We start from the raw sequence: 56881 nt of genomic DNA on the forward strand, positions 1-56881 counted from the left end.
ATGACATATTTTTTGTAAATTTGAAAAACGGTTGAAGCATCACCTGGTTTTGGCTACAGTTGCGCCTTAAGAATCAACCGCGCTTTCAGCGCTGAAAGAGAGGTCGCAGTGCCAGCCAAAATCATCACAGTCTTTAACCAGAAAGGCGGTTGCGGCAAGACCACGGTCAGCATGCACCTTGCTGGCACGCTCGGCCTGCGCGGCGCGCGCTCGATGCTGGTCGATATGGACGAGCAAGGCACCGCTACCCGCTGGGCGGCGCAGGCCAGCGACGAGCGGCCTTTCCCGGCTTCGGTGATCGGCCTGGCGCCCTCGGGCGGCGCCATGCACCGTGAGGTCCGCAAATTCGTCCAGGATTATGACTACATCGTCGTGGATTGCCCGCCGGCGGTGCATTCGGCAGCGCCCTCGAGCGCGCTGCTGATTTCCGACCTTGCCATTATTCCGGTGGTGCCTTCGCCTCCCGATTTGTGGGCGGCGGTAGCGGCCAAGACATTGGCGCAACACGCCCAGGTCCAGAACGAGTCCTTGCTGATCCGCGTGATGGCCAATATGGTCCAGCGCCGCGTCTCGATCGCGCGCCAGGCCATTGAAATCCTTGGCGACGACGGCGACGTACCGCTGTTGAATTCGATGATCGGGTCGCGCTCGGCATTCCGGGAATGCCAGGCGATCGGCTGCACCGTGCACGGCGTTGCCGGCGCGCGCGAGGCGGTGCAGGAGGTCGACATGATGGTCGACGAAATACTGTCTTTGATTGAGCACTAGGCATGGCTACCAAACTGAAGAGCCTCAAGGCTGGCATGCTGGCCGGCATGGCGGCCGAGAAGAACCGCAACGAAACGCTGGACCGCTTCGCACGCGCGGAAGCGGCCATTTCCCAGCATCCGAATGGCTTGCTGCAGGGCAGGGGAGCCGATGGCACGCCCGTTTTCAGCGCTGAAAGTCTTGGCGAAGCCGCCGCGGGCCGGCAGCTGATCAGGATTCCGCTGGCGCAACTGCATGACAATCCCCTCAACGCGCGGCGCCTCTACGATCCCGCCGTGGTGCAGGAGCGGGCGGCATCCATCGCCACGCACGGCCAGAAGACGCCCGGCCTGGCCGCGCCCGATCCGGCGCGCCCCGGCCATTACATCCTGATCGACGGTCATTACCGCAAGCGAGCCCTGGCGTCTGCCGGCAAGCTCGAGATGGAATGCTTTGTCGAAAACGACCTGAGCGACCTGGACTTCTACCGGCTGTCGTTCATGCTCAACGAGCAACGCTCGGACCAGTCGGCGCTGGACAATGCGATCGCCTGGCGCCAGCTGCTGGACGAAGGCAAGGTCCAGAAAGAAGAGGAAATCTGCGAGCTGACCGGCATGTCGGCCGGCACCGTGAACAAGACGCTGGCGCTGCTGCGCCTGCCCGAGTCCGTGCTGGGCGTGATGCGCGAGCGCCCGAGCGCGATCGGCATCGCCGCGGGCTATGAGCTGACGCTGTACTGCAAGCTGGCGGGCGAGGAGCGCACGCGCGAACTGGCGGCGCGCATCATCAGTGATGGCCTGTCGAGCCGCGAGGTTGAAGCCATCCGCAAGCATGCGCAGGAAGGCAAGGCGCGCAAGGTCAAGGAAATCAGCCGGCAATACAAGATCCGGACCGACAGCGGCCAGTTGCTCGGCACCATCAAGGAATGGGACTCGGGACGCGTGATGCTGGACGTGCAGCTGAGCGACCGCAGTGCCCGCGAGGCGCTGGTCGAGGCCCTGAAGGCCCGCTTCGGGCTGGACAAGACGCTGCTCTGAGCCGGGCAGGCAAGCCATGGCGCCGCGGCGGCAGCATTGCCGGCGCAGCGCTCAGGCCAGCAGGTCGCGCGGCGAGCGCGCGCCGAACTCCGGATCACAGGTCTTGCGGTAGCGCTCAAGCATGCTGGACAGCAGGGCGTGCAGGCCGCGCACCGAGTAGCCGGCCTGGGGCAATGCCGCCAGCTTGCGCTGCGCGCGCCGGGTCGGCGGCGCGGCGGGGGGGCCGATCAGCGAGGCGCATTCGGTGCCCGCGCCATCCCACTGGAGGTTGCGGTCACGCCAATGCCTGGCCAGTGCATGCTGCGTGGTCAGGCCAAAGCCAGGCGTTCCGAATGGCGCAGCACTTCCCATACCGTGTTCCGGACTCCGCGCAGGCTGCTGCATCGGGGCCAGTGAACGCCGCGTGACCGAGGTCAGCCGGTCCAGGCTGAGCCGGTGTTCCCGCAACAGCAGGATTGCCGCATGGGCCGTCCGGTAGCGCTGGCCATCGCCGTCGCCGCCCCGGCGTTCCAGCCATGACAGGAAGGGGGCCAGGCTGGCCTCGGGAACCTGCAAGGCGTCCGGCCGCGCCGCCGCTGTTGCCGCCGATGCTTCGGTGCCGTCCGGGATCTGAGCTGGCCAGAGCGCTGCGCTTGGGTACCCGTTGCCATGCATCCAGCGGAAGAGGGCGGCCACCACCCGCATGCTGTGCCGCACGCTTGCCGGACTGAGCGGGCCCGTGAACGGACGCCATCCGGCCAGGTGGCGCGGTGCCCGCGGTCCACACCAGCGGCTGACAGGTTCGGGCTGCGCCAGGAAGCCCAGGTAGGCCCGGCGGTCGTCCAGATCAAGCTGGGACAGGCCCTTGCGCCGCTCCAGCGCTGCCCAGAGCAGCAGGCGCTCCGCCTCCTTGCGGTAGGCCGAGAACGTGCTGCCGCTGTCGCCTGCGGCATCGCGCAGCCAGGCCTGGACCACGTCGAGGCCCTGACTGTACGGGCAGCTGGCGCCAGGGTCCAATGCGGGCGACACCGTCATCCATTCCAGCGGCAACGGCTGGCGCATCCCTGGCCCAAGCGCGCCTTTCTCGAGCAAAGTGCGGTTGCCGACGTGCGCGCCCAGCAGCGGCTTGCCGTCCGGGTCCCGGAAGGCAGCGCGGTTCTCGCTGAGCCAGCGGTTGACGGCGGCGCCGGCAAGCGCGCCAATGCGCGGGACGGCCCGCCACCAGGCGCTGCCGCGCTGGTTCGCAAGCTCAAAAAGAGTATTAAGCGTCACAATTTCAGCCTTGCGCAAGCGCCGCGCCAAGGCTGGTGCAAACCACAACTCCACGCCATGCTGGGGGCGCGGCGCCGCCGTACCCAACCGTTCGAGCTCGGCCAGCGCGTCCACGCGGCGGTCCATGCCGCGGTTGGAGCGGCCAGGGCCGGCCAGCAGCAGTTCGGCGAGGTCGGCCCGCCCGTGCAGGTGCGCGAGCTGGACCATCCGGTCGCGCAGGGCAAGCAGGGTCCGTAGCGCAGACTCGGCCCCGGCATCGTCATCATCGGCTTCGTCGGCCAGGTAGCGGGGCACCACCATGGCCGCCGGCATGCCCTGGACATAGGCGCGCACCGCCGCAAACTCGCTGCGGGTGAGGCTGACCGTCATCATTCCAGGAATCATGGGCACGTATGCGCTGAATGGCTAACTTCTTGATTTATAAGGCACTTGAAGCGAGCGAGAATTCATCCGGCCCGAAATGCATAGCGAAATGCAATGCCGATAATTTTATGCGTGTTTTCACTGGAAAGTCATCCCCGCTGGCCTTGTGCGATCCGTATGCTGGCGTCAGGCAGTGCTCGGGGAAACCCCGCCGCAGCGCACCATCACCTTGCATTCGCCCTACGCGTTTCATATGCTGCAGGTCAGGAGTTATAAATACTTAGATCAGACTTCAGTCGAATCTAAGACTCTTTCTACATAAGCGTCTTAACACGCAAAACGGGGCGATCCGGTATCTCCACGGGAAGGACGGACCTGCAGCCAGACGGGAAGGCTGCCAGGCGGTCTGGAGCGATGGCGGATCGTATGGAACTGCAACCGCAAGATAGCGGAGCATTTCCGACAAGCAAGCGCGGATTGTCGCAGGGTCCGTACTTGCCGCAATAATAAGAGAGCGGCCATGGCCACCATCCTCTTGATCGAGCCTCACCCCCTCCTGCGCCTGGGTCTGCGCCATCTGCTGGCCCAAGCACATATTCCTGGTGACCTGATCGATATCGATCCCCTCGCCCCAGTCGATTCAGATTTGTGGCTGTACGATGCCGACCTGCTGATCTATGGCTTGCCTGCCGATCACGCCGGCGGCTGGGCCATGCTGGACGAACTGTGCCAGCGGCTACGCCCGCAGCGCGTGCTGGTCCTCAGCGATCAGGCGGCGCCATCGCTGCCGGGTGCGGGCTTGCCTGAGCCGGTGCGCGGCTGCGTGGCCAAGAGCTGCAGCGCGGATGCGCTCGATGCCGCGGTGCGCCTGGTGCTGGCCGGCGGCGAGTGCTTCCCGGCGCGTGCCCAGGGCAGCCACGCCTGGCAACCGGAACTCGATGCCGGCCCTGCCCCGCTGGCAAGCAGCGCAGGGCAGGGCGAGGCCCGGGTCGTGGCGCTGCGCGCTGGCATCGGCGAGGCCGTGCTCGACCATGCGGTGCCCGCGCCCCAGCGCCATTTCCAGGCGCATGCGACATACCACGAAACCCCGTCGGCCGGCGCGCACCTGCTGAACATCACCGAGCGCCAGTACGAAGTGCTAGCGCTGCTGGCGCGGGGCTATCCCATCAAGACGGTCAGCCGCATGCTGAATATCTCGGTGGCCACCGCGAAGACGCATGCCTGCACGCTGTACCAGCGCCTGCACGTGCGCAACAAGGGCGAAGCCGTCTACGTTGCCCTGCAGAAGGGCGCCACGCTCAACTGGGCCGGGCCCGCCACGCCCGCCAATCCGGTGACCCGGGTGCCGGCGCCTGACCCCACCTGCCAGGCTGCGTGAGGGGTGGCGGCGCGGCTCTCAAGGGCCGCGCCTCATCCTTCTGGCGAGCGGCTCTCGGCCAAAAGCATGAGGCAGCGGCGGCGGCGGCTTGCTACCTTGTGATGAAAGGCATCTGCAGACACTTTTGCCGGCGGCCGGCGCTGCCCTGATGCCCTGCAAGGCGGGCCGCTCCGCGGCCCGGATCCCGACCGGGTGGCAAGCGCATCTGCGGCCCGGGCCCGCTGCCAGACCGAGTCAATGCCGACCTACCTCATCGCCAGCAATGAAATGATGTGCCGTGTCCTGGCGCGTCGCCTGAACGCACTGGACGTGCCGCAGCCGATCACGTGGCGCACGCCGCAGTGGCTGCATGAATCGGCGTGCGCATCGACGCAGGCTTCGTCATCGGAGCCATCGCCGGACCCGGCCGATATTGCGCTGATCGATTGCAGCGCGCTGGAGGGCGACCCGCGTGCGTTGCTGGACCAGCTGCAGGCACGCCTGGCGCCACGGCGCTGGCTGGTGCTGTCCGATCGCCTCGATGCCTCGCTGATGCTGCATGCCGCGCTGCTCGGTGCCAGCGGGTGTCTCGCGCTGCCGGCGCCGCTCGAACTGGTCTGCGCTGCCACCGCGCTGGTGTGGGCCGGCGGCCAGTGCTTTCCGCGCATGGCACTGTCGCTGACGGGCGCCAACGGGACCACCGCCTCCCTCCTTTGAGCGAGCAGGCCTACATCCACCGGAGGAGTGCGCATTGCACCCGATTACCTATGCTTGATTCGCCCGGAGGCAGAAGCCAGCCCAATTTGCAGGCAGGCCGCCCCGGGGAAGTAAGGGGGTCATATGGAGGCCGGACTGGAATTCCTCGTCGTTCGCGGCTTTGCTGTGCGCGAAGGCAGAGGCAAGTGGGCGTGCTGCTTCGAGATCAGGCTGGCTGCCAGCCTGGACCATGGTTGCCACGCGGGTGCCAATGAGGGCAGCGATGAGCCGCTGCTCTACCGCGGCGAACTGCACGGGCGTCAGTTTGACTGCGAGCTGGCCGCCGCCGACGCGGCCCGCGCGGCCGGCGAGCGCGAAGCGCGGCTGCGTGTGGAAAGCCTGAGGGCGCTGATCATTGCCCAGCATCGGCATCGCGTGCCGCCGCCACTCGTAGCCTGAACCTGCAGGCATCAAGCGAGCATCATGCACAGTGGCACCCGGCGGCCTCGCCGGGTGCCACTGTGCTTTTGTCGTTCCCTTCGTGATCGAGCAGCTTGCCTGCGAGCCAAAAAAGAAGCCCGCCGACCGGGGGACCATGCGGGCTTTGAAGGCGTGCGGGCCATACTGCCCGCCCACACGTCTCCTTGACGATAACCAATCAGCTCGCGCTCCTCCATCAACCAGAAGCACCATGCGTGCATATTTGCGGCTGAGTGCCCTGAACCGCCTGAACCCTTTGCCTGTTTGTGCGCCGTCCAACAGACTGGCCTGAACCGCGCGCGCCAAGATCGCCATCACGGCCAATGGCAGCAAGTATCTGGCTCGGGTTCAGGGGGAGACGGAAAAATGACTGGTGTCAGCGCTCGGCCTGCCGTATCGCACGTCAGGCACGCGCGCGGGCCCGGCATGGGCCATCCGTACCCGCTCATGAAACGGCATGGCAGGTGCGGAGGTCACTAGTGCACGGCGACACCAGGATGCGTGGACGGGGCGGACCGGGATTGCGCGGCGGCAATCCGGTGTGGTCGCACGTCAACTGCCATATCGACCTTTGGATCGAACTGCTGCACGGGCTGGACCTGCCGCCAGTCGCGGCACTGGCCTGCGCGGTGCGGCAGGATTTCGAGGCCGACCACTTCACGCAGTGCCGCTTTCCGGATGCCGACCTGGAGCGGCTGTACGGCCTCACCGTGCACGCGCTGACGTTCTACGACTCGCTCGAGTCGCACGTGGCGGCACAGACCTCGCGCGGCCATATCGTCGTGATGGAGCTGGACAGCAGCCAGCTACCGCCACCCCGCGGCGCCGGCTACCTGCGCCATTGCACGCCCACCTGCATTGCCATCGATGTGTTGATCCCCGAGGCCGGCGCGGTCGGCTACTACCACTCCGACGGCTACCACACCGCGACCGGCGAGGACTACGCCGCCATCATTCGCCTGGCACCGGGCGTGCGCAGTGCCGAGGCGCTGCCCTTCATGCATGCCGACGTGGTCCGCCGCAACGGGCACCCGCACGCTGCCGAGACGCTGCTCGAGGCCTCGCTGGCATTGCTGCGCTTTCACCTGGGCAACCGTCCGCGCGAGAACCCCGTCACCCTGTTTCGCGCGGTATTTCCCCAGCATCTGGAGCGGCTGATGGCGCGCGGCGAACCGGGCTTTCACCACTACGCGTCGGGCGTGCTGCGCCAGCTCGGCGCCAATTTCGAGCTGCTGGCGCGCTACCTGCGCTGGCTGGTGATGCACGGGCAGGAGGTGCCCGAGAAGGCGGCGCAAGCCTGCTACACCATGGCCTCGGAGGCGATGGTGATGCAGTTCCGCCTGATGCGCGCGGTCATCAGCCGCAAACCGGACCGTTGCGAAGACTGCCTGGACCAGCTCGAAGCCTCATACCTGGCCAGCGTGCCGTTGCTGGCCGCGCATTTCGGCGAGTTCACGCCATGAGCCGGCAGTTCCTGCATGCAGCGGGCAGCCCGTGGCTGGCGTGCCGCCTCCGGCGCGTGGCACAGAACCGGTTCGATCCGGCGTCGGGGGCAACCCGGTGCATCCGCCTTTTGCACGATAGCCCTGGTCTCATGCCGACAGCGGAGGGCATGCCATGCATCCAGCCTTGCGTGCCTGCCGTGGCTGATTAGCCCGTAACCGCTTCCAGCCGCCGTGCTGCCTCGCCTTGTTGGCGGGCGGCGGGCATCGCAGCCGCCGCGGCGCATGGCGCCCTTGTCCGCGCCCGCTTCACTCTCGCCTTTCCGTCCAACCTCCCGATGGATGACCGTTTCCCAGCCGTTCGCCTACTGTCGGAGCGCGCTGCCATGACGCTAAATAGAGGCACTGGCTTGCAAAGAGCGCCGCACCTGGGTCGGCGGCGTAGCCAGCCGGTTCTCGGACAGCAGTCGTGCCGAGCCAGGCCGGCAGAGCGTTGTTCCCGGACACGGGATTGGACAGGGGGTACGAAAATGATTACGCATCGATCGGATCTGCATGTCAATCACCTGCTCAGCGCGCTGCCGCGCGGCGAGTGGGAGACGCTGGCGCAGCACTTCGAGCTGGTCCGTCTGCGCGCCGGCGAACTCCTGACTGATTCCGGCCAGCGCATCGTCCACGTCTATTTCCCGACCACCGCGGTGGTGTCGCTGCTATCGCTGCTGGAGGACGGCGCGACGGTCGAGATCGCCGCGGTCGGCAACGAAGGGCTGGTCGGCATCCCGGTGGTCACCGGCGGCGACACCATGCCCAGCCGGGTGGAAGTGCGCAGCCCCGGAATGGCCTATCGCATTCCCGCGCGCCTGCTGCGCGGCGAACTGCCGCGCCTGCCCACGCTGCAGCGCGTGACGCTGCTGTACGTGCAGGCCATGCTCACGCAGATCGCACAGACCGCGGCCTGCAACCGCCACCACTCCCTGAACAAGCAACTGTGCCGCTGGCTGCTGCTTGCCATCGACCGCCTCAGCTCCAACGAGCTGGTGATCACCCAGCAGGTCATCGCCAACATGCTCGGCGTGCGCCGCGAAGGCGTGACCGAAGCGGCCGGCAAGCTGGAAGACCTGGGCCTGATCCACCACAGCCGCGGTCATATCACCGTGCTTGACCGCTGCGGGCTGGAGAAGCATTCGTGCGAGTGCTACAAGCTGGTCAAGCGCGAGTATGACCGCCTGCTGCCCGCGCTGGCCAGCGCCTGAGCGGCACGCTCCGGCGCGCGTGGCCTGCGAGGCGCGGCGTGCATACGCCGCGCCGATCCCATTTGAGGAGCCGTACTCGTGAGCAGACTGTCATATGCCGGTGGACCGGCTGAGAGCGCCACCCCGCGCCGTGATGCCCAGCCGGGCACCACGCAGGCGCGCGCGCTGATGGACCACCTCGGCTGGATCGCCGCGGCTGGCGTGGCCGGTGCGGCCGCAGGCTTACTGGTGGCGCTGTCCGAGCCGCCGCAGTATCGCGTGCAGGCGCTGGTGCAGGTAGAGGGGCGCGATGGCGGCATGCGCAGCGTCACGCAGACGCAGGGCCAGGCGGTCTTCGACGCGGGCCTGCTCAAGAGCCGCGCCGTGGTCGGTCCGGTGGTGGAACGGCTGCGGCTCGATATCACCGCGCAGCCGCTGCGTGCGCCGCTGGTGGGCGCGCTGGTGCAGCGCTTTTCCACACCCGGCCAGCCGCGCGGCACCTGGCCCGCCAGCCTGGGCTATGCCTGGGGGGGCGAGCGCCTGGTGATCGCCAGCATGACCGTGCCCGAGGCGCTGGTAGACCAGCCGCTCACCTTCGAGGTGCGCCGCGAGGGCCGCTACCGCCTGATGCAGCAGGACACCTTGCTGCTGGAAGGGCGGGCCGGCGAGACTGCGATGGCCAACGGCATTGTGCTGCGCGTGGACAAGATCGAGGCCGCGCCCGGTACGCGCTTCCAGCTCACGCGGCACGACCTGGCCCGCACCGCCGAGTCCGTGCGCCGCGGGCTCACGGTGGAAAGCGAACGCACCGAAACCCCGGCGAGCCTGGGCGGCGCGGCCGACCCCCTGGCCGCGCCGGGCGGCACCGTACGCGTGAGCTGGCAATACCCGGACCGCCAGCTTGCCGCCCAACTCGTCAACGGGGTCACGCGCGCCTATATCGACGGCCAGACCGACAAGCGGCGCCAGGACGCGGCCGGCACGCTCGCGTTCCTGTCGGGCGAGTTGCCGCGCGTGCAGAGAGAGCTCACGCGCGCCGAGGAGGCGCTCACGCGCTACCGCGCGCGCACGGGTTCGCTGCAGCCAAGCCGCGACGCGCAGTCGTTCCTGAGCAACAGCATGGAGTACCAGCGCCAGATCGCTGCGCTCAGGCTTGAGCGCACGCGGCTGCTGCAGCGCTTCACGCCCGAGGCCAACGAGGTCCGCACCGTCGACAGCCAGATCCAGCAGATGACTCGCGAGCGCGCGGAGATCGACGCGCGCATGCAGACCTTGTCGGCCACCGAGCGCGAATCGGTGGCGCTCACGCGTGATGTCAAGGTGGCCGAGGACATGTACATGTCCTTGCGCAGCAAGGTCGAGCAGCTGTCGCTGATGCTGTCCGACAGCTCCACCCAGATGCGCGTGGTCGATGCCGCGATCGCGCCGGTCACACCGGTCGGTCTCGGCGCGTGGCCGTTCGCCTCCGCCGGCGCCTTGCTCGGCCTGTGCCTGGGCGTGGCCGCGGTCAACCTGCGCCAGCGCATGCGCCCGTCGGTGGCCAGCGCCGCCGATGCGGAACAGCGCCTGGGCATGGCCATGCTGGGCGATATCGCCTTCAGCAACGAGCAGACCGAGCTGGAACGGTTGGTCGACGCCAAGCGCCGCCTGGGCATCGCCTCCGGCTTTGTGCTGCCGCCCAATGTGCGCCTGGGCTGGCCCGAGTCCGTCACCAGCGTGATCGACGCCGCCACGGCCGCCGCGCCCGAGGACGAACGCGCGCGCGCCGAACGGCTGCTGCGCCAGGGCCTGCACGACCAGTTCCTGCTGGCGCGGCGCGCCCCGCATTCGCTTGCCGTGGAAGGCCTGCGCACGCTGCGGGCGGCGCTGCATTTCGCGTTGCGCGATGCACCCAACTGCGTGGTCGCGGTGACCAGCCCCGCCGCCGGCGCCGGCAAGACCTTCGCGGCGGTCAACCTGGCGGTGCTGTTCGCCGAAGCCGGCCAGCGCGTGCTGCTGGTCGACGCCGACCTGCGCCGCGGCCGCGTGGCGGACTGGTTCGACCTGCCTGCCGAGCCCGGGCTGGCAGAAGTGCTTGCGGGCCGCAGTGCGATCGCCGACGCGGTCAAGCCGAGCGTGGTCAACGGCCTGTTCCTGCTCAGTCGCGGCGCGGTGCCGGCCAATCCGTCCGAGCTGCTGATGCTGCCCGCGCTGGCGGAATCCCTGCGGCTGTGCGCGGGCCGCTTCGACCTGGTGCTGGTGGACACGCCGCCTGTGATGGCGGTGGCCGATGCCACGCTGGTGGCCAACCTGGCCGGTTCCACGCTGGTGGTGGTGCGCGCCGATGTCACGGCGACGGCGCAGGTCGACGAAACCCTCAAGCGCCTGGCGCATGCCAATGCGCGGCTGGCCGGTGGCATTCTCAACGGCGTCATGCCCCGGCGCAGCAACCGGGCGGACTTCAATACTATCAATCCCTATCTGGGCATGCCCCTGCCGCCGCCACAGCTCAGGCATCCGGCACTGGCAAAGTCAGAAGCGCCCAGGCAATCCTGAGCGGCAGGACGCTGGCCGTACCCATTTCTGCGGGCAACCCGTCAGGGTCCTGCCGCAGGAGTGGGCGGCGGCGGCCGCGATGAAGTGCGAGTCAAGGCACCAGGCCGCACGAGGCCGCTATTGCGCAAACAGGATATGGGCGCCAACGATGTTGTTTGCAGCATCGGCCCCGGCGCCAACCTTGATGGTGTAGTTGCCACCGGTCAGGTCCGTCGTGATCGAGTTGTTCATGAACGTGGATGCCTTGATGATGCCGACCACCGATCTGGAGCCGAAGTTCTTGTGCGGATAGGAAAGCTTATTGCCTGAGAAGCTGGCAACCCCGGCCCTGATATTGGGAAAATCGTCCCGGTAGTCAGGCCCGTGCGTGCTGATGAAGGTGTTGTTCTCGATCACGACGCTTGCCCCCGCATCGGCCGCCTGAAGCCCGACGCCACTGCTCCTGATGGTGTTTCCCCTGACGATCGTATTCACGGTCTTCATGTCGCCAATGCCTTCCGAGAAAGAGGGATAAACACCGCCGTCGATGGTATCGATGTGATTGTTTTCAATGACGGATCCGGGCGCTGACAGGATGATCACATAAGGATGCTTGTTCCCGGCCCGGCCGACGAACTCCGAATTGCGGATGGTGACGTTTTCGGTGTTCCGGCCATTGTCGCCGCCGACGAACTGCGAGCCCTTGTTATTCACGAAGCGGCAGGCATCGAAGACCATGTCTCCGGTTCTCGCCGTCACGCCGTCAGCCGGCGTTCCGTCTGGCTCGATATCCACCCCGGCCGCGGGCGCGTGGCTAGGGTAGGCCCCGTCGGTCAGACCCGTGTTGCGGAATGAGGAGTTGGTGATCCGGAAGGATCTTGCCTGCATGATGCTCATGCCCTGACGGGCATTGTTGTAAGAATCCACCGCGTGGATGGTGCCATTGAGATCGGCGTTGAAGTCGCCGCCGATGAACAGGCCATCGCAGGCAAAGTGGTGGATCTTCAGGTGGCTGAGCTCGTAGTTGGAACTCGCGTTCGTCTGGATGCCATAGGAAGGCGTTTCACTCAGGGGCTTGCCATTCGGCGAGGGTGGCCGCGACAGCTTGTCGACGTTTCCGTTGAGCTCCAGGCCCGAGATCCTGAAGTTGCTGGCGTTCCTGATCTCGAACCCGAGCTGGTGCCTGGCCGAATACCATGATCGACCAGAGAAGTGGTCGTTGGTGATGGTGAAGTTCCCTTTGAAGGAAACAACCGACCCGGTGCAGCCGATCAGGCTGAAATTGCTGGCTTTCAGCAGCCGGATATTCTGGTTGTGGTTCGCCCAGGGACCGCGGGTGACGGCGTAGCGATCGATGTAGTAGGTGCCCTTGGGGAAATATACGATCTGCCGCCTGGCAAATCGTTGATTGGAAATATCTGCGGCCATCATCTGGAACGCCAGATACTCATCCGTGGCGCCATCTCCCCTGGCGCCGTAGGAGGTGATGGACCTCACGGTGGCGCCGGGATAGGCCTGTTTCTCGGCGGTCAGGAGCGGGCAGGGATCCGGGCGTCCGGAGGGCTTGGTCTGCGCGTAGCTCGGAAGCAGCAGGAACGAAGAACAGGCGACTGCGGAGACGGACGGCCAGAGGTGCTTCGATTTGTTGCGCTGGTGCGGAGCAGACATCATGTCCCCCTGAATGAACGCTGGCTGTGGTTGGGTCAGCGTCGGCCCGAGGTCAGCATCGGTGTCGTGGATCATGCCGCTGGTTTGCTCCCCTCTCCCGCACGCAGGAGAGGGAGCACACCAACGGTTGTCCGAAGCCCGTAGCACTTGCCGGCTGACCTTCCTCAGGCCCGCTTTGGCGGCTTCGCGCTGTACTCGCCGAGGTAGCGGTACTTGCCGAAGTAGTAGTGGGCCCGGTACCAGCGCCCCTCGATGCGCAGGCCGTTGAGCAGCACACCCTTGACGTCCGCCCCGCTCTGCCGCAGGGCCCGATAGGATGCCTGCAATTCGTTCACCGTGGTCTTCTCGGCGAGCGCCACCAGGAAGACTGCCGCTGCCTTGCCCGCCAGGATACCGGCGTCGGTGGCGGCCAGGATCGGCGGGGTGTCGATCAGGACCAGGTCGTAGCGCTTGGTGAGCGTGTCGAGCAAGGTCTCCATGGCGGGGCTGAGCAGGACATCCGCCGCATGCGGCGGCTCGCTCCCGGTCGAAATAAAGTCCAGGCCAGGCGCGACCTCTCTTTGCACGACCTGTTCGAACGGCGCGCCCAGCAGCAGTTCGGTGAGCCCGGGCGTGCGCTGGGCGCCAAAGCGGCGATGCAGCGATCCGCGCCGCAGGTCGGCGTCAATCAGCACCACGCGCCGGCCGCTGGCGGCGATCACCGAGAAGTTCGCGCAGATAAACGACTTGCCGACGCCGGGCGCGGGGCCCGTGATGACCACGGTCCGGTTCTTGTTGCCGGCCAGCGCGAACTGCAGGGCGGTGCGGAAACTGCGCAGCGTCTCCACCGCGGGATCGTCCGGCTGCTCGCGTACCAGCAAGCCGCCACCGTTTGCGGCGTCCTGCGTCTGCGCCTCCTGCGGGGCGAAGGGAATCGTGGTGTAGACCACCAGGCCGGTCCTGCGCTCGATCTCGTCCGCGTCGGCGACGCCGCCGTTGAAAGCGTGGCGCAGCACTACCGCCGCCAAGCCGGCGATCAGGCTGAGCACGACCGCCAGCGTGGCAATCACCTCGCGGTTCGGGCGGATCGGGCCGATCGGCACTTCCGCCGCGTCGACCAGGCGCGAGTTGCCCACCTTGCTGGCCTTCATCAGCCTGAGCTGCTGCACGTCGTTGAGCAGGGACTGCAGCATCTCGGTGCTGACCTTCACGTCGCGCATCAGGCGCAGCACGTTCTGCTCGACGTCAGGCAGCTTCTGGATGCGGCCCGCCAGGCCATTGATCTGGGCGTTGACGCTGGCGATCTGGGCGTCAATCAGGGAAATGACAGGATGGTTGGGCATGAAGCGCGCGTCCAGTTCCTGCCGCTTCTGCCGAAGCTCCTGCAGCTTGGTCTGGAGCTGGACCGACTGGTTCAGCATCAGCTTGGATTCCTCGGGCAGGTCAACCGTGCCGCGCTGGTTGCGCATGGCGTTGTAGCGGTTCTCGGAGGTCTCGACCTGCTGCTTGAGCTGAGGCATCTGCTGTTCCAGGAAGGCCAGCGACTTCTCCGCTTCGGCCGCCTTGCGCAGCACGTTCTGCTCGACATAGGCGTTGCCGATCTCGTTGAGCGTGGCCGCCACCATCGCAGGGTTGTCGCCTTCCAGCGAGATGCCGATCACGCCGCTTTGCCTGCCGCGCTCGGTGATCACGAGCCTGCCCTGCAAGCGTTCGATGGCGGTGCTGCGTGGCAGCCGGCGCAGCTCGAACCTGACGCCGGGCCGTGCGTCGAGCTCGCTGACCACCAGGCGGACGGCGCCGGCCGGCGTAGCGATCGACAGGGGCGCGCCGACCTTGCCGCTGGCCTTGACGTCGCCGCCATTGAGCGACACCGAATAGCCGCCGTTGCCGGTTGCGGTCAGGTCGATCCTGCGGTCTTCCATCGACGCCGGCACGTCCAGCTCCTTGACCGCAATCGATTCGCTGCCCCAGGCATAGCCGCCCCAGCCGAACAGGCCCGGGTTGGACAGTTCCCGCTTGAGGTGCGCGATGGTCTGCCCGATCAACGGAAAGTAGCGCGGGTGCGCCTCGACATCCAGATGCAGGGATGCCACGGCCTTGCCCACCACCATGCGCGAACGCAGCAGTTCCATTTCCGCAGTAGCCGCCGGCTTGATGTCCAGTATCGGCGAGATCGACGTGGACAGCTTGCTTGCACTGCCGCCCAGCGGGCCATTGCTTTCCTCCACCTGGACCACGATGTCGGTGCGGTAGACCGGCGACGCGACCATGGCGTAGAGCAGGCCCAGCGTGACGACGAAGATGGCGGTGCCGAGGAACGTCCAGCGGTAGCGGACCAGAATGTCGAGGTAGGCGGTCAGGTCGACAGACTTGTCCTGGTCTGCGGCTTCCTCGATCGCGTCATCTCGGTTGGTTATGGTTCTCATGTCGCCTCCCTGTGGCTGTCAATCGACGCAATGGCGTGTTCCTGTTCCAGTTGCGACGACCAGGACAAGATTCCCTGCTTGATCATCTCCAGGACAATGCTGAACATCTGCTGCGAACTGCCGTACGGGTCGGGCACGTCGAGATCCATGCCTTCGCAAAGCCTGAACGTCTTGCCGCGCGACTGCGGGAAGCGCTGTTCGAGCGCTTCCCGCTGGAGGCTCTCCATGACCAGCACCAGGTCGGCGGATTCGACCAGGACACTATCGACGGCGCGCGCCCGGTGGCCGGCGAGGTCGCAGCCCTCGTGGGCCAGCAAGCGCACGGCGCGCGGATCGGCCGCGGCGCCGACAGGCGGCGCGAGTCCGGCCGAGGTCACATCGAAACCGGGCAGGGCGCGGTTGAGCAGCACTGCCGCCATCGGGCTGCGGCAGACATTGCCGAGGCAGACGACAAGAATGGTTCTTGGCATGCCTGTTTCACTCACTTGATCCCTGCCGCAGTGCCGACCAGCGACGTCGACGGCAGCAGCAGGCTCATCACGCGGCTCCAGCGAACCAGGTCGCGGGCGTCGACATAGACCACGTCCTTCGGCTCCAGCTCAAAGCCTTCGGCAATGGCCAGTGCCGCCGGCGAGGTGCCGTCCAGGTGGAACACCGAGGGTTCGCCGTTGGGTGCCTTGCGGATGACGAAGATCTGCTCCGCGTTGGCCGTGCCCGGATTCACGCCGCCGGCGTCACCCAGCGCCTCGTTCAGCGTCATGCGGCCATTGCGCATCAGCAGTGATGTCGGTTTCGCCACTTCGCCGGTCACGAAGATCTTGTTGTCCTCGCGCTGTTCCACACGCACGATGTCACCGGAGCGCAGCATGATGCGGGCCGGATCCTTGCCCCTGGCCAGCAGGGCCGGGATATTGACGTACCAGCTGCGTTCGCCGCGCGTCACGCGTATGCGGCTGTTGTCGCCGGTCAGGTTCAGCACGCCGCCGGCGCGGTTGAGCGCTTCGACCAGCGTCATCGGCGCATCGTCGATGGCGAGCATGCCGGGCGTGCGCACTTCGCCGTCGACATAGACGCGCTGGCTGCGGAAGCCCAGCACGCGCACGGTCATCTGTGGATTGCGCACCACGCGGGAGAGGATGCGGGCGGTTTCGTCGCGCACCTGGTTGGCGGTCTTGCCCGCCACCTTGAGCGAGCCGGCATAGGGAAACTGGATGTCTCCCTGCGCGCTCACCACGTAGCCGGGCAGGTTGGAGCCGCCGGTCGAGGCGGGGATTTCGAAGCTCGCGCCGGGGCTATAGGTCTGGGTCGGGAAGACCAGTTCCGGGTGGTCCCACACCACCACTGAAATGATGTCGCCCGGGCCGATCCGGTAAGGCTGCGCAGGGGCGTACAGCTCTTCGACGCCCTCGTTGGCGGGCTTGATCTTGTGGCGCAGTTCGCGCACGAGATCGAGCGTGATCGGCGTCACGGTGGTGGTTGCGTTGGGCCCGACCGCCTTGACCGGTGCGTTGCTGTCGAAAACCATGCCGGGGGAGGCGGCGCATGCCGTCAGCAGCGCGGCGGCCAGGACAGGCAGCAGCGACGCCGCAGGGCGGCGCTGCGGCTGGTTGGGGCGCTCGATGGCACAGCTGTAGATTGATCTCACGGCGATCTCCTCGCGAAGCGGGCAGGCAACCAGGCCGGTACTTCACCCACGATGCATTGATCGTAGGAATGCCGGCTGAAAGTCTCGGTGCGCTGACACACATTGCAAGCGAGAGCCCGCCGACCACGGCACAGATGGAGGCTCCCCTCCTCCATCGGGAGGAGACGGCCATCTGGACGATGGTGCCGCCCCGGCCAGGCTGTAGTCTGCGGGAACACACAGCCGGCAGGGCCGCATGTCTGGTCAGCGAATGGAGCATAGGCCATGTCCATGGGGGCAGCCCCCGGCGGGGCGCCCCGCAGTGTGCGGGGGACAACAGTGAGCGCAGTTGCTGGGGGGCAGAATATTTAGAATCGGTGCAAGCGCCCGGCCAACCGGGCGGCAGCGCCAGGCGTAGCCGCGGCAACGGAGGTTCCGTGCCGGGAGGCGTCATCAGAACGAAGCGGATGCGGTCCTGGCAAGGCGCGCGGCCCCGGACAGCGACAGTTGTACGGCAGGACCGCGCAGCGAAGCCAGCGTGTTTTTGATTAGGGGTTCCAACGAAGACCGGCAAGACTGGCAGGTGCGCGCGCGGCACATCCGGCGGCCCGGCCGGCAACGACATTTCCGATCTTCTTTCCGGAGAGACCTGGCATGCGTATGCAGATCGCCCGCAATGTATTCTGGCTGGTCTTCGAGCGTGGCCTGCAGGTGGTGTTCGGTATCGTGAGCGTGGCCATGATCGCACGCGCCGTCGGTCCCGAAGGCTTTGCCGAATTCCAGTACGCTCAGTCGCTGGTGCTGATTGCATCGGCGGTCGCGCTGATTTGTGGCAATGAAGTGGTCATCCCGCGCCTGGTTGCGGACCAGGCGCCGGCCGCGCAGCACCGGCTGCTGGCCCATGTCTTCGGCCTGCGCGAGATTGCCGCCGTGGCGGGCTACCTGCTGCTCGTGGTGGTCGTGGCAATGACGGAAGACGATCAGGTCATTGTTGTGATCGTCTTTATCACCGGCATCCCGATGCTGTTCCGCGAACCCTTCGGCGCGGTCCGGACCTGGCTGCAGGCGCGTACCGACAGCCGCCCTGCCGTGATCTTCAGCATGGTCGGCCTCGCCTTCCGGATGATTGCGGTCTCCGCGCTCTACCTGGCAGGCACCGACTCAGCGCCGGTCTTTGCCTGGGTGGTGGCGGTGGAGTCCTTGTTGTTTGCCGTGCTGCACGCCCGCTACTACCGCAAGCGCAGCCCCCGCGTGGCGGTCGAACTTGACTGGTCCCTTGCCAGGAAGCTGTTGCGCGACGGCACGGTGTTCTGGGCGAGCATGATCCTGATGCTCTGCGCCAAGCGCATCGATCAACTCCTGCTCAAGCCGCACATCTCCCTGTTCGAGCTTGGCGGCTATGCCGCCTCCATGCAGGTGCTGGACAACTTCATGATGCTCAGCGCGATCGTCGCGAGCTCGGTGGCGCCGTTGATGATCTACGCGCAGCCGACCCTGGCGCTGGTACGGCGCAATGTGCTGTACGTCGTCGCCGGCATGGTCTTGATGGGGACCGCGGGAGGCGCAGTGCTGGCCTACTGCGCGCCCTGGGTCATCGCCCTGATCTATGGCGATCACTATGAGGCCGCGGCCAGCCTGCTGCGGCTTTCCGCGATGGCATCCGGGCTGGTGTTCGCCGATGCGGCGCTGTCGCTGCTGGTGATCTACCTGCGCAAGCCGAACTGGCTGGTTGAGAAATGGCTGCTGGTGCTGGGCACCATGGTCCTGGTGGATCTGATCGCGATCCCGAGCCACGGTGCCCTGGGTGCCGTCTATGGCTATCTCGCAGGCAATGCGGTGGCGGTGATTGCCGGCATCGGCTTCTTCTTCCGCTCCCGCGAGCCGATCGCGATGGAGCAGGCGGTGTGACCGGCTGGCGCGTCTGAGGCGGCCAGCTCTTGCTTGGGGCTTCGACCATGGAATACGCATCTTCCGCGTGGCATGTCATCAGCGCGACGCTTGTGCTGCTGCTGGGCGCACCCGTGGCGGCGAGCATGAGCCGCAAGTTCGGCACCCGGCCGAAATGGGGGCTCTTTCTCTATATCTGGCACACCATCTTCTGCATCTTCTACGCCAAGCTGGCGCTGGAGAACGGCGGCGACGCAGCGGACTACTTCGAGGCATCGCTGGCGCCGTCACCGGAGTTTGGCATCGGCACGCGCGGCGTGAGCTACTTCACGCATATCTTTTCGATCTACCTCGGCTTCTCGTACGTGGGGGTGTTTTTTGTCTTCAACATCTTCGGGACGATCGGCCTGCTGGCGTTCGACGCGGTGCTGCGCACGGTGACCCAGGACAGGAGCCGGTTCCTGCGCAGGCTGGCCGTGGTGATCGTGCTGCTGCCGTCGATCAGCTTCTGGAGCGCCGCCATCGGCAAGGATTCGGTCGCCTTCATGGCCACCAGCCTTGTGCTGTGGGCAAGCATGTCGATGCCGCGCCGCAGCTGGCTCATGATCCTCGCCATCGCCTGCATGTTCCTGGTGCGGCCGCACATCGCGGCGGTCATGATCCTGTCGCTTGCTGCCTCGATGGTGTTCTCGGCGAAGGTCCCCTGGAAGTGGCGGGCCGCGCTGGTCAGCGTGGCATTGGCCGCCTCCGCGGCCATCGTGCCGTTCACCATCCAGTACGCCGGCCTGGAGATGCCGGCGGATGGCGAATCCATCGAGACCTACGTCGAAAAGCGCCAGGGCTACAACCAGCATGGCGGGGGCGGCATCGACATCGCCAGCATGTCGCTGCCGATGCAGCTCTTCACCTATGTCTTCCGGCCCTTGCCGCACGAGGCGAACGGCATCTTCGGCCTGGCGGCATCGCTGGACAACGTGGTGCTGCTGCTGCTTGCGGTGCTCGGTGTCTGGGGGATGATTCGCCGGCGGGGCGACCGTGTGGTGCTGAGGAACGCGGTGTTTCTCTGGATCTACTGCGCCGGCACCTGGCTGATCCTGGCGCCGATGACGGCGAACCTGGGCATCTCCGTGCGGCAGAAGTGGATGTTCGTGCCGATGCTGGTCTGCCTGCTGATCTGCAATGTCAGGGAAAGGCAGGTCACGCGCCGGGCTTCGGCCACCAAGTACCAGCCGCTCGGGTCCAGCCGCTGATCCTCTGCCCCGTGCGCGGCTGCCTTGCTGACCTGAGCCGGCTGCGTATTCCCGGCCCCGCGGGTCAGGGGGTGGTGGCCAATGCCTTTACTGGCTTTGCCTTGGCACCAAAGCGGCGGTTGATGTAGGCCCGCATCGGCTTCTCGACGACGAAATGCAGCAGGATGGCCATGACGATCGTCAGCGTCAGCAGCAACGCAGCCTGCGCTATTCCCGGCAGGGCGGCAAGGCTCTCCACCTTGCCCCGCGCGAAGGCGAACATATATTGCGGAATGCGCTGCACGATGTAAATGCAGTAGGAGACCTCGCCGAGAAACACCAGGCTGCGCAGCGAAAACACGCGCGAAAGTGCATCCCGTTCGTAGGAGAGGAAGAACACCAGACCGGCTGCGCCGGCGACGAACAGGACATCCAGCCCCAGTCCCACGCCGAGCACGCAGACACCCAGCGACAGCATGCCGCCACCGGCGAAGCCGTCGTGGCGCGGCATCGCTTCGCGCAGCCGGCACAGCAGCACCCCCAGCAGGAATTCCGGTACCAGCCGAGCCACGCCGCCGCTCAGCGACAGGTGTTCGGGCGAGGTGGCTTCCACTGCCGCGAGCGCCGCCAGGGCCAGGCAGCCGGCCACGGCGATGCGGGTCTTGTTCAGGCGTGGCGCCGCCAGCAGGAACAGCGGGAAGAAGACATAGGCGAACCATTCGGCGCTGACTGACCAGCCGACGTCATTCCACCCGCTCGGCCCCGCGTATTGCCACGCGCCCAGCATCAGCGCTTCCGGTATGAAGCTGGACAAGGTATAGCCACCCGTGCCAACGTTGTGCGTATGCAGCGCCAGGTCGCGGGCGATCACGGCAAGCGCGAAGGCGAGCAGGCAGACGAGGTAGACCGGGTAGATGCGGGCGATCCGCGCCACGATGAACTTCTTCCACTGCAGCTGCTCCCCCGGCGCCGGATCGTAGTTGTAGGCGAGGATGAAGCCGCTCAGGATAAAGAAGCCGTCGACGCCCAGGTAGCCATGATCGAAGAACGTGCTGGTGAAGCCGATGTTGAAGAACATGGCTTCCGGTTCGTAGACATGGAAATAGTGCCTGCACAATACCCATAAGGCCAGGAATAGCCGCAGGCTGGTGAGTGGCTTGAATTGCTGCATCGATCACTCCCGTTTCTGTCAATGCCGAAGCCGGCTGGTGGCCGGTATAGATGTGGGCCTGCGCCTGTTGCTTCGGTCACCGCCATACGCCGGCCTCGGCTGGCGATGGACCGCTTGCAGGCGCAGGGTGCTATTCGACGGGGCTTTTCGCTTCCTGGAAAGCCGCCGGCGGGTGCGATAACGCGCCGGTGCGGTTCTCGGCCAGGGACTGCGGCACGGCGGGCGCATCGAAGGCACGGCTGCCGCCCTCCGCGGCGTGGCATCGGCTGATATGCCGCGCAATGCAGGGCGCGGCATACTTGGCGCCATAGACAAAGCGCAGTACCGGCCCGAAGCTCAGCGCCGCCGCCGGTCCGGTGATGTAGAGCCCCGGCATGGCGGATTCGAAGTTGCGCGACACGTCGGACCAGCCATCGACGAGCGACAGCGCACTGACGATTTCCGGCGACAGGAAGGCATGCCTGGCCATGTCGACCTTGAACCCGGTGGCGGCAACGACGTGGTCGCCGGTGATGGTTGCCGGTCCGTTCTCGCCGCTCACCTCCAGCACCGCCTCGTGGTTGCGGATCGCGACGTGCCGGACCGTGGTGTTCATCCGGAGCTCGATCTTGCCGGCCACCCGGTCACGCAGCCACCACGCCCCGGAGGGGCCGAACGAGGACTCGGCGATGCGCTTGCGCGTTCGCTGCCCGACACCCCGGAACAGATACGGGAACTCCGACAGGACGTAGGGATACCAGCCCTGGGCCAGCCCGCCCTCGGGACGCAGCATCCGCGACAGCAGGCTGCGTCCGACCTCCGGATCATCGTTCCAGGAAATGATGTCGCCCCGGACCAGCACCCGGACATGTGCGCCCAGTTCGTTGAACAGTGCCGCCAGGCCAAGGGCTGACTGCCCGCCGCCGACGATGACGATGCGCTTGCCCCGGGCCCACGCCAGGTTGCCGATCTCGCCGGAGTGCAGCACATGCGGCCTGGGCAGTCCCTGCAGCACTGTCGGCGTCTGCTCGAAGCCCTTGAGCCCGAGGGCGATCACCGCGCGCCGTGCGACCAGCGCGCTCCCGTCGCTCAGTGACAGGCGGAAGCTGCCGTCCTGCCGGCGCAGGTCGGTAACTTCCACCGTACGAACGTGGCTGACGAGCTGCGACTGGAACCAAAGCCCGTACTCGACAAACCGTTCAAGCGGCAGGCGCATGCCGATGGGGGCATAGGGCAGGTGCATGAGGCGGCAGTAGTCTTCCAGCCGGTGGCCGGCATGGGGCGCGTACAGGTCGGAGGCGAAGGCCTCCGATCGCATCAGCATCCCGGGCGGCATGAAATTGCGCCAGGCAAGCATGGGTTCCCCGAGCACCTGGTGGGGCACGCCGGCGTCGCTGAGGTGGGCCGAGATCGACAGTCCATACGGGCCAGCCCCGATAATTGCAGTGTCTGTGGTCGAGATCATTGCTGTTCCTGTTGGACCTGGTCGCGGCGCGTGGAAGGAAACCAGCCATTCCACCGCAGCAGGAAGCGGTCGAGCGGCAGGCTCAGGCAGTAGTGATGGATGGCAGGCAGCGGGTCATCCCAACGGAAATAACCGTCGAACGTGCGCACGCCGTGCGGCATCAGGCTGCGCGGCGCGGAACGGAGGAACGTCGCGCGCCAGACCGCGCCGCCGGGCGGGTCCGTGGCCGCTGGCAGGTCGGGCAGGCCCAGTTCATGCCGGTAGGCCGCCAGCGGGATATTGACCCCGCACAGCGTGGCGACTTCCTCCTGCCAGTCGATCCGTCCGACAGTCGGCTCGATCATCACGAAGCGCCGGTGGATCTCGTCCCACTTGTACTCCATGCTGCCCATGCCGTAGAAGCCGGCGCATGCGGCGAAAGCCAGCGTGATCCGCTCCAGTTCCTCGCTGGCTTCGGGGGCGGCAACGCAGACCGCGGTGCTGCCGACTTCCGGCGGCCAGCAGGCGAGCTTCCTGCCCGTGAACACCGCCGCAGCCTTGCCATCCATGCCGCGGTAGAAGAGCGTGAAATGGATATTGCTCTGCGGGCCTTCGATCCATTCCTGCGCCACGATGCCGCCGGGGGTGCGCAGCATGGCGCGGGCGTGGGCTTGCCCCTCGTCAAGCGATTGCACGCGGACTGCGCGCTCCTTGTCCCCGTTCAGGGCCTGGCGCTTGTCGTCGGGCTTGATCACGGCGGGATAGCGCAGGCCGGATAGCAGGGGCACGTCGAGTTGCCCGTTCATGATGACCGTGCGCGGCACCGGGAAGCCGTTCTCTTCGGCAAAGCAGTGGAAGGCCGATTTGCTGCTGAGCATCCGCACGCCTTGCGCCGGCGGCATGCAGAACCGGAACCATTCCGAAAGCTCATCCCGGTTTTCCGAGACGCTGTGCACGGCATCCTCGTCGGTCAGGAACAGGACGGGCCGCTGGCCCAGACGCCGCGCCAGCGCAATCAGGTCTTCGGTGAATTCGCGCCCGACAAGACTGCGAATGATGTGTCGGCGCGCATGACGGGACCAGGCCGCCGGCGTGGCGTGCCTGGTGTCTGCCAGGAGGACGGGAATCCCCTTGCCCGACAATGACCGCACTAGTCCAAGCCCGCCGAGTTCGCCGCCGACGACTACCGCGGCGGTTGTCTCTGCCGGATCCAGCGTGCTTTTCATCATGATTTCCGGAAAGTGTTAGGCGCTGCACTGAGGCCGGAAGGGGCCAGAAAAGGGCAGGGAGGGGGTGCCTGACGAGGTCCGCTCGGCCTGCCCGGCCGACAAATGCAATCTAGATCGATGCACATGGCTTATCCGTACGAGGACACACACACCGTTTGAAACAGCCGGCACGGTCCTGCCGTCCTGCCGTCCTGCCGTCCTGTCGACACGGGTGCCGGCAATGCGCACCGGGTCTGCACTGGCAAGCTACCTCGACGCAAACGGGTGATCCGTACGGGGGCACACACACGCGGGCTGTTCCAACCCTTGCGCACGGCAGCCGGTGCCACCACAGACCTGCTACCTACCGAAGGATGATTGCGGCTCCGCCCTAAGGCTAATGTCGGCGCGTTGCATCCCGGCGCCAAATACCAGGAGCCATTGCACCCGATCGCCGGGGAGGAAGACATGTCCTGTCTGTTGCCAGAGGCCGCCGCGCAGGAGAGCCTGGTCATCATGGTCACTTCAAACGAGCCCGCAGGCTGGGAGCGGTTGGTGATGCAGCGTCTGCAGGCCGCGGGCACGTGCCGGGTGGTCGAGCGCGCGCTTGGCGCAATGAACGCCCTGGACGAAGCGTGCGGCACTGCGGATCAGGCGAAAGCGCTGCAGGCGGGCGGGCCGGTGACCGCCATCGTCGACCTGACCGGCAGGCTCGATACCGGCTGGGGGCGCCCCGCCCCCGGNCCGCAGAGGGCGTATGGCGCCTGTGCGACGCACGCGGCCTTGCTCCAGGCGACCCGCACCATGGCCTGGAGACCCACGCCAGCGGTGCCGGCATCCGCCTGCACCTGGTGGCCTGGACGCCCTCGCATGCGTTCATGGTCGACACCGCCTCCGGCTATGCCGAACCGTGCGAGAGGGTTCGCCCCGAACGGCTCGCCGTCATGGGTGCGTCGCTGCTTGGCGGCGCCCTGCGCGAGATCCGCGCCCTGGGTGGACTGACGGGGCGCCAGGCGTGGACGGGGCGCAGTGGCCGCCTGCCGGCATGGCGGCGCCTGCTCTGGCGCCTGCGCGCGCTCGGCAGCCACGCCATCATCCAGCTCAAGGGCTTCGTGCTGGTGGAGGAATGGATGGTGGGCATCGTCGAGATGGCGTTTGCCGATGCCGTGCGCGCGCAGCGCCTGCCGGTGCGCTGGCTCGGCACCCGCATGCCGTCGCACTGCTGGGCCGATCCCTTCGGCGTGCCCGGCAGCCCGGACGAGATCTATTGCGAGGAAGTCGAATTGCGGCAAGGCATCGGCCGTATCGTCAGGCTCAAGCTGGACGCGCACGACGCGCCGTCCAGTGCGGGGCAGGTCGATCTCGGGCTGCCGGGGCACCTGTCGTTCCCGTATCTGTTTCGCCATGACGGCGCGCTGTACTGCGTGGCGGAGTCTTCGCAGAGCCGGCGCTGCGTGCTGAACCGGCAGGAGGAAGGCGGGCGCTGGCAGCAGGTTGCGGTGCTGCTGGAGGACGTGGCGGCGGTCGACCCGACCATCTTCGAACATCAAGGCCGCTTCTGGCTGTTGTACACCGACGTCGCGATGGGGCAGTTCGACAACGTGTGCCTGTGCTATGCCGACAACCTGCTCGGCCCCTGGCAGCCGCACCCGCAGAACCCGGTCAAGTTCGACCACGGCTCGGCGCGCGCGGCCGGCTCGGTCATGCGTGACGCAGACGGGCTGCTGCGCGTGGCGCAGGTCTGCAAGACCGGCTACGGGCAGGCCATCGCCGTCAACCGCATCGTGCACTGCACGCCCGAGTTCTATCGGGAGGAGACGGTGGGGTTCATCAGCCCGGCGGGCGACCGCGTCAACCCTCACGGGTTGCATACCTTGTCGGCGTGGGGCGGGCGCGTCGTGGTGGACGGCAAGCGCCATGGTTTCAATGGCGGCGTGCTGTGGCACAGGATCGTGTCGCGCGCCGCACGCGCCTTGCGCCTGCCGCTGCCTACTCGAGGCCCATCTCGCGCAGCATCACGGCATTGACCTTGCGCACGTCGTACTTGGACTCGGCGATCTGGCGCGAGCGCTGGCCCATGCGCACGACTTGCTCCCAGTCCTCGATCAGCTGCATCATGGCCTGCTCCAGCGCGCCGACGGACTTGACCGGCACCAGCAGGCCGTTGTCGCCGTCAACCACCGTCTCGCGGCAGCCTGGCGCATCGGTGGTGATGATGGGACGGCCCATCGCCATGGCTTCCAGCACTGAGCGCGGCGTGCCTTCACCGTAGGAAGGCAGCACGTAGACGTTGCAGCCGGCAATGGCCGGGCGCACGTCGGCCAGGCGGCCGAGGAAGTCGACGGTGCCGTCCGCGACCCATGCGTCCAGCTCATGCTGCGCGATGGCGTCGGGGCTGGCATCGATCCAGCCCACCAGGCTGAAGCGCGCACCGGCGCCGCGCGCCCGGATTCTTCGCGCGGCCTCGGCATACTCGCGCACGCCCTTGTCGCCCAGCAGGCGGGCGATCAGCAGGAAGCGCGGGCCGTCGTCGGGCAGGGGCGCGACCTCGAAGCTCGCCACGTCCACGCCGGAGCCATTGACAATGCACGAACGCTTGCCGGCCGGCAGGATGTCCGCGCGGCGGAACAGCGCCTCGTCGTCGGGATTCTGGAAGAAGGTCGTGTGGGCCCGGCTCAGCGCCAGCGCATAGAGCCGCTGCACCACCGCGCGCAGCCGGCTTCTGCCGCTGTCCTCGCGAAAGGCATAGCCCAGCCCGGTGATCAGCGCGAAGCGGCGCGGCACGCGCGCCAGCCAGCCCGCCAGCATGCCGTAGATCACCGGCTTGATGGTGTAGCTCATCACGCAGGCGGGCCTGACCCGCCGCATCAGCCGATGCAGGGCGAGCAGCGTGCGCGCGTCGGCCAGCGGGTTCATCCCGGTACGCTGGAGCGGGACGTGGTGCACGACCACGCCACGCGACTCCAGCGCGGCGCGCACCTGGTGCCCCGCTGGCAGGTCGGGCGCGGCGATATGCACCTCCAGGCCCTTTTCCTGCAGCGCTGCGATGAGCGGGCCGCGAAACGCGATCAGCGACTCGGCATAGCTGGCGATCATCAGGAAACGCATGCGGGACTCCTTTCCGGTGCGGTCTGGTGCGCGAGCCATGCCTGGAACATCAGCACGCACCAGAGCTGATGCTGCCAGTTGCGCTGCCCGGAAAGATGCTCGGCCCAGCGCTTGCGTATCGGGTCCGGGTTCAGGTAGCCCTCGCGCCGCAGGCGCCGGGGATCGATCAGGTCCTCGGCCCAGTCGCGCAGCGGCCCGCGCAGCCAGGCGTCGATCGGAATGCCGAAGCCCATCTTGGGCCGCTCTATCAGCGTGCGCGGCACATAGCGGTCCAGCACCTGGCGCAGCACCCATTTGGTGGTATAGCCTCGTGCTTCCCTGCGCAACTTGTACGCCAGCGGCAGGCGCCACGCGAATTCGACCACGCGGTGGTCGAGGAACGGTATGCGGGTCTCAAGGCTGTGATGCATGGCCGCACGGTCGACCTTGGCCAGGATGTCGTTGGGCAGGTAGCTCAGCATGTCCAGCGCCATCATCCGCTCCACGTCGGTCAATGCGCCGAAGGCCGGCGCGGTGCCGTCCAGCACCGTGGCCGCCTCCGCGCCGCCGACGACGAGGGTCTCCGGGTGGGGCCAGTGGGACACCATGCCGCGGTACAGCTCGGCCGACGAGCGCGCGGCCATGACGCCGGCGCCCTTGTGGATCTTCTCGCCCACATTGGCCCAGCGCGAGGCGACGGGGAACGCGGCTGCGATCCGGTTGATGCGGTGTGGAGAGCATCGTGTCAGGCCCCATGCCGCGGCTGCGCGTAGCGGGGTGGGAATGCGCGCGAGCCGGGGCCACAACTCGGCCGTGATCTGGTAGCGGTTATAGCCACCGAACAGTTCGTCGCCGGCGTCGCCGGAAAGCGAAACGGTGACATGCCGCCGCGCCAGCTCGCTGACCAGCAGCGTCGGGATCTGCGAAGAGTCGGCGAAGGGCTCGTCGTAGATCCGGGGCAGGTCGGGGATGACCGCCATCGCGTGTTCGGGCGTGACGTACAGCTCCGTATGGCTTGTGCCAAGATGCTGCGCCACCGCCTTCGCGTGCGCGGCTTCGCTGTAGTCGGAATTGTGAAAGCCAATGGAGAAGGTGCGGATTGGCTGCGGCGATTGCGACTGCATCAATGCCACCACCGTCGAGGAATCGACCCCGCCGGACAGGAAGGCACCGAGCGGGACGTCCGCCATCATCTGGCGGCCTACCGCGTCGCGCAACAGCGTCTGCAGCTGGTCCACGGCTTCGCCCGGGCTGCCGGCGAAAGGATGCTGGACGCCGTCAAGCGCAGCCTCGGCGCCGGACCAGTAGGGCCGCAGCACGGGCTCAGGCGCCTCCAGCGAGACCGTCAGCAGATGCGCCGGCGGCAGCTTGGCGACATTGTGGTAGATCGAATGGCTGCCGCTCACATTGTTGTGGCGCATATACAGGCACAGCGCGTCCCGGTTGATGCGGCCCTCGAACGCCGGGTGCGGGCGCAGCGCCTTGAGTTCCGACCCGAACAGGAAGGCCCGGCCCCTGCCGCTTGCCTGCCAGCCGTAGTAGAGCGGCTTCTCGCCGAGCCGGTCCCGCGCCAGCGTGAGCGTGCCGGTCTGCCGGTCCCACAGCGCAAAAGCAAACATGCCCACGGCGCGCTGGACCGTGGCCTCGGCGCCCCAGGCGTCGATGCCGGCAAGCAGGGTTTCGGTGTCGGAGTGGCCGCGCCACCGGGGCGCGGCGCCGGCACGCTCCAGCTCGGCGCGGAGGTCCAGGTGGTTGTAGATCTCGCCGTTGAAGGCAATGACGTGGCGGCCGCTGGCGGCGGTCATGGGCTGGTGCCCGGCCGCGGACAGATCGACGATTGCCAGGCGGCGGTGGGCCAGGCCGAACGGCCGGTGCGGATCGCACCAGGTGTCGCCGTGGTCCGGTCCGCGGTGGCGGATCTGGTTGGCCATGTCGGCGAGCAAGGCCGCCCGGTCGGCCAGGGCGGCGGGCAAGCCGCCAAGAAATCCTGTGAATCCGCACATGGCTATGTCCCGGTTGTGCTCAGGCGTTCAGTGCCTGCTGCATCTGCACGTACCAAGGCATCGCCTCGGCCAGCCCGTCACGGATGCGGTGGGTGGGCAGGTATCCCAGCAGTCGTTGTGCCTTGCCGATGTCGGCCTGGCTGTGGCGCACGTCCCCGGCCCGGAAGCCGCGATAGACCGGCTCGGTGCCGGCGGCGACGCCGTAGGGCCGCAGCCCGTCGCGAAGCAGCTCGAACAGCGTGGCCAGCGTGGTGCGGTCGCCGACTGCCACGTTGTAGACCTGGCTGCCCTCCTCGCGCTGGTCGCTGGCGGCGGCGAGCAAGTTGGCCTGCACGGCGTTCGCGACGTAGCAGAAGTCGCGGCTGGTTTCTCCGTCGCCATTGATGTAGACGGCCTCGTGCCGCAGCAGGGCCGCGATCCATTTGGGAATCACCGCCGCATAGGCACCGTTGGGGTCCTGGCGCGGCCCGAACACGTTGAAGTAGCGCAGGCCAGTGGCATGCACGCCGTAGCAGCGGTGGAAGACGTCGGCATACAGCTCGTTGGCGTACTTGGTGACCGCGTAGGGGCTCAGCGGCTTGCCGATGCGGTCTTCCACCTTCGGCAGGCCCGGGTGGTCGCCGTAGGTGCTGCTGCTCGCCGCATAGACGAAGGTCCTGACCTGCGCGTCGCGGGCGGCGACCAGCAGGTTCAGGAATCCGCTGATATTGACGCTGTGGGTCGCGATCGGGTCCTCCAGGCTGCGGGGCACGGAGCCGAGCGCCGCCTGGTGCAGCACGAACTCCACCGGGTGCAGGCCGGTGGCCGTGCCCTCGCGCCCGGGCGCGCAAAAGCGCATGGCGCCGTGGCAGTGCTCGAGGTTGCGGATATCGCCTTCGATAAAGCGGAAATTGGCCCACTGCCGGGGCGGCACCAGCGCCTCGACCTCGATGAGGTTGCGGCGGTGCCCGGTGGAGAAGTTGTCCAGGCCGACCACGCGCTGGTCGAGCCGCAACAGCGTTTCCAGCAGGTTGCTGCCGATGAATCCGGCGACGCCGGTGACAAGCCACGTGCGCGGCGTGGCGGCCAGGCGGGCCTTGAGGTGCGCGTAGGCGTTCTCTTGCATGGGGACGGTGGTTCCGTTGCGCCGCTTCCGGCGGGTTTTCCGTGCGTGGCCGCAAGGCGGCTACAGGCGTCCGTCGATTTCGCTCCTCGGCAGGATGCCCTTGACGTCGAACAGCACCGCATGCGCCTTGCCGAGGGCCTTGATCGCCCGCACGCCCATGGTGACGAACTGGTGGTGCGCGACCGCCAGCACGATGGCATCGTACTGGTCGTTGCGCGGGGGCTCGCGCAGGCAGGACAGGCCGTATTCGTGCTCGGCGTCTTCGATATTGATCCAGGGGTCGTAGACATCGACCTGGGCGTTGTAGCTGCGCAGCGTGGTCACGATGTCCACGGCCTTGGTGTTGCGCACGTCCGGGCAGTTCTCCTTGAACGTCAGGCCGAGCACCAGCACGCGGCTGTCGAGCACCGGAATGCCCCGGCGCAGCATCAGCTTCACCACTTCATCGGCGACGTGGATCGCCATCTTGTCGTTGATGCGCCGGCCCGCCAGGATGACCTGCGGGTGATAGCCGACCTCCTGTGCCTTGTGCGTCAGATAGTAGGGATCGACCCCGATGCAGTGCCCGCCGACCAGGCCCGGGCGGAACGGCAGGAAATTCCACTTGGTGCCGGCGGCCCGCAGCACTTCGAGCGTGTCGATGCCCAGCTTGTGGAACAGCAGGCTGAGTTCGTTCATCAGCGCGATGTTGACGTCGCGCTGGGTGTTCTCGATGACCTTGGCGGCCTCCGCCACGCGGATGCTGCTGGCCCGGTGCGTGCCGGCCACGATGATCCTGCCGTAGAGCTTGTCGATGGCCTCGCTGACCTCGGGCGTGCTGCCGCTGGTGACCTTGCGGATATCCGGCAGCCGGTGCTCCTTGTCGCCGGGGTTGATGCGTTCCGGGCTGTAGCCGCAGAAGAAGTCGACGTTGAATTTCAGGCCGCTGTGCCGTTCCAGCACCGGCACGCAGATTTCCTCGGTGGCGCCCGGGTAGACGGTCGATTCGTAGATCACCACGGCGCCCGGCGCCATCGCCCTGCCCACGGTCTCGCTCGCCAGGATCAGCGGCGTCAGGTCGGGGCGCTTGGCCCGGTCCACCGGTGTGGGCACGGTCACGATAAAGACCTGGCAGTCCCTCAGCGCCTCGGGATCGCTGCTGAAGCGCAGGTGGTGCGCGCTGCGCAGCTCGTCCGGGCCGACCTCCAGCGTGGCGTCGTGGCCGGCGCGCAGTGCTTCGATGCGTGCGGCATTGACGTCGAAGCCCAGCACGGGCTGCTGCTTGCCGAACTCCACCGCGAGCGGCAGGCCGACATAGCCCAGCCCGATGATGGCGACTTGTGCGTGACTGAATTCCATGACCGTGATCTTCCGAGTAGTCGAGCCTGTCGTCATCGGCATGGAAAGGCAGACTCGTGGAAATTATCGTGCGCGGGCGGCGTGCCGTGCGCGGCGGTTCGTGTCTTGGCGTACACAAGCCCGCAGCCGCGCGGCAGTGGTGGCCCGCGTCACGCCATGCCGATTTCGCTTGTGGTGGTTTCTCCCGATATGCCGGACAGCAGGCGTTCCCAGTGCGTGCCGATTTCTCCCGGCGTGAACCCTTGTGCGTGACGGCGGCCCGCCTCGGACAGGCGGGCCGCCAGCTCGGGACTGGTGATGACCGCAGCGATCCCGTGCGCCAGCGCGGCGGGGTCGTCGACCGGGCTGAGCTGGGCGTTTTCACCGTGGGTCAGCATGGCCCTCACCCCGGTCTCGCAGTTGGTGGCGACCACCGGCAGGCCGTATGCCATCGCCTCCAGCAACACCAGCGAAAAGCCTTCAAAGCGGGAGCTGAGGCAAAGCAGGGAAGCGTCGCGGTACACCGACTCGATATCGCTGCGTGCCGGTTCGATGCGTACGCAGTCCTGCAGGCGGAGCCGGTCGCGCAGCTGTGTCAGGGATTCGAGCAGCTCGCCGTTGCCCACGATGCGCAGCCGCCAGTCCGGAAACGCGCTGGCGATGGGCACCCACGCTTGCAGCAGCACGTCGAAGCCCTTGACGTCGGTCAGGCGCCCCACGGCAACGGCGGTGCGGGACGTGCGCGCAGCCGGCTCGGCGGGGATGGGGAAGGTCAGGATATTGGGGATGACTTCGATATTGGTGCAATGCAGGCTGCGTACCCATTTCTCGCGGTCCAGTTCGGTCAGCACCACGATCCGCTCGCAGGTGCGTGCGGCGAGGTGGCGCGCGATGCGGCGCAGCGGCAGGCCCAGGTCCTGGTCGAAGTTGCAGTGCTCCCAGGCAATGCGGCGCATGCCCAGCCCCAGGCATGCCGGCAGGGTGAACAGCGTCAGCAAGGGGTCGACTTCCACCAGCACGGTAATCCTGTGCTGCCGGAGGTAGCGCCGCAGGCGCGCGACGGTTGGCAGGAATTGCGAACGGAAGGAAGGGCGCCGGTCGAACAGGGCGTCGTGCCGGACCGCCGGATCGAGCCGGAAGCAGCTGCGCGGATCGCACAGGCTGAGAATGTGGATGTGGTGGCCGCGCCGCGCCAGCTCGTTCGCCACCGTGGCGGCCATGCGCTCGGCCCCGCCGAATACGTTCAGCGTGCCGGTCAGGAAGCAGATCGCCGGCCCCGCCGCCGCGCCGGCGCCCTGGTGCCGGCCCGGGCTACTGATAGCGCGCGGCGGCATCAGTGGCCTCCATGTGTGGCGCCGCGCCGGCGCGGGCGTACCTTGCATACAGGCGCAGCCACTCGCGGGCAATGACCTCGATGTTGAATGCCGTCGCGATATGCTGGTGCCGCGCCGCTTGGTCGGCAGGCTCACCGCGCCCGAGCGGGACGGCGTCGCGAATGGCGCGCGCCAATGCCGCCGTATCGCCACGCCGGACCAGGGTGCCGACGTTGCCGAGCATGGCGGGGACACCCGAGGCATCCGTGGCGACCACCGGGCACCCGCACGCCAACGCTTCGCCCACGACCAGCGGCATCCCTTCGATCAGGGACGACAGCACGAACAGATCCGCCGCATTCAGCAACGCCGGCACGTCCGCCCGCTGGCCCAGCAGGCGCACGCGCGCGCCCAGCCCGTGCTGTGCGATGCGCTGCCCCAGGGCATCGCGCAGCGGCCCGTCGCCAGCGATCATCAGCACCGTGCCGGGCTCGGGGCACGCCTGCGCGAAGGCATCGATCAGGTCGGCCTGCGCCTTGTCCGGCACCAGCCGGCCCACGTTGAGGACGAGCCGGTCGGCCGGGCCCAGGCCGAGCTCGGCACGGGTGGCGGCGCGCTGTTCGGCGCTGGGCCGGTAGCGGGTGGTATCGAAGCCGTTGGGCACGTAGATGATGCGCGACGCGGGGGCCGCCCGCACCTCGATCATGCGCTGCCGGCCTTCATCGCTGACCTGGGTGGTGAGATTGGCCCAGCGGTCGGTGAGGCGGTACGCCAGCATGCGCAAGGTGCCGCCCTCCATGTAGTTGTGGGCCGTGCAGATCGTGGCGGGGACCCGGCACACGCGTGTCAGCAGGCGGGCGACCAGGTTGGCGTGAACCATGTGGGCATGGATGACGTCGGGGCGCCACCGCAGCACGAAGCGCCGGATTTGCATGACGGTGGCCAGCAATGCCAGCGGGTTCTTGCGTATCGCCAGCATCAGGGTGTCGACGCCCTCTGGAAGCTTCACCTCGCAGCCCGGCATCAGGCTGATCACTGAAACCGCGTGTCCCTGCGACAGGTACTGGCGCGCGAGCGCGGCCACCTGCTGTTCCGCGCCCCCCATCTGCAGGCAGGTAATGAGCAGGGTGATCCGCATTGGCCCGGCTGGCTTTCCGGATTGGCTCTGATCCATCCTGTCTCCTCGGCATGGTTGATGCGGTCCCAGGCACGCTACCGCTGCCCGGGCGCGGCATCTGTTCGGCGTCGAACGCAGGCGCTTGCCCCCTGCGCCATGACGGCAGGCGAGGTTCTGTGGTGTACGCCACGTTCCCGCGCCCTCGGGTGGTTCACAGGGGCGGGCGAATCGGATTTCATATCTCCTGTAAATGGCACAGGCGGCGGGAATCGATCATGAAGCGCGTTCTGGATGTTGTCCTCACGTCGGTGGCGCTGGTGCTGCTGGCGCTGCCCTTGCTGGTCGTGATGGGGCTGGTTCGCTGGAAGCTTGGCAGTCCGGTCTTCTTCCGGCAGACGCGGGCAGGCCTCGACGGCAAGCCCTTCGAAGTCATCAAGTTCCGCACCATGACGGATGCGCGCGGCCCTGATGGCGAACTGCTGCCCGACGCGCAGCGCATCACGCCGTTCGGCTGGATGATCCGGCGCACCAGCATCGACGAATTGCCCGAGCTCTGGTGCGTCCTGAAGGGCGAGATGAGCCTGGTCGGGCCGCGCCCGCTGCCCACGTTCTACCTGCCCCTCTACTCGCCGGAACAGGCGCGGCGGCTGCTGGTCCTGCCGGGCATCACGGGCTGGGCGCAGGTCAACGGGCGCAATTCGCTGAGCTGGGAGGAGAAGTTCCGGCTCGACGTCTGGTACGTGGATCACCAGTCGTTCTGGCTCGATCTCAGGATCCTGTGGCGAACCATCGGCACGGTGCTGGCCAAGGAAGACATCAGTGCCGCCGGCGAAGTCTCGGCGACCCGCTTCTGCGGGAGCAAGGAGGCGCCATAGACGCCATGGACGCCATGGGCGCCTTGGCCCGCACCGCAACCCTTGGGGAATTGCCAATGCTCGATACCGGATTCTCGCCCTGGCCCAGCTTCAGCCGCGAAGAGGCGCAGGCAGTGCAGCGCGTGCTGCTCTCGAACCGTGTCAACTACTGGACCGGCACCGAGTGCCGCGACTTCGAAAAGGAGTTCGCGGCATGGTGCGGCGCCGAGTACGCCGTCACCCTGGCGAACGGCACGCTGGCGCTTGACGTGGCGCTGCATGCGCTGGACATCGGGCCGGGCGACGAGGTGGTGGTCGCGCCCCGCACCTTCCTGGCCAGCGTTTCGTGCGTGGTCAATGCGGGGGCGAAGCCGGTGTTCGCCGACGTCGATCCGGACAGCGGCAACCTTAGCGCCCGCACCATCGCGGCCGTGCTGACGCCGCGCACGCGCGCCGTCATCTGCGTGCACCTGGCCGGCATGCCGTGCGACATGGACCCCATCATGGCACTGGCGCGCGAGCACGGCTTCAAGGTGATCGAGGACTGCGCGCAGGCGCACGGCGCGGTCTACAAGGGACGGATGGTCGGCACCATCGGCCATATCGGGGCCTGGTCCTTCTGCCAGGACAAGATCATGACCACGGGGGGCGAGGGAGGCATGGTCACCACCGGCGATCGCGAGTTGTGGTCGCACATGTGGTCGTACAAGGATCACGGCAAGAGCTGGGAGGCCATGTATGGCCGCGCGCATCCGCCGGGCTTCCGCTGGGTGCACGACGCCTTCGGCACCAACTGGCGCATGACCGAGATGCAGGCCGCGATCGGCCGCATCCAGCTGCGGCGCATGGCTGACTGGCACCACCGGCGCACCGCCAACGCCATGGCACTGGCCGATGCGCTTGGCGCTTGCGATGCCCTGCATGTGCCGCTGCCGCCCGCCGGGGTCGAGCATGCCTGGTACAAGTTCTATGCCTTCGTGCAGCCCAGGGGCCTCGCCGAGGGCTGGAGCCGCGACAGCATCATGGCTGCCATCAACGCCGCCGGCGTGCCCTGCTATGCGGGCATCTGTGCCGAGGTCTACCTCGAACGGGCCTTCGACGGCACCGGATTGCGCCCGCCTGCACGGCTGCCGGCAGCGCGCGCGCTGGGCGAGACCAGCCTGATGTTCCTCGTGCATCCCACGCTGACGGATGACGAAGTGCGCATGACCGGGCAGGTGGTGCGCAGCGTGATGCAGCAGGCAACGCGCGTGGCGGCTTGATGGCGACTTTCCTGTGGAACCACTACCTCTATTTCGGCGAAAGCCGCGTGGCATTACCGCTGGCGGCCTGGGTCGCGGTCTGCTTCGTCGTGGCCGGGCAAGGCTGGCGCGCGTTGCGCTGGGCGGCATCGTTCGGCGTCGGCGGCGCATTGCTGATGGCGGCCAAGTCCGCGTTCAGCTACGCCGGCTGGTCCCTTCCGACCATCGGCGTCTACAGCGTCAGTGGTCACGCCATGCTGACCGCCGCGGTGTACCCGGTGCTGCTGATGCTGCTGGGTTCCGTGCTGGGCAGGCAGATGGCATGGCTAGGATTGGCGACCGGGGTGGGGCTGGCCTTGTTCATGCCCGTGGTGCTGGTGACGGATTTTCACCATACGATCAGTGAGTCGCTCATCGGGCTGTGTGTCGGTTTTGCCGTCGCCGGTGTGACCCTGTGGCGCTGGCGGCCGGTTGGCTTTCTGCACGTCGGCGCGACCGTGGCATTGCTGGTGCCGGTGGCGCTGCTGTTCGACCCGCGCGACGCCGTCGAAGACTTGCAGGGCGCCTTGCGCAGCCGCGTCATGCTCTGGACTGGAGCGACCGGCGAATACTGGCGCAGCATCGACCCGGATCCGGCAACGGGGAGGCGGGTGGTCTCCGTCGGGTATTGGAACACGCGAGGCACGTCAGGGCAGGTTCCGCCATCGGGGCCGGCATCATAGCTCCTGGCCTTGGTATGGAGTTCTCATTGAGCGCGCTGGACGGCACCCATGAAATCTGCCACGGAATTCGGCTCATTCTTCCCTCTCGACCCCGCCGTCCCCCTGGGCGGTGAGGCCTGGCTGCGCCCGGGCGACCTGCTGACCGGCACCGGTCGCGATGCGCTGCGCGCGATGGTGGCGCAAGGGCGCTCGCGCGGCTGGCGGCGGCTCTATGCGCCCAGCTACTACTGCCATGCGGTGCTGGACGACATCGCCCGCGACATCGACGTGCGCATGTATCCGAACGCCCCGTTTGGCGGCCCGGCACAGCTTGCGCTGGCCGACGACGAAGCCGCGATCGTTCCCGAATACTTTGGCCTGCGGGCCGAGGTGGAGGTGCAGGGCGGCAGCGTCCTGCTCGACCGCTCCCACGACCTGCTTGCCACCTGGTCTTACGCGCGGGCGCCGGACTATGTGTTTGCGTCGCTGCGCAAGACCCTGCCGGTGCCCGACGGGGGGCTGGTGCGGCCTCCGCCCGGGCAGCCGTTTGCGCGTTCGCTTGCGCCCACGCCGGCACAAGTGCGCGCCGCCGCCAGCATGGCCGCCGCCATGGCGATGAAGGCGGCGTACCTGGCGGGCGCGCAGGTCGCCAAGGCGGCCTACCTGGCGCTCGCCGCCGAGGCCGAGGGCAATCTGCGCGGCGATGCCGAGATCTCCGGGCCATCGGCGCTGACGCGCGCGCTGGCGCCAGCCATCGATCTTGGCTGGATGCGGCAGCGGCGGCAGGAGAACCTGGCGCGGCTGGCCCGCTGCTTGGCCGGCCTGCCCGCCGGCATGCAATGGCGGGAAACGCCGGCCTTTGGCATCCTGCTGTGCGCCGATGCGCCGCAGCGCGAGCGCATCCGGCAGCGGCTGATCGGCGCGGATGTCTATCCAGCGGTGCTCTGGCCCATGACCTGGCCCGGCGTCCCCGAGGACAACCGCCGCCTGTCCGGACGCATACTGGTGATTCATGCCGACTACCGCTATGGCGCGCACGACATCGGGCGCCTCGGCGAGATCATCCTGCAGGTCGCCGCCAGCATTGCCGCCACTCCCGATACTTCCGACGAGGACACAAGATGATGAAGATCAATCTGCTGGAGACCTCCAGCGCCGAGTGGCTCGAGGTGCTGCAGCGTTGCCGGCACGACAGCCACCACATGCCGGGATGGCTGCGGGCGGCGCAACATGAAGGCAGTGGCAAGGCGTTTGCCGTCCACGCCATGGATGGCGGCCATGAACTGTTCGTGCCGCTGCTGAACCGCGACATCAACGGCGAGGACTGGGATGCAAGTTCGCCCTACGGGTTTGCCGGCCCGCTCGTCAGCGACGACGCGCCGGACTCGTTCGTGGACACCGCCTTGTCCGCGGCGCTGGAACTGCTGCGCGGGCGCGGCTGTGTTTCATGCTTCATCCGGCTGAATCCGATTGTCAACGCGCCATGGCGCAGCGCCGTCGGCACGCTGATCGATCATGGCATGACGATCTCGATCGACCTCTCCAAGAGCGAGGCCGAGCATTGGCACGACACCTCGCACGGGCACAGGCTGGAGATCTCCAAGGCCATGCGCGCGGGAGTCACGGTGCGGCTGGACGAGACGCTGGCAACGCTGCCGCATTTCATCCGTCTCTACAACGCATCGATGGACCGGCTGCGTGCTTCCGACTACTACTTCTTCGACGACGCTTACCACTACACCCTGGCCCAGGAGCTCGGCGACCGGCTGCGGCTGTTCGTGGCGGAGGAGGATGGCGTCATCATCGGCGGCGCAACCGTCACGGTGTCCGACGGCACCGGCATTTTGCAGGGCCACCTGATGGGTATCGACGCACGATACCGGCACCGGCAGCCCAGCAAGATCATGCTGCACGCCATCCGGCAGTGGGGACGGGAGCAGGGCCACCGCTATTACCACCTCGGCGGCGGCCTCGGCGGCTCGGCGGAGGATTCGCTGTTCCGCTTCAAGCGCGGGTTCTCGCCGGACACCCATGCATTCCGCACGCAGCGGGTGGTAGTGGATCCCGCCAGGTACCTGGCGCTGTGCGGCGGCACGCCCTCGGTGCTTGAGGACCTGAGCGGGTTCTTCCCTGCCTATCGACGGTAGGCCTGACAGGGCCAGGCACGAATGACGAACGACAGCCGCCCTTTGAGGCGGCTGTCGCGTCTGGCAGGCAGCGCCTGGGGGCGGTGGCGAATCAGAGCATCTTGCCCGAGCCCGAGAGCGACACCGGCTTCGCTTCGTTGGCCAGCTCGGGCTGGCCCAGCGCTTGGGACGCGACCCGGCGCAGCACGGCCTGGCGCGGCACCCTGACATCGTCCGGCGTGTCCTGGATGGACTGGCCGCTGTCGGCGGGCACGGCGGCAGCTACCGGCTTGCGGCCGGCGTCGTCGAGGGAGGTATACGGGGCGTACTCCGGCACGATCGACTGCACCATGGTCTGGATCCTCAGTTCGTCGCGGGCGTCGCAGGCCGCGTAGAGCCGGGTCAGCATCTCCCGCAGCTCCTCCTCCTCCAGGCGAGGCTCCTGGGAGCACATGATGCGTTCGTGGTCGCTCGGCGTGACATTGCCGCCGATCAGCAGCTCCTCGTAGAGTTTCTCCCCCGGGCGCAGGCCGACGAACTTGACCTCGATGTCCCCGTTCGGGTTCTTGGGGGTGCGCTCCACCAGCCCGGCCATCTCGATCATGGTCCGGGCCAGATCCACGATCCGCACCGGCTGCCCCATGTCCAGCACGAACACCTCGCCGCCGCGGGCCATCGCGCCCGCCTGGATCACCAGCTGCGAGGCCTCGGGGATCAGCATGAAGAAGCGGATCACATCAGGGTGGGTGATCGTGATCGGCCCGCCCGCTTCGATCTGGCTGCGAAACAGGGGAACCACGGAGCCGGAAGACCCAAGCACGTTGCCGAAGCGGACCATCGCGAAGACCGTGCGGGTGCCGGGCCGTGCCGCCGCGGCCTGGAAGATCAGCTCCGCGATGCGCTTGCTCGCGCCCATCACGTTGGTGGGGCGCACGGCCTTGTCGGTCGAGATCAGCACACAGGTCTGCACGCCGAAGCGGTCAGCCATGTTGGCGATGGTGAGCGAGCCCAGCACGTTGTTGCGAATGCCCTCGGGCATGTTGCTCTCGACCAGGGGCACGTGCTTGTAGGCCGCAGCGTGATAGATGGTATCGACCTGCTGGCCCTGCATGGCGGCGGCCACGGCATTGGCGTCGCACACCGAGCCGATGCGCGCCAGCAACGGCACCCTGGGGAAGTTCCGGCGCAGGTCCTGCTCCACCATGTACAGCGCCCATTCGGAATGGTCGAACAGGATCAGCTTGCGCGGCTGCTGCGTGGCAACCTGGCGGCACAGCTCGCTGCCGATGGAGCCGCCCGCGCCGGTCACCATCACGACCTTGCGGTGCGTGCACTTGGCGAACAGCGCCTCGCGCGGCGGCACGGCTGGCCGGCCAAGCAGGTCCTCGACCTTGACCTCGCGGATCGACTGCATGGTGATCTTGCGGTCCACCAGCTCGAGCAGCGTGGGCAGGGTGCGCACGCTCACGGCGTACCGGTGCAGCTTGTCCAGGATCCGCTTGCGCCGGTCCGGCGACAGCGAGGGCACCGCCAGCACCACTTCGTCGATGCCCAGCCGCTGCAGCTGCTCGCGCATGCGCGAGGTATGGAACACCGGCAGGTCGGTGAAGGTGTGGTTGTTCAGCGAGAGGTCGTCGTCGAAGAAGCACACAGCCTCATGGTCGACGCTGGCGCGCATGGCGTTGGCGAGCTGGAAGCCGGCCTCGCCGGCGCCGAAGATGCCCACGCGCCGGGTCGGGCGCCCGCGGGCGCTGCGCCACAACTCAGTGCGCCGCAGCATGGCGCGGATCAGGAAGCGCGAGATCACGACGTAGGCGAACGCGATGAACCAGTAGATCAGCAGGCCGGCGCGCGGCAGCCGGCTGTCGTTCATGAGAAAGGACACGGCGTAGGTCAGCCCGACCATGGCCGCCATGCTGATGCCGGCGACCCACAGCACCTTGAGGTCGATGTAGCGCAGCACGGTCCGGTACAGGCCGCTGAACGAGAACACCGGGATCGTGCAGGCCGCGATGAACAACGGCGGCAGCAGGCCATACTGCACGATCAGCTCCTGATTGCCGGAGCGCAGCAGCAGGGCCAGCGCGAAGCACAGCGGCAGGGCCAGCAGGTCGACCGTCATCATCAGCACGATCTTCTGGCGGCGCGAAAGGGGTGGCAGGCGCAGGGAGCGCAGGGCTGTCGTGCCCGGACCTCCTGCAACGCCACCGCGGCCGGTCCCGCCGGCATTGTCACTGCCACCCGCGGGGCCTACAGGGTCTGGCTGGCGGGAACCTCTCGTAGCATCCATGTCGGTGTGTCCATTGCACGGCTCTGCTTCTGCCCGGAAGGCGCCGGCGTCAGCCTGTGATGCCGTTGGTCGCCGTGGCTTCACGCATCACCGTGTGCCGGCGTGAATCCGCTTTCCTGCAAAGCTATCGCGTCTGCGTGGTGTGCCGCAATCGGGCTACGTGCGTTGCCGAACGTGGATTGCCGATGGGCCGGGGGCGCGCAGAAATGGGTACGCATCGCCGCCATCGGGCGTCGTCATCGATCGCGCCATGGATGGCGCTGGCGCAGCGGGAGCACGGAGCAAGGGCGTTACTGCACCGGCACGCGCGCTGCAATGCGGGTACGTGCGTTGCCGCACATGCGTTGGCGGGGGTGCGCAGAAATGGGTACGCTCCCCGCGCCTGCGTGCCTGTCAGTCGCGCGGCAGTGGCGCGCTGAGGCCGGCGCTCCCCGACCCCTGGCGCCCGGCCGGTCGCGGGCCGCGCAGCAGCTGCCACAGGCAAGTCGCGGTGTCATAGAAGGTGCCGGCGCCGCGCAGGCCCGCTGCGCGCAGATGGTGCGCAAGGTCGTGCGGCAGGGCCAACAGCAGGAACATCGCAGTCTTCAGCGGGTGCTCCGGGCCATGGTCATAGCGCCGGCAGGCCACATACAGCCGTGAGGCGTCGCTGGCGGGGCACGGCCGGTCGGCCGACACCGATGGCAGGCGCTGGTTGACTGCGCTCGGGACCATCTCGATGCGGTAGCCGAGTTCCTGCACCGCGCGCCCGGCCAGTTCCAGGTCGTCGTAGCCGGCGGCAAGGTGCTCGTCGAACGACAGGTTCTCGAACAGCTCGCGCGGGAATACCGCGCTGTGCAACAGCACCGAGCACAGGCGCTCGCCGCGGCGGTAGTCGAGTGTCGGGTAGCCCAGGAACGCCGGCTTGCGCGGAGCGCCGCGCCGCCCCTGGCAGACCTCGGTCCCGGTCAGGATGAGCGGCGTCGCGCAGCCGGCGGTGGCGCGCCGGAGATGGTCGTCGGCAACGGACTCGGCCATCTGCTGCAGGAAGGTTGCGCCCAGCAGCGTCTGGTCATCCAGAAACAGCACGTGCGAGCCGGTGGCCGCGCGCAGGGCGCGGTTGCGGTTGGCGGCCCTGGAGCGGCGCGGGCCTTCCAGGTAGGTGATGTCCGGATAGTCCCGGCGCATCATCTCGCGCGTGTCGTAGCCGCTGCTGTCGTCGGTGACGATGAGCTGGTGCGGCGGCATGGTGGAATCAGCGACCGATTGCAGCGTGTGCCGCAATTGCTCGGGATGGTCGCAGGTGTAGATGCACACCGAAACGGTGGGCAGGAAAGAGCTTGCCGGCATGGTGACCCCTCCAATGTTCGGCACATGGCAGACGCCTGCGCCGGCCCGTCTGGTGCGGGCGCGGCGCAAGGTCCTGAATTACAGCACCGGGCTGGCGGCCTGGAACGCGGCTTCGCCGGTGCGGGACGCAACCACCGGGCGCGCGGTGCTGCCGCGCGTGAAGCGTTCATCGCCGCTGACCCACTCGAGCGTCGCGCCACGTTGCAGCGCGGCATAGACGGCTTCACCCTTGTTGCGTACCTTCAGGCGCTGGTACAGCGTGCAGGCGTGACTCTTGACCGTGGCCACCGAGATATTGAGCATGCGGCTGACGGTCTTGATCGGGTAGCCGCGTGCCAGCAGCACCAGCACCTCATACTGGCGCGGCGTGATCTTCAGCATTTCGGCTTCGTCGTAGCTGGGCTCTTCCTCGACCAGCGGCGCTGCGCTGGGGGCAGCCGGGGCCGACAGCGGCTGCCCCGGCCGCAGGCAGGTGAGGTCGCGCACCGCCACGGTGGTGCGCGCGGCACCGGGCGTGCCGGCGCATGCCACCAGCGACAGTTGCTCGCCTGTGAGCGCATGCGCAGGGTTCAGCGGCAGCGGCGCGGCCGAGGCCAGCGACTGCACCGCCGGCATGGCCGAGCGCGACGCCGACGGCATCGAGCCGGTCTCGGCCGAGAACAGCAGCCCCTGCACGCCAGACACCGCCAGCCGGATGGCCGCCTCGATCACCGCCAGCGAAGCGGATTTCGGCAGGCAGCCGCAGACGCCGCGGGCGCTGTCCGCGTTGGGCACATGCAATGGCAAGATGTCCGCCAGGATCAGGATGCGCTGCGGCGACAGGGCTTCGCGGGCCTGTTCGAGCTGCAGCCAGCCAGACCCCACATCGGCGGGCATGCCGAATACCAGCAGGTCTGCGTTGTGGTGCCGGGTGTCCAGCCTGGCGATGTCCGCGGGCGCAATGGCGGCAACCTGGGCGGACTCCTGGATGTTTTCGAGCATCTGCAACAGCCCGAGCCGGAGCAGTGGATGCTCCTCGATCAGCAACGCATTCATTGTCTTCACTCCCCGTTACTCGGGAGCGGACTGCGGGGCGCTTTGCGTATGGAGGGGCATTGCAGGACAGCAGTCACCCGCGGCGACCGGCTGCTTGTCTGACCCCCATGCTTCCATGCTTCCGCTGTCCCGTTCTTCTGGATGGAACTTGTCGGCTGCTGGAAGGTTGACCCGAACCCGAACCCGAAAGATTCTCGCTCCTAAATCGGCTTAAATTCATCTTATGGGCTGGTTGAATGGAATGCAAGCGGGCCGGTTTGGGACGAGTAGGGGTGGGAATGAAAGGACATACATAATCCTTTCAAAAATCCCCAGAACGGGCCCGTCCAGGTTCCGCAAACGCCGCGCTGATGCGGGGTCCAGGAGGTTTCATGGATGTGACATCCGGATTTAATTTGGTTGCAGCATTGAAACAGAAAGCATTATCGACACCCCCTGGAAGTAGTGTTCTTAACCCCATCGTGGGGTATCGGTAATATATCTGCGGCGGATTGCTCCAATCATGAAACGCCGCTTTCATATGTGTTTTTGAAATAGGCCTGCCTGATTTTCAGGCAGGTCGGGCGCATGGCCTAGTGCTTCTGGATGAGAGGCGTCTCCCACCTCGGGATGAGCCCTGCGGCGCTGGCTGCACCGGCCTGCACCGGGCTTGCCACCGCCTGCCGGGAGGGCAGGGCGGCGGGCCCGGGCCGGACGGCAGGTCCGCCCGCGGAGGCGTCAGCGGGCCCAGTGGCCGGGGCGCATGACCCAGCCGTGCGGGCCGCGCACCCAGCGCTCGGGCACATAACGGTAGCCTGCACGCTGCGCCTTCCAGTAGCCGCTGCGCCAGTCGTAGCGCCCGCCGGCGGCGGCCCAGTGTCCCGGCACCCAGACCTGGCCGCGGCGCGCGGCGGGGTGCGGCTCATAGCGCGGCGGCGGGGGCGGATGACCATAGCCGTGGGCGACTGCCACCGGATGGGCCTCGGCGGGGGCGGTCAGTCCGAAGGCGCCGCCCGTGGCGAGGACGGCTGCGGCAAGCAGGAGCTGGGGTTTCATGTGGATTCTCCTTGGGGCGGTTGGAAGCGGTTGGAAGCGGTTGGAAGCGGCTGGATCGATCAATAGCGGTCGTAGTGGTGGTGGCGCGGCGGCGGGCCGCCGCGCGGGGGCACTACGATGCAGGCGGACAGCAGTGCGGCCGTGGTGGACAGCAGCACTACCAGCGAGAGGGCGCGTTTCATATGGACTCCTGGCGGGTTCGCGTTGGACATGGCATCAATGTAGCGAGCCGCCCTCGCAGCGCGTGCTTGCACTTGTAAGGCTGTCTCACATGGGGTTGTGCTGCTGGCGCGGGCCTGCGCCGGGCGCGCGGCATCCCGGAAGCCCTTGCGTATCAAGGCGTTGCGCGCATTGCGGCAGGCCCATGGCGTGGTCTGCGCGTGCCGGGTCGGAGGTAATGTGACGTTACACGGGAAATAATTCTCGCAAGGCAACAGGCCCCGGAGCGGGCCCTGCACCCTTTGTGGGCGGCTGGCCGGGCACGCAGAAACGGGTACGCCGCGATGGTGCGCGATGCCTCGGCATGGCCCGGCGGGGGGTGCACTGGCAGCGTCACGGCGCCATCACGGTGCGTTCAGTCGCGCAAATCGGTGGGGCGGAAATGGCATGAAGCTTGCGCCATGGGCTATACCAATCGGAAGTGGCCTCGTGTGCTTGAAGGAGGCGTCATGCCGGTCATGCTCATCGTGCTTGCCCTGCAATGGCTGCAGGGGCTGTCGCCGCCCGCCGCGGCGTTGTTCGCGCTGCCGCAGGAGATGGCGCCCGCGGATGCCGCGGCCATCGTCGAACCCGCGCTCACACGCTGACATGGGCTGACGCCGGGGTGATATGACCACCCTGCCGCCGTGGCAGTCCGAGTGGTTCCATCCAACCAACCACTGTCATGGAGTCAGCATGAACCGCAGCGACGTCACCGACCTCATCATCGAAGCCAAGGTCACCCGCGGCATTGCCTGGGCGCAGGTGGCCGAACGCGTCGGCCGCAGCAAGGAATGGACAACCGCGGCGTGCCTGGGCCAGATGGCATTCGACGCCGCCGGCGCGCGCGCGGTGATGGAGGTGTTCGGCCTGCCGCCCGAGGCCGAACCCTGGCTGCGCGAGGTGCCGTACAAGGGCTCGCTGCCGACGCAGGTGCCGGCCGATCCGCTGATCTACCGCTTCTACGAACTCATCAGCGTGTACGGCACCACGTTCAAGGCGCTGATCCATGAAGAGTTTGGCGACGGCATCATGAGCGCGATCGACTTCCGCATGGACCTGCAGCGCGAGCCCGATCCCAACGGGGACCGGGTGCGCATCGAGATGTCGGGCAAGTTCCTGCCCTACAAGTCTTACTGAGCTTACTGAGCGGCGACTGCGCGCACCGGCGGCAGCGCAAGCGACACGCCATAGCGCGCCGGGTCCAGGCGCATGGTCAGCACGCCCACCAGCGCGGCGCAGGCCAGGTGGTACCACCAGCCGGCGGCGAAGCCGCCGGTGCGTTCGTGCAGCATGGCGGTGATCCAGGGCGCCAGCGACGCCAGCAGGAAGCCGCCGCCCTGCATCAGGGCGCTCAGCGCGCCGGCGCTGTCGGGGTCCGGCAGGTGGTCCAGCGCCACCACCAGGTACAAGGCAAAGCAGCCACCCAGGCCGGCGCCGCCGATCACGGCCCACGCGTGCGGCGCGGCGTCGGGCCACAGCGCCAGTCCGCCGAAGCCCGCCACCTGCATGGCCAGCGCCAGCGCCATCCAGGCGCGGCGGTCCAGGCTGCGCGCGGCCAGCAGCGGCAGCAGCAGCGCCGCGGCGGCCTGCGCCACCGCCATCAGCGCCACCAGCGACCCGCTCGCCGAAGCGCTCCAGCCGTGGTCCTGGTAGAACGGAGCGAGCCATGCCACCAGCGACGCATACCCGCCGTTCATCACGCCAAAGCAGGCCATCAGCAGCCAGGTGCGCGGACGCCGCAACAGCGCGCGCGTTGCCCCCGCCGGGCGGCTTGCCGGCACCCCGGGGCCGCGCGCCGCGGCGCGCGGCAGCGCCACCCAGGCAAGCGCCAATGCTGCCAGCGCAGGCACGGCCCACAGCGCCAGCGCATCGCGCCAGCTGCCGGCCAGTTCCGTCGCGTAGGGCGACAGCTGCGCGCCGAGCGCGCCGCCGCCCATCAGCGCGGCGGAGTACAGCCCCATCACCGGCGCCACGCGCCCCGGGAACTCCTGCTTGACCAGCCCCGGGCAGGCGGCCTGCACCACGGCCACGCCCAGCCCGCACAGCGCGGCCGAGGCGATCAGCCAGGTGCCGTCCGCCACGCCCAGCCGCAGCGCGCAGCCGGCACCCAGCAAGGCCAGCGCGCCCAGCACCGCGGTGCGCGCGCCTAGCCGCTCGCGGATGGCCGGCCCGAAGAACGCGCCCACGCCCATCAGCAGCATCGGCAGCAAGGTCAGCCAGGCCATGCCCTGGTAGCTGAGGCCGGTGCCGCTGCGGATGGCCGGGGCCAGCGGCCCCACCGCGGTCAGGAACGGCCGCAGGTTCAGGCCGATGCCGGCGACTGCGGCCAGCACCAGCCAGCGCGGGGTGGCGCCGCGCGCGCCCTCAGCCACGGGGCGCGCGCGGGCCGTAGAGCTGCGCCGCAGAGAGATCGACCGGCACCCGCGTGAGCGGCAGCGGCGGCGGGTTCAGCGACAGGCGCAGCGCCTGGTAGGCGGCCTCGCTCGACATGCCGTAGGGCGCGGCATCGTGGTTGTCGAAGGCGTAGTAGACCGCCTGCACGCCGGCCATGGTCATCGCCGCCAGGCACATCGGGCAGGGGTGGCCGCTGGCATAGACCACGCTGCCGCGCAGGTCGGGGCGGCCCAGCTTGCGCGCGGCGGCGCGCACCGCCTCCATCTCGGCATGGGTGGTGGGGTCGTGGCTGTGGACGATGTCGTTGACGCCGGTGGCGACAGCCTCGCCATCGAGCACCAGCACGGCCCCGAAGGGGCGCGCGCCACGGTCACGGTTGGCCGCGGCAAGGCGAACCGCCTCGCGCATGAATTCCTGGTGAGTGGTCATGGTTGGCAAAAAAAAGTGAGTGCATGCTCGCGAGCAGGGCGGCATGGGTCTTTGAGGGGCTTGCCCGGCAGCAGCAGGACGCGGGCCCGGGCAGCGTGGCAACTGTACGCCGGGGCTTGGTAATTGGGAAATTAAATGATGAAATCGCCGGCAGTGGAAAAACCAATGGATAACCGGCCATGCAGGACCCTCGCCTCGATCCCGTGCTGCTGCAGAGCTTTGTCGCCGTGGCGGAAAGCGGCAGCTTTACCCGCGCCGCGCAGCGCGTGCACCTGACCCAGTCAACGGTCAGCCAGCAGGTGCGCCGGCTGGAAGACCAGCTCGGCTGCGTGCTGCTGGACCGCGGCGGCCGCTACGTCACCACCACGCCCGAGGGCGAGCGCCTGCTGGGCTACGCGCGCCGCCTGCAGCAGCTGATGGCCGAAGCGGTGGGGCAGTTGCGCCAGAGCGCGGGCCAGGGCGAGATCCGCATCGGCGTGCCCGAGGACTTTGCCGCGCGGCCGCTGACGCCGGTGCTGGCCGGGTTTGCCGATGACTGGCCTGGCATGCGGCTGGAGGTGACCAGCGGCATGAGCCATGAGCTGTGGCAGCGCTTCCAGGACCGGGAACTGGACCTGGTGCTGGTCAAGCAGCGGGTCGGGCAGGCGCCGGGGCTGGCCAGCTGGCCCGAGCCCCTGTGCTGGATCGACAGCCGCAGCCGCCCGGCGGTGGCGCGCGACCCGGTGCCGCTGGTGGCGTTTCCGGTGGGCGGGCTGTACCGCGGCGAGATGACGCACGCGCTCGACGCCGGCGGACGGCGCTGGCGTGTGGCCTTTGTCAGTGCCAGCCTGGCCAGCATCCTGGCGGCGGTGGCCGACGGCTTGGGCGTCACCCTGCTGCCGCGGCGCCTGGCCACGGCCCAGCACCAGGTGCTGGAGGACGACGGCTGGCCCGCCGCGGTGCCCGACGTCGAGCTCAGCCTGCACGCGCAGCCGGACTTGCCGGCCGCGGCGCGCGACATGGCCGCGCGGCTGGCCGCGCTATGCGAGACCGTGATGGGGGCGGGCGCGCCGCCCGCGGATCAGCCGAAGAACTCGTTGTAGTAGCGGGTGCAGGTGCCGGCCGGGCGGAAGGTGTAGGGCAGCTCGGCCATCGCCGCGGCTTCCAGCGAGCCGAACGGGATGTCGGGCGCGGCCAGGGGGCCGGCTTCGGGGGCGGATTGGTGGTCGGGGCGCGCAAGCTGGGCGCGGGTGTTGGATGGCGAAGTCATGTCAGGCTCATTCTCAAGGGCCGGGCACTGCACCCGGCAACTGCGGATCGGCGTTGTCAACGCGTGCAGCCATCCTAATGCTGCAGCGCGGCGCAGTCAGCCACCACAGCCTGAACACACTGTTGCGCAATCGCGTCCAATCGGGGCGGCTCGCCGGGTGTTGCGCGCGTCCGGGTGCCGCCGGCGACTTGCGCCAACGCCGTCCGCGGCAGGGTCTATATTGGCTGAGGGTTGCCTGCGCCGCTTGCCTTGCGCGCAGCGTGGGCCTGAGTGCCGCTGACCTTCCGGAGCGTGCCATGTCGTTGCCACCATGCTTTGCCGATCGCCGCGAGGCTGGCCAGTACCTGGGCCGCCGCCTGGCCGAACTGGGTTTCGGCGCCGCACAACTGGGCCAGCCCGCGCTAGTGCTGGCGTTGCCGCGCGGCGGGGTGCCGGTGGCGTTCGAGGTGGTGCGCGCGCTCGACGCGCAACTGGACGTGCTGCTGGTGCGCAAGATCGGCGCTGCCGGCTATCCCGAGCTGGCGCTGGGCGCGGTGGTGGAGGGCGATGCCGGCGGCGGCGGCCCGCACACGGTGGTCAATGACGATCCCTGGGCGCGCCGCGCCGTGGAAAGCGGCAGCTTCGATGCTGAGCGCGGCCGCCAGCTCGACGAGATCGCGCGGCGCCAGCGGCGCTATCGCGGCGGTGCGCCGGTGCCGGCGCGCGCCGGGCGCACGGTGATCGTGGTCGATGACGGCGTGGCCACCGGCGCCACCATGCGCGCCGCGCTTGAAGGCGTGCGCATGGCCGGGGCGGCGCGGGTGGTGGCGGCCACGCCGGTGGGGTCTGAGGAGGGGCTGGCCAGCCTGTCGGCCGCGGCCGACGAGGTGATCTGCCTGAACACGCCCCCCAGCTTCGGCGCGGTTGGCGCCTTCTACCTGGATTTCTCCCAGACCAGCGATGAAGAGGCGCTGGCCCTGCTGCGCGCGGCGGCACCGCCGCCTGCGCGCTGAGGTTCGCTCAGCCCTTGCCCAGGCGCGCCTTCAGGTGCGGCACCAGCCCGCCGGCGGCCAGGATCGCGCGCAGGAAGTCGGGGATGGGCTCGCACGCGACCAGGCTGCCGTCGTCCAGGCGCAGCTGTGCCGTCGCCAGGTCCAGCACCGCGTGCGCGCCGTCGGCCAGGCGGCTGGTGTCGGCGCAGACCAGCACCGGCAGGCCCAGGTTGATGGCATTGCGATAGAACAGCCCGCCGAAGGACTGCGCCACCACGGCGCCCACGCCCAGCTCGCGCAGCGCCTGCGGCGCCTGCTCGCGCGAGGAGCCGATGCCGAAGTTGGCTCCAGCCACCAGCACGTCGCCGGCTTGCACGCTGCCGGGGAACTCCGGGCGCAGCGAGGCCAGGCAATGCCGGGCCAGCACGGGCAGCGGCGATTTCATCAGCACGGCGGGAGCCATGGCATCGGTGTCGATGTTGTCGCCGAAGCGCCAGAGGCGGCCAGCGGGGGCGGGGGCGATAGCAGAGGTCATGCAAGAAGTTTGTCCCGCCAGGCGGGCACGAAGTCAGGTCCGCTGCGTTAATCGAGCAGCGTGCGCGGATCGGTAATGCGGCCGGTGACGGCGCTGGCGGCCACGGTCATCGGCGAGCCCAGCCACACCGCGCTGCCGGCGTCGCCCATGCGCCCGGAGAAGTTGCGCGCCGTCGACGCAATCGCGCGGCTGCCCGCCGGGAAGCGCGCCGCGCCATAGCCGGCGCAGGCGCCGCAGGCATTGGGCAGCAACGTGGCGCCGGCGTCGGTCAGGATGCCAAGCGTGCCCTCCTGCTCGGCCAGCAGCTGGTCGCGGCGCGAGGCCGGCGCCACCTGCAGGGTCACGCCCGCTGCCACGTGGCGCCCGCGCAGCACGCGCGCGGCCATGCGCAGGTCTTCCAGCTTGGCGCCGGTGCAGGCACCCAGGTAGGCGATCTGCACGGGCTCGCCGGCGGCCTGGCCTACCGGCGCGCTGTTGGCCGGAGAGTGCGGCGCCGCCACCTGCGGCACCAGTGCCGCGGCGTCGAAGCGGTGGGTGGCCAGCACCGGCGCATCGGGGTCGGTGCGCCAGTGGGCCAGGTCGATCGCGGCCAGCGTCTGCGCCGGCACGCCGGCCTCGGCCAGCCAGCCGAGCGTGACCGCGTCGGGCGCCACCAGGCCGGTCTGCGCGCCCAGCTCGGCGCTCATGTTGGCCAGCGTCATGCGCTCCTGCATCGACAGCGCGGCGACGGCGCTGCCGGTGTACTCCAGCGCCTCATAGCGGCCACCCCCCATGCCGAGCGTGGCGCACAGGAACAGCATCATGTCCTTGGCGCAGACGCCCGCTGCAAGCTGGCCGTCCCATTGCAGCCGGATGGTATGGGGCACGCGCAGCCAGATCTCGCCGGTGGCCAGCACGCCCGCCATCTCGGTCGCGCCCACGCCGAACATATAGGCGCCGAAGGCGCCGCCGGTGGGGCTGTGGCTGTCGCCGCCGACAATCAGGCGGCCCGGCAGCACATGGCCGCGCTCGGGCAGCACCACATGGCAGATGCCTTCGGCGTCGATGAAGTGGGCGCCGGACTGGCGCGTCCAGTCGCGCGTGAAGCGCAGGATCGACTCGGCCTGGGCATCGCCGCCCGGCACGAAATGGTCGGTCACCACCACGTAGCGCGACGGGTCCCAGACCCCGGTGCCAAGCTCTTCCAATAGCGGGGCCACGCGGCGCGGGCCGCTGGAGTCGTGCGACATCGCCAGGTCGACCCGGCAGATCACGATCGTGCCGATCTCCGCATGCGCCAGCCCGGCGGCGCGCGCCACCAGCTTCTGCGCCAGCGTGGCGGGGGTGTGGCTCATTCCGGCGAGGCTCCCGAATACTTGACCACGGCGGCCCAGCGCCTGACGTCCTGCTTCACAAACGCGGCGAAGGCGTCGGGCGGCGTGCCCATCGGCTGCGCGCCGTCGTTCTCCAGGCGCTTGCGCACCGCGGGCGTTTCCAGCCCCTTGCGCGCGGCGTGATACAGCGCCTGCGTGACTTCGTGCGGCATGCCGGCCGGACCGAACAGGCCGAACCATGCGCTCGACTCGAAGCCCTTCACGGTGGCGCCGATCGGCGCCGCGCCCGGGAACTGCGGGAGCGGCGCGGGGCTGGTCACGCCCAGCACCTTGAGCTTGCCCGCGCGCACATGCGGCAGCACGTTGATGGTGCTGGCAAACATCAGGTCGCACTGGCCCGCCAGCACGTCGGTGAGCGCGGGCGAGGTGCCCTTGTACGGAATGTTGACGATGTAGGTGCCGGTCATCATCTTGAACATGTCGCCGGCCATGTGCAGCGACGAGCCCACCGAGCCGATGGCAAAGTTCAGCTTGCCCGGTTCGGAACGCGCCAGGCGGATCAGCTCGGGCACATTGCTGGCCGACAGCTTTGGCGTGGCCACCAGCACGCTCGGCACGGTGGCCACCAGCGTGATCGGGGTGAAGTCCTGCACCGGGTCGAACGGCAGCTTCTTGTACAGGGTGGCGTTGATGGTGTGGCTGGTGAAGCTCATCAGCAGCGTGCTGCCGTCCGGCGCGCTCTTGGCGACCAGGTCGGCGGCGATATTGCCGCCTGCGCCGGGGCGGTTCTCGACCACCACCGGCTGGCCGAGCTCCTGGGACATTTCCTGGGCGATGGTGCGCGCCAGCGTGTCGGTGGTGCCGCCGGCGGGCGCGCCCACCAGGATCCGGATCGGCTTGCCGCCGGCCACCTGGGGTTGTCCCTGGGCCGCGGCGGACAGCGGCAGGGCCAGCGCGCACGCGGCCAGGCCGGCCATGGCCAGGCGCTGCACCGCGGCGCGGCGGGGGATCGACGGCAAACGGGTCGGGTTGGACGGGACCAGGCGGAACACTGGCATGGCGACGGCTCCTCGCTCGATGTGATCAGGGATGCGCAGTATCGCCCGGAACGTTACGTGGCGCATCCCTGGCAGCGCCGCCTGCGGGAAGTTGGCAGCGGTCCGCGGGGTCAGTCGCGCAGGCCCGGGCGGGTTTCGCTTTCCACCCAGACGTTGGCGCTGTCCACGCCGGCCGGCGACAACTCCATGCGGTATTCATAGCGGTCCGGGCGGTACTGGCCGAGCAGCAGCTGCACCGGGCGCCCGGCCGCGTCCTTGACCACGCGGCGCACCGCCAGCAGCGCGCCGCCTACCGGCACGTCCAGCAGCGGCGCCACCACCACGTCGGCCAGGCGCGCGGACAGCACCTGGCTGGCACGGCCCAGCTTCACGCCGCCGGCCTCCAGCAGGCGCAGCACCGGCCGCTCTTCCAGGGACTGGCGCGTGATCGGCCGGCCCAGGTCCGCGGGCAGGTAGACAGTGATATGCGACAGCGGCCGGTTGCGGTAGTGGCGCACGCGCACGATCTTCACCACCGGATCGCCCGGCTCGATCTGCAGCGATTCGGCCACATCGGGCGTGGCATGGACTTCGTCGATCGAGATCACCTTCACCGACGTCTTCTGGCCCATGTCGATGATGTTGTCGAGCAGGCTGGTGCCGCGTTCCTCGCCGGCCGCCGCCGCCGGGCGCACCGGATGCGGATTGACGAAGGTGCCAAGCCCGCGATGGCGGCGCACCAGGCCCTCTTGCACCAGGCGGTCGAACACGCGCCGCATGGTCACGCGCGAGGCGTGGAACTGCTTGGCCAGGTCGATCTCGCCCGGCAAGGGGCCCTGGCCGAAGCGGCCTTCCACGATCTGCTGGCGCAATACCACGTAAATCTGGTGATACAGGGGAACGACGGCTTCACTCATGGTTTCCCTTGTGGAGAGATGACAAGTCTGTAATGCCTCTAATGTACTTTAAATCAGACATAGAGCCTAGCATGGATAGCCGCAGTGGCGCTTGCGGGACAACGCCGCTGGCGCAGTGTTGCAGCGACGCATCCCGTTTCCGCCAAGGCCCTTGGCGGATTGCGCCATGCGGGTGAAGTCGGTCCGGCGCCGCTGTATGCGTTGCATGGGCGAACAACGCCGGTGCGGTGGAGCGGGTTTGTGCCGGGCGGCGAGAACATGACATCGGGGCGGCGCTGCTGCAATCTGGGAAGTCTCGCATGGGCGGCGGTGACTGCACCCTCGGTGTCGTGTTTCAGTCCCGATACGTACGGTCGCGCCTCGGGCAAATCCTGACTGCCTGCATAAGGCACTGAAAAATAAGGCGTTTTCCGACCACTCCGGAGCCCCCCCAGGTGGGCTGGGAGTGGCCGTGTCACAGCGGTGTGACATGTCGTCTGCCGTGCACAGCGGCGCGGACGGCAGTGGTCGCGCAAAGCCGCGCAAAGTTCCCGCCAGAGTGCCGGGCAGGCCTTGTAATACAAGGAGTTGGCGCCGCAGGTGGCACAGCTGGCACCGATTATGCGCAGGGGGAGTCTGGTTTGGCTGGGTGCCGGACCTGAACCTCCAGCCGTCGTTCCTCGCAAGAGCGCCGGCCGGAGGCTGAGCCGCTGTGACACTGTGCAATTCTCCTGGGAGCTTCGTATGAAAAAGACCTTACTGGCGTCGGCTATCGCCATGGCATTTGCGGGACAGGCCTGGGCAAATCCGACCAATAACAACGACGTGGTAAGAGGTGGCGGCGACAACACGCAATCCGCCACGGCGACCTCGACGCAGAGTGGCAGCGGCGCGGCGGCGAACGAATATTCGACCGCAGTGCAGGCCAATGACAGCAGCACCAACACCAAGACCACCACGGTCGGCATCAGCAAGACCAAGACCACGACCGACTCGAACAACAAGAGCAAGATCAACTTTGACCATGGCGTAGGCAACGCAGGCGCCAACGGTGGCAGCGCAACCTCCAGTGTCAGCAACGCCTTCAACACCAGCAAGGCGCTGGCCATCAGCAAGCTGAGCGGCACGGTTTCCGGCAACACGATCGGCCCGATCGGCAACTATGCCACCAACTCGGGTAACGCCAATGGTGCAGCCGGCGGTCGGGGCGGCTACGGCTACGGCGGTACCGGCGAAGGCGGGCAAGGCGGCAATGGCGGCAACGGCGGCGCCGGCGGTGCCGGCGGCTCCGGTGGCAGCGCTGTCAACGGTAGCGCCACCAATGGCAATGCCACCAACGGCAGCGCCACGGCTGGTGATGGCGGCGCCGGCGGCAAGGCGATTGGCTGGGCCGGCGATGGCGGTAATGCCAAGGCGCGTGGCGGCAGCGCGCTCTCCGCAGCGGGCAGCAAGGGCGGCAGCGGCGGCGATGCCTATGGCAAGGGCGGCGGCGCTCTGAGCGCATCGCTCGGCGCCGGCGGCCGCGGCGGCAGTGCCGGCGCGATCGGCGGTGGTGGCCTGGGTGCCAGCGGNNGCCTGGGTGCCAGCGGCGCCCTGGGCGGCTTGGCAGGTTCGGCCGGCGGCTCGGGTGGCAGCAGCGGCAATGCCAACGGTGCGGGTGGCGACACTACCACTGGCGGCGCGGGCGGCGCAGGCGGCGCAGCGGCCGGTACCAACACGGCTGGCGCAGGCACCGGTTCGGGCGGCGCAGGTACCGCGAGTGGCGGTGCGGGCGGAGCCGGAACGGCGAGCGCAGGCGCAGCCGGCGGTGCCGGCAGCGGCACTGGCGGTGCCGGTGGCGCGGGCGGCGCGGCGACCTCGACGGCAACAGCTGGCGCGGCAAGCGGCACTGGCGGCGCGGGCGGCTCGCAAGCCAGCGTTGGCGGCGCGGGTGGCGCGGGCGGTTCGGCCACCAACGGCAGCGCATCGAGCTCGGCATCCAATGGCAGCTCCACGGCTGGCAACGGTGCTGTGGGCGCAGGCGGCGGCGCGGGCGGCGCAGGCGGCACCGGCAATGGCGGCACTGGCGGCACCGGCAACGGCGCAGTCGGCGGCGCGGGTGGTGCTGGCGGCTACAACTATGTCGACGCGGGCACCTTCAATATGTCCAACACCATGACCAGCGTTGGTCAGACGGCGGCGGGCATCATGATGGCCAACCAAAACAGCGGCGCTGCCTCGCTCGTGCAGCAAAGCGTGAACGTTCAGGCCAACCTGCAGGTCGGCGGCAGCCGGTAAGGCGCGCAGCCACGGTCCGGCCCCGGGACTTGTGCCCGGGCCGGACCGGCAGCTCGCACTCATGCCGGCAGGACCGGCGCCCGCATCCTGTGTGCGGGCGCGCGGGTCCTGTCATGCCCAAGCAAGCCTGATTGCCGTGCAGCCGCCCGGATGGGGGCGGCCCGCAGGCAAGAGGAGACGACACCATGCAATCGGTCCGCTTCGCCGTCGGGGCATTCGCGACGGTCTTACTCGCCTGGCCAGTGCTGCAGGCGCACGCTGAGCCGCCAGGGCTGGACGCCACCATGGCAGCGGCGCGCGCTGCTTCTGGCACGGCCCCGGACACGGCTGCAACCACCGCGCAGCCGGCGGCCGCAACTTCCTTGTTCGGAGGGGTGGCGAAAGCTGTACCCGTGTCTAAACTGGATGACATCCGTGGCGGCGCCGAAGTCACGGTCAACGACATGCGCCTGCACGGTACCGTGGCCGACAACGCCGCGGTCAATATTCTGTCCGGCACGAACAACATCACGGACGGGGCCTTCTCGAATGCGGCAGGGATTCCTACCGCGATCCAGAACTCGGGCTCCAACGTACTGATCCAGAACGCCACTATCGTCAACGTCCAGTTCAAGCAATGAAGCCGCTGCGAAACCTGTTGGCGTCTGTATCGTTCGCGCTGGCCGCGGGGGGCGTCCCGTGTGCCCAGGCTGCCGACGCCCTGATGTACGGGCCGGTCGGCGAGCCCTACAACGTCCGGGTCACGAGCGTGCGCGAGGCGCGCTACAAGTCCACGATCCGGCAGCAGTTCGACTTCAGTTGCGGCTCGGCCGCGGTGGCCACGCTGCTGACCTACCAGTACGGCCATCCGGTGAACGAGGCCACGGTCTTCCAGAACATGTACCTCAACGGCGACCAGCAGAAGATCCGCGCCGAGGGGTTCTCGCTGCTCGACATGAAGCGCTTCCTGGGTGCGCTCGGCTATGAGGCCGACGGCTACGAGCTGCCGCTGTCCAAGCTGGAAGAGACGCAGGTGCCGGCCATCGTGCTGATCGTGGAGAACGGCTACCACCATTTCGTGGTGGTCAAGGGCGTGAAGGGCGACCGCGTGCTGATCGGCGATCCCGCACGCGGCACGCGTGCCATGTCACGCGAGCATTTCGAGCAGATCTGGGACAGCCAGCTGCTGTTCGTGATCCATAACCGCACCGAACGGGCGCGGTTCAACCTTGCAGCCGACTGGCGCGTTGCGCCGAGCGGTCCTTACTGGATGGGAGTCAACCGGGATAGCCTGTTCTTCACCGTCATGCCCAAGC

General features: G+C 68.0%; 48 protein-coding genes and 2 pseudogenes (1 of these 50 running past the window's edge). 24 read left to right on the forward strand and 26 right to left on the reverse strand.

Translation table 11 applies throughout. The annotated features are described in order from the left end of the window. Nucleotides 1–108 precede the first annotated feature (108 nt). Both CF68_RS12565 and CF68_RS12570 read left to right on the forward strand, forming a co-directional pair. On the forward strand, nucleotides 109–768 hold the full coding sequence (locus CF68_RS12565; RefSeq protein ID WP_010811147.1) for an AAA family ATPase: 660 nt from the start codon (nucleotides 109–111) through the stop codon (nucleotides 766–768). A 2-nt stretch (nucleotides 769–770) separates the two neighbouring features. Continuing rightward, entirely contained in the window at nucleotides 771–1784 is a 1014-nt protein-coding gene (locus CF68_RS12570) for a ParB/RepB/Spo0J family partition protein (protein WP_035819162.1), read from the forward strand. 51 nt (nucleotides 1785–1835) lie between these two features. On the opposite strand, the gene CF68_RS12575 is transcribed toward CF68_RS12570, so the two are convergent. Beyond that, a complete protein-coding gene (locus CF68_RS12575; RefSeq protein WP_084187211.1) occupies nucleotides 1836–3407 on the reverse strand; it encodes a phage integrase family protein in 1572 nt (523 codons plus the stop codon). A gap of 511 nt (nucleotides 3408–3918) precedes the next feature. Here CF68_RS12575 and CF68_RS12580 point away from each other — a divergent pair. The 6 genes from CF68_RS12580 to CF68_RS12605 all read left to right on the forward strand — a co-directional run bounded on the left by CF68_RS12580 (nucleotide 3919) and on the right by CF68_RS12605 (nucleotide 11140). Further along, on the forward strand, nucleotides 3919–4776 hold the full coding sequence (locus tag CF68_RS12580) for a response regulator transcription factor (protein WP_035819170.1): 858 nt from the start codon (nucleotides 3919–3921) through the stop codon (nucleotides 4774–4776). A gap of 237 nt (nucleotides 4777–5013) precedes the next feature. Next, the gene (locus CF68_RS12585; RefSeq protein WP_035819173.1) at nucleotides 5014–5472 is read left to right on the forward strand and encodes a response regulator transcription factor; all 459 of its coding nucleotides are present in this window, start codon (nucleotides 5014–5016) and stop codon (nucleotides 5470–5472) included. Nucleotides 5473–5595: 123 nt separating this feature from the next. Beyond that, on the forward strand, nucleotides 5596–5910 hold the full coding sequence (locus CF68_RS12590) for a hypothetical protein (protein WP_010811142.1): 315 nt from the start codon (nucleotides 5596–5598) through the stop codon (nucleotides 5908–5910). Nucleotides 5911–6428: 518 nt separating this feature from the next. Beyond that, nucleotides 6429–7394, forward strand: a complete 966-nt coding sequence (locus tag CF68_RS12595; protein WP_084187217.1) for a DUF1839 family protein — start codon at nucleotides 6429–6431, stop codon at nucleotides 7392–7394. A gap of 509 nt (nucleotides 7395–7903) precedes the next feature. Continuing rightward, complete coding sequence (locus CF68_RS12600) at nucleotides 7904–8626, forward strand: Crp/Fnr family transcriptional regulator (RefSeq protein ID WP_013951734.1); 723 nt, start codon at nucleotides 7904–7906, stop codon at nucleotides 8624–8626. Between the two features lie 78 nt (nucleotides 8627–8704). Then, a complete protein-coding gene (locus CF68_RS12605) occupies nucleotides 8705–11140 on the forward strand; it encodes a polysaccharide biosynthesis tyrosine autokinase (RefSeq protein WP_035819179.1) in 2436 nt (811 codons plus the stop codon). A gap of 117 nt (nucleotides 11141–11257) precedes the next feature. Here CF68_RS12605 and CF68_RS12610 read toward each other — a convergent pair whose 3' ends face one another. From CF68_RS12610 to CF68_RS12625, 4 genes are all read right to left on the reverse strand, one after another. Continuing rightward, entirely contained in the window at nucleotides 11258–12862 is a 1605-nt protein-coding gene (locus CF68_RS12610; RefSeq protein WP_235205755.1) for a right-handed parallel beta-helix repeat-containing protein, read from the reverse strand. 89 nt (nucleotides 12863–12951) lie between these two features. Continuing rightward, complete coding sequence (locus tag CF68_RS12615) at nucleotides 12952–15192, reverse strand: polysaccharide biosynthesis tyrosine autokinase (protein ID WP_035819181.1); 2241 nt, start codon at nucleotides 15190–15192, stop codon at nucleotides 12952–12954. Then, nucleotides 15189–15662: a low molecular weight protein-tyrosine-phosphatase gene (locus tag CF68_RS12620; RefSeq protein ID WP_035819183.1), complete on the reverse strand. Its 474-nt coding sequence runs from the start codon at nucleotides 15660–15662 to the stop codon at nucleotides 15189–15191. Before CF68_RS12620 ends, CF68_RS12615 begins: the two co-directional genes overlap by 4 nt. Nucleotides 15663–15673: 11 nt before the next feature. Further along, nucleotides 15674–16837 (reverse strand): polysaccharide biosynthesis/export family protein, encoded by a 1164-nt coding sequence (locus tag CF68_RS12625; RefSeq protein ID WP_035819185.1) that lies wholly within the window; start codon nucleotides 16835–16837, stop codon nucleotides 15674–15676. Between the two features lie 633 nt (nucleotides 16838–17470). Here CF68_RS12625 and CF68_RS12630 point away from each other — a divergent pair. Continuing rightward, nucleotides 17471–18724 carry an oligosaccharide flippase family protein gene (locus CF68_RS12630; RefSeq protein WP_035819187.1) on the forward strand — a complete coding sequence of 418 codons (1254 nt, stop codon included), beginning with the start codon at nucleotides 17471–17473 and terminating at the stop codon, nucleotides 18722–18724. Nucleotides 18725–18771: 47 nt separating this feature from the next. After that, on the forward strand, nucleotides 18772–19953 hold the full coding sequence (locus CF68_RS12635; RefSeq protein ID WP_035819190.1) for a hypothetical protein: 1182 nt from the start codon (nucleotides 18772–18774) through the stop codon (nucleotides 19951–19953). Between the two features lie 64 nt (nucleotides 19954–20017). Here the strand turns inward: CF68_RS12635 and CF68_RS12640 are convergent, their stop codons facing one another. From CF68_RS12640 to CF68_RS12650, 3 genes are all read right to left on the reverse strand, one after another. Next, on the reverse strand, nucleotides 20018–21103 hold the full coding sequence (locus CF68_RS12640) for an acyltransferase (protein ID WP_235205756.1): 1086 nt from the start codon (nucleotides 21101–21103) through the stop codon (nucleotides 20018–20020). 130 nt (nucleotides 21104–21233) lie between these two features. Next, complete coding sequence (locus CF68_RS12645) at nucleotides 21234–22547, reverse strand: NAD(P)-binding domain-containing protein (RefSeq protein ID WP_035819192.1); 1314 nt, start codon at nucleotides 22545–22547, stop codon at nucleotides 21234–21236. Further along, entirely contained in the window at nucleotides 22544–23752 is a 1209-nt protein-coding gene (locus CF68_RS12650; RefSeq protein ID WP_035819194.1) for a carboxylate--amine ligase, read from the reverse strand. Before CF68_RS12650 ends, CF68_RS12645 begins: the two co-directional genes overlap by 4 nt. A gap of 860 nt (nucleotides 23753–24612) precedes the next feature. On the opposite strand from CF68_RS12650, the gene CF68_RS12655 reads away from it, so the two are divergent. Then, on the forward strand, nucleotides 24613–25761 hold the full coding sequence (locus tag CF68_RS12655; protein ID WP_235205757.1) for a hypothetical protein: 1149 nt from the start codon (nucleotides 24613–24615) through the stop codon (nucleotides 25759–25761). On the opposite strand, the gene CF68_RS12660 is transcribed toward CF68_RS12655, so the two are convergent. The 6 genes from CF68_RS12660 to CF68_RS12685 all read right to left on the reverse strand — a co-directional run bounded on the left by CF68_RS12660 (nucleotide 25724) and on the right by CF68_RS12685 (nucleotide 33697). Next, entirely contained in the window at nucleotides 25724–26842 is a 1119-nt protein-coding gene (locus CF68_RS12660) for a glycosyltransferase family 4 protein (protein WP_035819196.1), read from the reverse strand. The genes CF68_RS12655 and CF68_RS12660 overlap by 38 nt on opposite strands. Next, nucleotides 26830–28824 carry an asparagine synthase (glutamine-hydrolyzing) gene (gene asnB / locus CF68_RS12665; protein ID WP_035819199.1) on the reverse strand — a complete coding sequence of 665 codons (1995 nt, stop codon included), beginning with the start codon at nucleotides 28822–28824 and terminating at the stop codon, nucleotides 26830–26832. The genes CF68_RS12660 and asnB overlap by 13 nt, the downstream gene beginning before the upstream one ends. Before the next feature lie 19 nt (nucleotides 28825–28843). Continuing rightward, entirely contained in the window at nucleotides 28844–29929 is a 1086-nt protein-coding gene (locus CF68_RS12670) for an SDR family oxidoreductase (RefSeq protein WP_035819201.1), read from the reverse strand. A gap of 60 nt (nucleotides 29930–29989) precedes the next feature. Continuing rightward, nucleotides 29990–31267 carry a nucleotide sugar dehydrogenase gene (locus tag CF68_RS12675; protein WP_035819203.1) on the reverse strand — a complete coding sequence of 426 codons (1278 nt, stop codon included), beginning with the start codon at nucleotides 31265–31267 and terminating at the stop codon, nucleotides 29990–29992. A 149-nt stretch (nucleotides 31268–31416) separates the two neighbouring features. Further along, on the reverse strand, nucleotides 31417–32580 hold the full coding sequence (locus CF68_RS12680) for a glycosyltransferase family 4 protein (RefSeq protein WP_051591515.1): 1164 nt from the start codon (nucleotides 32578–32580) through the stop codon (nucleotides 31417–31419). After that, nucleotides 32558–33697: a glycosyltransferase gene (locus CF68_RS12685; RefSeq protein ID WP_200872556.1), complete on the reverse strand. Its 1140-nt coding sequence runs from the start codon at nucleotides 33695–33697 to the stop codon at nucleotides 32558–32560. The genes CF68_RS12680 and CF68_RS12685 overlap by 23 nt, the downstream gene beginning before the upstream one ends. A 254-nt stretch (nucleotides 33698–33951) precedes the next feature. Here CF68_RS12685 and CF68_RS12690 point away from each other — a divergent pair, with 254 nt between their 5' ends. From CF68_RS12690 to CF68_RS12710, 5 genes are read left to right on the forward strand one after another with little or no spacing between them, the layout of a single operon-like run. Next, entirely contained in the window at nucleotides 33952–34551 is a 600-nt protein-coding gene (locus CF68_RS12690) for a sugar transferase (protein ID WP_035819208.1), read from the forward strand. A 56-nt stretch (nucleotides 34552–34607) separates the two neighbouring features. After that, on the forward strand, nucleotides 34608–35792 hold the full coding sequence (locus tag CF68_RS12695; RefSeq protein WP_035819209.1) for a DegT/DnrJ/EryC1/StrS aminotransferase family protein: 1185 nt from the start codon (nucleotides 34608–34610) through the stop codon (nucleotides 35790–35792). Continuing rightward, nucleotides 35792–36493, forward strand: coding sequence for a hypothetical protein (locus CF68_RS12700; RefSeq protein WP_063832564.1), 702 nt, complete (start codon nucleotides 35792–35794; stop codon nucleotides 36491–36493). The genes CF68_RS12695 and CF68_RS12700 overlap by 1 nt, the downstream gene beginning before the upstream one ends. Before the next feature lie 48 nt (nucleotides 36494–36541). After that, nucleotides 36542–37597, forward strand: a complete 1056-nt coding sequence (locus tag CF68_RS12705; protein ID WP_035819210.1) for a hypothetical protein — start codon at nucleotides 36542–36544, stop codon at nucleotides 37595–37597. Continuing rightward, a complete protein-coding gene (locus tag CF68_RS12710) occupies nucleotides 37594–38619 on the forward strand; it encodes a GNAT family N-acetyltransferase (RefSeq protein ID WP_035819211.1) in 1026 nt (341 codons plus the stop codon). Before CF68_RS12705 ends, CF68_RS12710 begins: the two co-directional genes overlap by 4 nt. A gap of 91 nt (nucleotides 38620–38710) precedes the next feature. Here CF68_RS12710 and CF68_RS12715 read toward each other — a convergent pair whose 3' ends face one another. The 5 genes from CF68_RS12715 to CF68_RS38965 form a co-directional block, all read right to left on the reverse strand. After that, a complete protein-coding gene (locus CF68_RS12715) occupies nucleotides 38711–40723 on the reverse strand; it encodes a nucleoside-diphosphate sugar epimerase/dehydratase (RefSeq protein ID WP_051591516.1) in 2013 nt (670 codons plus the stop codon). Nucleotides 40724–41281: 558 nt separating this feature from the next. Then, the gene (locus CF68_RS12720) at nucleotides 41282–42214 is read right to left on the reverse strand and encodes a glycosyltransferase family 2 protein (protein WP_035819213.1); all 933 of its coding nucleotides are present in this window, start codon (nucleotides 42212–42214) and stop codon (nucleotides 41282–41284) included. 78 nt (nucleotides 42215–42292) lie between these two features. After that, nucleotides 42293–43249 carry a response regulator transcription factor gene (locus tag CF68_RS12725; protein ID WP_035819215.1) on the reverse strand — a complete coding sequence of 319 codons (957 nt, stop codon included), beginning with the start codon at nucleotides 43247–43249 and terminating at the stop codon, nucleotides 42293–42295. A 717-nt stretch (nucleotides 43250–43966) separates the two neighbouring features. After that, nucleotides 43967–44284 (reverse strand): YXWGXW repeat-containing protein, encoded by a 318-nt coding sequence (locus tag CF68_RS12730; protein WP_035819217.1) that lies wholly within the window; start codon nucleotides 44282–44284, stop codon nucleotides 43967–43969. Between the two features lie 59 nt (nucleotides 44285–44343). Further along, nucleotides 44344–44466: a hypothetical protein gene (locus CF68_RS38965; RefSeq protein WP_035819220.1), complete on the reverse strand. Its 123-nt coding sequence runs from the start codon at nucleotides 44464–44466 to the stop codon at nucleotides 44344–44346. Nucleotides 44467–44952: 486 nt separating this feature from the next. On the opposite strand from CF68_RS38965, the gene CF68_RS37705 reads away from it, so the two are divergent. Together CF68_RS37705 and cynS are read left to right on the forward strand one after the other, a co-directional pair. Further along, entirely contained in the window at nucleotides 44953–45090 is a 138-nt protein-coding gene (locus CF68_RS37705) for a hypothetical protein (RefSeq protein WP_010811105.1), read from the forward strand. 88 nt (nucleotides 45091–45178) lie between these two features. Then, on the forward strand, nucleotides 45179–45622 hold the full coding sequence (gene cynS, locus CF68_RS12740) for a cyanase (protein WP_035819222.1): 444 nt from the start codon (nucleotides 45179–45181) through the stop codon (nucleotides 45620–45622). 2 nt (nucleotides 45623–45624) lie between these two features. On the opposite strand, the gene CF68_RS12745 is transcribed toward cynS, so the two are convergent. Both CF68_RS12745 and CF68_RS12750 read right to left on the reverse strand, forming a co-directional pair. After that, the gene (locus tag CF68_RS12745) at nucleotides 45625–46857 is read right to left on the reverse strand and encodes a cyanate transporter (RefSeq protein ID WP_035819225.1); all 1233 of its coding nucleotides are present in this window, start codon (nucleotides 46855–46857) and stop codon (nucleotides 45625–45627) included. Beyond that, the gene (locus CF68_RS12750) at nucleotides 46850–47308 is read right to left on the reverse strand and encodes a nucleoside deaminase (protein WP_084187213.1); all 459 of its coding nucleotides are present in this window, start codon (nucleotides 47306–47308) and stop codon (nucleotides 46850–46852) included. Before CF68_RS12750 ends, CF68_RS12745 begins: the two co-directional genes overlap by 8 nt. A gap of 179 nt (nucleotides 47309–47487) precedes the next feature. Here CF68_RS12750 and CF68_RS12755 point away from each other — a divergent pair, with 179 nt between their 5' ends. Then, nucleotides 47488–48390: a LysR family transcriptional regulator gene (locus CF68_RS12755; protein ID WP_035819230.1), complete on the forward strand. Its 903-nt coding sequence runs from the start codon at nucleotides 47488–47490 to the stop codon at nucleotides 48388–48390. Here CF68_RS12755 and CF68_RS37710 read toward each other — a convergent pair. Next, entirely contained in the window at nucleotides 48369–48557 is a 189-nt protein-coding gene (locus CF68_RS37710) for a hypothetical protein (RefSeq protein ID WP_035819233.1), read from the reverse strand. The two genes, CF68_RS12755 and CF68_RS37710, sit on opposite strands and share 22 nt — an antisense overlap. Before the next feature lie 296 nt (nucleotides 48558–48853). On the opposite strand from CF68_RS37710, the gene CF68_RS12765 reads away from it, so the two are divergent. Next, complete coding sequence (locus CF68_RS12765; RefSeq protein WP_035819235.1) at nucleotides 48854–49549, forward strand: phosphoribosyltransferase; 696 nt, start codon at nucleotides 48854–48856, stop codon at nucleotides 49547–49549. Between the two features lie 7 nt (nucleotides 49550–49556). On the opposite strand, the gene CF68_RS12770 is transcribed toward CF68_RS12765, so the two are convergent. From CF68_RS12770 to CF68_RS12785, 4 genes are all read right to left on the reverse strand, one after another. Then, on the reverse strand, nucleotides 49557–50063 hold the full coding sequence (locus CF68_RS12770; RefSeq protein WP_035819240.1) for a 3-isopropylmalate dehydratase: 507 nt from the start codon (nucleotides 50061–50063) through the stop codon (nucleotides 49557–49559). Nucleotides 50064–50110: 47 nt separating this feature from the next. Beyond that, nucleotides 50111–51397 (reverse strand): 3-isopropylmalate dehydratase large subunit, encoded by a 1287-nt coding sequence (locus CF68_RS12775; protein WP_035819242.1) that lies wholly within the window; start codon nucleotides 51395–51397, stop codon nucleotides 50111–50113. After that, nucleotides 51394–52434: a tripartite tricarboxylate transporter substrate binding protein gene (locus tag CF68_RS12780; protein WP_035819245.1), complete on the reverse strand. Its 1041-nt coding sequence runs from the start codon at nucleotides 52432–52434 to the stop codon at nucleotides 51394–51396. The genes CF68_RS12775 and CF68_RS12780 overlap by 4 nt, the downstream gene beginning before the upstream one ends. 110 nt (nucleotides 52435–52544) lie before the next feature. Further along, complete coding sequence (locus CF68_RS12785) at nucleotides 52545–53330, reverse strand: GntR family transcriptional regulator (RefSeq protein ID WP_035819248.1); 786 nt, start codon at nucleotides 53328–53330, stop codon at nucleotides 52545–52547. A 723-nt stretch (nucleotides 53331–54053) separates the two neighbouring features. Between CF68_RS12785 and CF68_RS38285 the strand changes: the two are divergent. From CF68_RS38285 to CF68_RS12800, 4 genes and pseudogenes are all read left to right on the forward strand, one after another. Beyond that, a pseudogene (locus CF68_RS38285) lies at nucleotides 54054–54880 on the forward strand (hypothetical protein); the annotation flags it as partial. A 2-nt stretch (nucleotides 54881–54882) separates the two neighbouring features. Next, nucleotides 54883–55586: pseudogene (locus CF68_RS38290) on the forward strand (hypothetical protein); the annotation flags it as partial. Nucleotides 55587–55771: 185 nt separating this feature from the next. Next, nucleotides 55772–56206 (forward strand): hypothetical protein, encoded by a 435-nt coding sequence (locus CF68_RS12795; protein ID WP_035819253.1) that lies wholly within the window; start codon nucleotides 55772–55774, stop codon nucleotides 56204–56206. Beyond that, nucleotides 56203–56881: the 5' portion of a C39 family peptidase gene (locus tag CF68_RS12800; protein ID WP_035819255.1), read on the forward strand. The gene runs 20 nt beyond the window's last position; 679 of the gene's 699 nt are visible here — the first part of the coding sequence; the start codon lies at nucleotides 56203–56205; its stop codon lies beyond the right edge, outside the window. Before CF68_RS12795 ends, CF68_RS12800 begins: the two co-directional genes overlap by 4 nt.

The sequence above is a fragment of the Cupriavidus sp. SK-4 genome, assembly GCF_000611125.1.
Taxonomy (GTDB): domain Bacteria; phylum Pseudomonadota; class Gammaproteobacteria; order Burkholderiales; family Burkholderiaceae; genus Cupriavidus; species Cupriavidus necator.

Coding starts and splice junctions, on each gene's coding strand:
- CF68_RS12570 (WP_035819162.1), top strand. CDS start 771: ATGGCTACCAAACTGAAGAGCCTCAAGGCTGGCATGCTGGCCGGCATG.
- CF68_RS12575 (WP_084187211.1), bottom strand. CDS start 3,407: ATGATGACGGTCAGCCTCACCCGCAGCGAGTTTGCGGCGGTGCGCGCC.
- CF68_RS12580 (WP_035819170.1), top strand. CDS start 3,919: ATGGCCACCATCCTCTTGATCGAGCCTCACCCCCTCCTGCGCCTGGGT.
- CF68_RS12585 (WP_035819173.1), top strand. CDS start 5,014: ATGCCGACCTACCTCATCGCCAGCAATGAAATGATGTGCCGTGTCCTG.
- CF68_RS12590 (WP_010811142.1), top strand. CDS start 5,596: ATGGAGGCCGGACTGGAATTCCTCGTCGTTCGCGGCTTTGCTGTGCGC.
- CF68_RS12595 (WP_084187217.1), top strand. CDS start 6,429: ATGCGTGGACGGGGCGGACCGGGATTGCGCGGCGGCAATCCGGTGTGG.
- CF68_RS12600 (WP_013951734.1), top strand. CDS start 7,904: ATGATTACGCATCGATCGGATCTGCATGTCAATCACCTGCTCAGCGCG.
- CF68_RS12610 (WP_235205755.1), bottom strand. CDS start 12,862: ATGATCCACGACACCGATGCTGACCTCGGGCCGACGCTGACCCAACCA.
- CF68_RS12615 (WP_035819181.1), bottom strand. CDS start 15,192: ATGAGAACCATAACCAACCGAGATGACGCGATCGAGGAAGCCGCAGAC.
- CF68_RS12620 (WP_035819183.1), bottom strand. CDS start 15,662: ATGCCAAGAACCATTCTTGTCGTCTGCCTCGGCAATGTCTGCCGCAGC.
- CF68_RS12630 (WP_035819187.1), top strand. CDS start 17,471: ATGCGTATGCAGATCGCCCGCAATGTATTCTGGCTGGTCTTCGAGCGT.
- CF68_RS12635 (WP_035819190.1), top strand. CDS start 18,772: ATGGAATACGCATCTTCCGCGTGGCATGTCATCAGCGCGACGCTTGTG.
- CF68_RS12640 (WP_235205756.1), bottom strand. CDS start 21,103: ATGCAGCAATTCAAGCCACTCACCAGCCTGCGGCTATTCCTGGCCTTA.
- CF68_RS12645 (WP_035819192.1), bottom strand. CDS start 22,547: ATGATCTCGACCACAGACACTGCAATTATCGGGGCTGGCCCGTATGGA.
- CF68_RS12650 (WP_035819194.1), bottom strand. CDS start 23,752: ATGAAAAGCACGCTGGATCCGGCAGAGACAACCGCCGCGGTAGTCGTC.
- CF68_RS12655 (WP_235205757.1), top strand. CDS start 24,613: ATGGTCGACACCGCCTCCGGCTATGCCGAACCGTGCGAGAGGGTTCGC.
- CF68_RS12660 (WP_035819196.1), bottom strand. CDS start 26,842: ATGCGTTTCCTGATGATCGCCAGCTATGCCGAGTCGCTGATCGCGTTT.
- asnB (WP_035819199.1), bottom strand. CDS start 28,824: ATGTGCGGATTCACAGGATTTCTTGGCGGCTTGCCCGCCGCCCTGGCC.
- CF68_RS12670 (WP_035819201.1), bottom strand. CDS start 29,929: ATGCAAGAGAACGCCTACGCGCACCTCAAGGCCCGCCTGGCCGCCACG.
- CF68_RS12675 (WP_035819203.1), bottom strand. CDS start 31,267: ATGGAATTCAGTCACGCACAAGTCGCCATCATCGGGCTGGGCTATGTC.
- CF68_RS12680 (WP_051591515.1), bottom strand. CDS start 32,580: ATGCCGCCGCGCGCTATCAGTAGCCCGGGCCGGCACCAGGGCGCCGGC.
- CF68_RS12685 (WP_200872556.1), bottom strand. CDS start 33,697: ATGCGGATCACCCTGCTCATTACCTGCCTGCAGATGGGGGGCGCGGAA.
- CF68_RS12690 (WP_035819208.1), top strand. CDS start 33,952: ATGAAGCGCGTTCTGGATGTTGTCCTCACGTCGGTGGCGCTGGTGCTG.
- CF68_RS12695 (WP_035819209.1), top strand. CDS start 34,608: ATGCTCGATACCGGATTCTCGCCCTGGCCCAGCTTCAGCCGCGAAGAG.
- CF68_RS12700 (WP_063832564.1), top strand. CDS start 35,792: ATGGCGACTTTCCTGTGGAACCACTACCTCTATTTCGGCGAAAGCCGC.
- CF68_RS12705 (WP_035819210.1), top strand. CDS start 36,542: ATGAAATCTGCCACGGAATTCGGCTCATTCTTCCCTCTCGACCCCGCC.
- CF68_RS12710 (WP_035819211.1), top strand. CDS start 37,594: ATGATGAAGATCAATCTGCTGGAGACCTCCAGCGCCGAGTGGCTCGAG.
- CF68_RS12715 (WP_051591516.1), bottom strand. CDS start 40,723: ATGATGACGGTCGACCTGCTGGCCCTGCCGCTGTGCTTCGCGCTGGCC.
- CF68_RS12720 (WP_035819213.1), bottom strand. CDS start 42,214: ATGCCGGCAAGCTCTTTCCTGCCCACCGTTTCGGTGTGCATCTACACC.
- CF68_RS12725 (WP_035819215.1), bottom strand. CDS start 43,249: ATGAATGCGTTGCTGATCGAGGAGCATCCACTGCTCCGGCTCGGGCTG.
- CF68_RS12730 (WP_035819217.1), bottom strand. CDS start 44,284: ATGAAACCCCAGCTCCTGCTTGCCGCAGCCGTCCTCGCCACGGGCGGC.
- CF68_RS38965 (WP_035819220.1), bottom strand. CDS start 44,466: ATGAAACGCGCCCTCTCGCTGGTAGTGCTGCTGTCCACCACGGCCGCA.
- CF68_RS37705 (WP_010811105.1), top strand. CDS start 44,953: ATGCCGGTCATGCTCATCGTGCTTGCCCTGCAATGGCTGCAGGGGCTG.
- cynS (WP_035819222.1), top strand. CDS start 45,179: ATGAACCGCAGCGACGTCACCGACCTCATCATCGAAGCCAAGGTCACC.
- CF68_RS12750 (WP_084187213.1), bottom strand. CDS start 47,308: ATGACCACTCACCAGGAATTCATGCGCGAGGCGGTTCGCCTTGCCGCG.
- CF68_RS12755 (WP_035819230.1), top strand. CDS start 47,488: ATGCAGGACCCTCGCCTCGATCCCGTGCTGCTGCAGAGCTTTGTCGCC.
- CF68_RS37710 (WP_035819233.1), bottom strand. CDS start 48,557: ATGACTTCGCCATCCAACACCCGCGCCCAGCTTGCGCGCCCCGACCAC.
- CF68_RS12765 (WP_035819235.1), top strand. CDS start 48,854: ATGTCGTTGCCACCATGCTTTGCCGATCGCCGCGAGGCTGGCCAGTAC.
- CF68_RS12770 (WP_035819240.1), bottom strand. CDS start 50,063: ATGACCTCTGCTATCGCCCCCGCCCCCGCTGGCCGCCTCTGGCGCTTC.
- CF68_RS12775 (WP_035819242.1), bottom strand. CDS start 51,397: ATGAGCCACACCCCCGCCACGCTGGCGCAGAAGCTGGTGGCGCGCGCC.
- CF68_RS12780 (WP_035819245.1), bottom strand. CDS start 52,434: ATGCCAGTGTTCCGCCTGGTCCCGTCCAACCCGACCCGTTTGCCGTCG.
- CF68_RS12785 (WP_035819248.1), bottom strand. CDS start 53,330: ATGAGTGAAGCCGTCGTTCCCCTGTATCACCAGATTTACGTGGTATTG.
- CF68_RS12795 (WP_035819253.1), top strand. CDS start 55,772: ATGCAATCGGTCCGCTTCGCCGTCGGGGCATTCGCGACGGTCTTACTC.